Genomic DNA, 54,979 nt, shown 5'->3' with positions numbered 1-54,979 from the left:
TGAGAATCTATAATAATACTCCGAGAAAATGTCTGGACTTTCAAACACCGTCTGAAGTATTTTTAGAGCAATTGTTGCACTTCAAATGTGAATCCACCACCAGGCATCTGACGGTATGACCGCGCTGCAATAATCGTGGAACAAGCCGTCCTCCGACATAGCCGGTTGCACCGAGAACCAGTATTGACGCCATCGCTGTCAACCCGCCTTTCCAGAAATATCAGCGGGATGATTCATCTGCCCGGAGATATTTTTCTCAAACATTTTCTTTATAACGGATGCCCGATAATCAAAAATTCGATCAAGCTGTCCTTTCACTATAAACCGGTGCATCAGATGTCCCAGGAACCCGAAGGGAAGCGCGTATCTGACTTTATCGGTTATTAAGGTTCCACCATCTTTTTCAGCAAAGCGGTGGGTATGATGCCAGAGAGCATAGGGACCCTTAAGCTGCTCATCGATAAATAGATGAGGCGGTTCATAGGACGAAATCAAGGTTCTCCAGTGCAATTGTATTCTCAGCAGCCTGATGGTGTAATCGATAAGCGCTCCCTGTTTCATTCGAATCGGCCCCGGAGTCAGAATTTTAAATCCAAGCGAAGGCGGGGTTATTTTTGAGAGATTCTCCGGCCTTTCAAAAAAGGCAAAAACATCGCGCAGGGGACAATCGATGAACTGCTCTCTCTCAAGATTAAATACCTTCATCTGCTCACCCATTTATGATGCCCGCTATTTTCTCAACATAATTATCAATGTCGAATTTACGCTTACAGCCGTTATAACTCATATACCGTATTTTCCCGAAGATATCTCTTTCGAACCACGGCCGGTCGTGAACACCGCCGATACTCCAGGCGATACCGGTATAACCATTGGGGTCCCGGCCATCAAGCTGGTATTTGTCATTCAAATACACGGCAACATCGAGCGCCTTTTCAGGGGTTGCCGACCATTCGAGAATCTTCTTTGCCCAGTACATACGCATGTAACCATGCATCCGGCCAAGTTTAACCATCTCCAGTTGGGCCGCGTTCCATAATTCATCATGCGTCTCGCCCCTCTCCAGTTGCTCCGGTGAATAAAGGTATTCACGAGGATCGGAGCGATGTTCATCGAGAGTAATTTTGGCCCAGTCCGGAAAGCCGTCATAAGAATCATATCTCGAATTATATTCGCAGAAGTTTTCGGCCAGTTCGCGCCTGATTATCAGTTGTTCGAGATATGCTTCCTGAGACTTCAGATTCTGATCGAAACGCTGCACTTCGAGGGTAATCCGCTGGGCCGAAATCATGCCAAAATGCACATACGGTGACATGTGAGATGAAACATCGGCATTGGGATCATTGCGCCTTTCATCATAGAGGGGCCGTTTTCGGTCAAGAAATAATTTAAGCGCCGTCAGCGCCGCTTTTTCCCCGGGTTCAATCCAGTTAACCTCTTGAACGATAGCGTTGACTTTAAGGCTTTTTTCGATGTTGTTCCAGTTATTGTCAGGATTGCCGGAAGACCAGGGGTGGCGATGTTTCTTCAAAGGCGGAAAATCGGTCAGATATTCCGGGAGAAGCCTCGTAATTTTGGGACGAATAGTATAGGCGGCATATTCCTGTTTATCTGATGCAAGCCAGACCGGAACGATATTATGAGCATCGACCTCATAAAACGGTATGCCTATTTTGCTTTGAACGTCATTTTTCCATTGCTTGCTGATCTTCAGCGGTGAATAGTCGGTGACAACGATCGAAATTCGGTGTTCGCGGATAAATCCGGGAATTTGCTCCTTCGGCCCACCGGTAAGCAGGAAAAAGGGGATATTGAACCTGGCCAATTCTTTTTCTACTTCCCAAAGCCCTTTCAGCATAAAGCGATACTGCCTGATACCGGCTTCAAGAAATTGCGGCACCAGATTGAAAACAACGGCCAGAGGCGTCTTTCGTTCCAATGCGATTTGTTGTGCAAAAAGCAGCGCCCAGTTGTCATGGACTCGCTGATCGCGGCTCATCCAGTACAGCACCGGGCCATTTATCTGTCCGCCTTTTTTCAGGAGACGAACCCTCGTATTATTTATAGAATTCATGGTGTTAGATGAAGCACCCCTATAATGACAGCCGGCAACGCGGTTTATATAAATCAGGCGGCATTGACGGAACGAATGGAATCGAGCCGGAATTGAAGCGACGAGAGATCTTTGACCAAAACGGCTCCGATCTTTTCGATGATTCCCCGATACCCCTCGGCAGAACGACCACCTACAATAATCTGCACTCTGACTCCAAGAATGTTGTGTAACTGCTCCAATTCATTTCCGACACGCGGATCATCGGCAGGATAAATTACGCTCAGCACAACGGCCCTGGCATTGTTGTGAATAACGGCGCTGGCAATGTCACCCGCCGGCATGTTGGGCCCCAGATAGAGAGACTTCCAACCGGATGCGGCGGCGGTTATATTGGCCATCAGGGCACCGAACTCATGCAACTGCCCGACAGGTGTCGTTATTATGACGAGCGGCGCCGATTCATGAGCCGAGAAGGCACCCGACATATTTCCCAGAAATGTTCGAACAACCGCCGATGCCAGATGCTCATGCACGACTTTTAATTCACCCTCGCGCCAGAGATCGCCGATGGAAGACATCAAAGGACCCAGAACCTGTTCGAGTAAAGCACGCTGGCTAAGGCCGACTGATGCTTTTAGCAACATCGATTCAAGACGCTCGGCGTCAAGGTCATTAACCGCTTCCAGACAAAGCTCACGATATTCCGAGCCGGATTTTATGGAAAGATCGACGTGGGCGGATTGCGAACCGGGAAGGCCAGCAACACTCCCCGATCCTATTAATCTGCGCAGTTCGTCCGTCGAAAGCTTTGCGATTTGACTGATACTTTCACCCGCCTTGGTAGCGCGCCCAAGAAGAATCAACCGTTCGATGTCCTCATCGGAATAGAGCCTCCGATTGGTTTCGGTTCTGAGCGGGGTTACGGCATTGTGTCGTCTTTCCCAAATTCTAATAAGACCGGCGGAAAGACCGGTTTTTTTGGCTACCACTCTGATCGGATGTTTGGTCATCATTATATTCCATAAAAAACTATTTGTTCAACTTTTGTCAATAATTAAACCAATAATTCACCAAAAAGTTCCCTATTAATCGTAAACATTCTCATTAGTTATCTATCTCGGTCAATTCTTTTGATTCCTTAACCTATTTCATACAAATAAATTACATAAATTTTTCAGTAATAAATAATCATTATCTCAACATAATTTATACATAATGGGAACATTTATTATACATATTTGGTTCTTGTTTATGAAACCTGAAAACAAAAAAAGGAGAATGAAATGAAATCATTTGACGTTATTTTCGCGATGCTGCTGGTGATCGGCGGCTTGAACTGGGGGCTGGTTGGATTGTTTAATTTCGACCTTGTCGCCACTATTTTTGGCAATATGAGTATGGTCAGCCGGGTGGTTTATATTCTGGTCGGCCTGAGTGCCATGTTTCAAATTACCCAGCTTAGAGCCATTCAGCGCCGGTGGGGCGTTGTCAACGCTTAATTGCAGCAGGATACCATAAAGAGAAAACAATGGTCGAACAGTCGTTACACTCATGGACTGTCAGGACAGAGAAAGAAACAAAGAAGGAGTAGATCATGAAGAAGCATACAATCATCACTTTAGCCGCAATATTTATTTTGTCGATGAGCGTGGTCAGTTTCGCGGGCCAGTACGAGACAAAGATGCCTGAAAAGAAGGCAATGAATATTGTCGAAACCGCCGTTGCCGCAGGGTCGTTTAATACTCTTGTGACAGCCGTCAAGACGGCCGGCCTGGTCGATGCTCTCAGCGGCGAGGGCCCATTCACCGTTTTCGCGCCGACCGATGCCGCTTTTGAAATGCTTCCCAAGGGAACTGTCGAAGCTCTTCTCAAGGACAAGGAGAAATTGAGCGCCATTCTTACTTATCATATTGTTTCCGGCAAGGTAATGTCCTCGGACGTAGCCAAGCTGAAGACGGCCAAAACCCTTAATGGCCAGGAAGTTTCGATTAAATCAGATGACAAGAATGTCATGATCGACAATGCCAGAGTCGTCCAGACTGATATAGAGTGCAGCAATGGCGTCATTCATGTAATCGATGCCGTCATTCTTCCCTCAATGGAAAAAGCCGAAAAGTAAAGAATGTAAAACAGCATATTTAGAGGCCGGGTTCAAAACCCGGCTTTTTTTTGCGAATTTTCGAACCCTGACGGAAATATTACCTTTTTCATGTTTATTTCGCTGTTGACATGTCGATCCCTATCAATATATTAGAGCCGAATATGGAGGAAATTTTATGTATTGTCCGAGTTGCAAATATGAGTATAAAGACGGTGTCGTTAAATGCCCGGAATGTGGCGATAAGCTGGTGGCTTCAGTGCCGACCGAGGACATTCCCGATTATTATGATATGGTTACGGTCTATACGACCAGCGACCAGGCCAAAATACTGATTGCAAAATCCCTGCTTGAGGATGCCGACATCAGATTTTACGCCAGCGGCGACGGAATCATGGATTTATTCAGTGTCGGTCGTCTGGGTTTCAATCCGGTCGTGGGAGCGGTCGATTTCAAAGTCAGGGTCGAGGACGAAGAGGATTCCAAGGAAATACTGTCAGGACTGATCGAGGATGATCTTGACGACGATCTGGATGATGACTATGATGACGAGGAGGATGAGTATTAATTTCCTTCATCGCCTTCCAGGGAATATTTGAAGCAAACCTCTTTAATATCCCCTTATTCCGACTTATTTCGGGGAATATACAGATCAGTTGTCTATTTCGTGATCGCCATTTCGGTAAGATAAAATTCGTGATTCCGGCGGCAATTGCCGAATTCGAAAAACCACCGGCCCAATCAATAATCAAAAATACTTGACATCGACTTCAAAAAATCATAATCATGACACAACAGCATTTGAAATGCATGGGGTGTTTTCGCTCTCAAGCTAAGTTAATTTTATCATAGTAACACAAGGCGGAGAAATTATCATTATGGATTTGGAGATACTATCAAGAGTCCAGTTCGGCGTGACGATCGCTTTTCATTACCTCTTTCCCCCATTGAGTATCGGGCTCGGCCTGATCCTGGTTATCATGGAGGGAATGTATATGAAAACGAAAAACATGATGTATCACCGCATGACCCGGTTCTGGGTGAAAATATTCGGGTTGATATTCGCTCTTGGCGTTGCGACCGGAATCGTCATGGAATTTCAATTCGGAACCAACTGGGCCACTTATTCGCGCTTTGTCGGCGATGTTTTCGGTTCGGCTCTGGCCGCCGAGGGAGTTTTTGCCTTTTTTCTCGAATCCGGATTTCTCGCCATTTTATTATTCGGCTGGGACAAGGTCAAACCCAGGACGCATTTCATCGCAACCATCCTGGTTGCCTTCGGGGCCCATCTTTCGGCAATCTGGATAGTCGTGGCCAACTCATGGCAGCAAACACCGGCGGGACACCATATAGTGCAATTCGGGGACGGCCTGAGGGCGGAGATCGTCGATTTCTGGGCGGTGGTATTCAATCCGTCATTCCTTGACCGGATATCACATGTGTATATGGGGGCATGGCAGGCGGCGGCATTTTTTGTTTTGAGCGTGTCGGCCTTTTACCTGTTAAAGAAAAAGCATCGGGAGTTCGCGATTGGATCGATGCGCATCGCCCTGATAGTGGCGGTGTTCGCATCGGTAATGCAACTGGTCACCGGCCACAGCAGCGCTCAGACCGTTATGCAAACGCAGCCGGCCAAGCTGGCCGCCTTCGAGGGACATTACCCGGCCAGCGCCCCGGCAGGGATGTATCTTTTCGGCTGGGTCGATGAAGAAAAAGAAGAAACCATCGGCCTGCAAATTCCCGGGTTACTGAGTTTTATGGTCGATTTCGATCCGGCAACACCGATCACGGGCCTGAAAGCATTTCCGAAAGAAGATCGCCCGCCGGTCAATATTGTATTTCAGAGTTACCATATCATGGTCGGCATGGGGATGCTTTTGATTCTACTGTCGCTCATCGGTATGCTCGGCTGGTGGCGCGGATTTCTTTTTCAAAAAAGATGGCTGCTGTGGGTGATGGTTTTCTCGGTTTTGCTGCCGATGGCGGCCAATCAACTGGGCTGGTTCTCGGCCGAGGTCGGCCGACAGCCATGGATCGTTTACGGCCTACTCAGGACATCCGATGCTTTGTCACAAAGTGTCGGGTCGGGGCAGGTGATAATTTCGCTGATACTGTTTTCACTTATATATATGCTGCTTTTTGTACTGTTCATATATTTGCTTAATGAGAAGATACAGGAGGGACCTGAGGTCGAAAGCGGCAGCGAAGGAGGGGCGCGGGCATGAATTTCACACTTGATCTGAATACAATATGGTTTTTCCTGATAGGTGTACTTTTTACGGGGTACGCCCTGCTTGACGGATTCGATCTCGGGGTCGGCGCCCTGCACCTTTTGACCAAAACCGATAATGAACGCCGGTTGATGATCAACTCGATCGGGCCGGTCTGGGACGGCAACGAGGTCTGGCTGGTCACGGGCGGCGGCGCCCTATTTGCGGCCTTTCCGGAAGTGTATGCCACTTCGTTTTCCGGATTCTACATGGCCATGATTCTGCTGTTGTTTGGACTTATTTTCAGGGCGGTGGCGATCGATTTTCGCTCGAAACAGCCGTCAAAGGTATGGCGGCAGTTCTGGGATATCAGTTTCTCGGTCAGTTCAATTGTATCGGCGCTGCTGATAGGAGTGGCACTCGGAAACATTGCTTATGGAATCCCGCTGGACAGCAGCGAAGAGTTTATCGGGACATTCTGGAGTCTGTTGCATCCGTATACGCTTCTGGTGGGAATCACCACTGTTTCGCTGTTTATGATGCATGGCGCCATATACGCCGTCATGAAAACAGAGGGCGAGCTGCAGACAAAACTTCGCGGCTGGATCAACCCGACCATCATTTTCTTTATCATTTGTTATATCCTGACCACCCTGGCGACCCTGCTTTACCTGCCGCACATGTCGGCAAACCTGAAAGCTTCGCCGGTCCTGTTTATCGTTCCGATTCTCAACGCGCTGGCCATCGCCAACATTCCCAGGGAGATTCATCATGGGCGCGAATTCCGGGCGTTTCTGTCATCGTGCGCCTCGGTGATCGCGCTGATGGCGCTGTTTGGCGTGGGAATGTTTCCCAATCTGATTTTGTCGAATCCCGACCCCGCCAACAGTCTGCATATTTATAATGCGGCCTCATCGGCCAAAACGCTGAAGATCATGCTGATTATAGCTATAATAGGCATGCCGCTGGTGATTGCCTATACGATCAGTATATATTACATATTCCGGGGCAAAGTAAAGCTGACCGAAACCAGTTATTGAGATAAATGCGCCGTATCGGGCTGCAATAAATCCGGCTTCCTCAGGCATCAACCTGAGTAAATACGCCTTTGGCGCAATAAAATAAAAGCCTTGATTTCAATTTCATATATCTTTAAATTTTAATTAAGAGTCAAAACGACAATCCTGAATATAAATTTCGGGCAGGATTATATCCGAAGCCGGAAAGGACAACAATATGGCCCTGTTGGAGTCATTTTACGAGTCAATCAGGGAATTGCTTCCCACCGGAATAACCCTGATATTAATTATCCTTATAGTTTTGGCTGTCAGGTATTTTCTGGACCGGCGCTCGGCCTCGAAAGCCAGCGGCCAGGTCGGACGCCAGTTGATAACAATCTTGCTTTCATTTATCGGACTGATAGTGGTGATAATGGTCATACCCGACCAATTTCTTTCCGAGACCTCCCGCGGCCAGCTTCTCAGCCTCATCGGCATACTCCTGAGCGCCGCGATCGCGCTATCATCGACGACATTAATCGGCAATGCCATGGCCGGGATGATGCTTCGCATTATCAAAGGTTTCCGGACCGGGGATTTCGTCAGGGTGGGAGATCATTTCGGCAGAGTTACCGAACGCGGCCTGTTTCATATCGAGATACAGACCGAAGACAGAGATTTGACCACATTGCCGAATATCTATCTGGTCACCAATCCGGTCAAAGTCATCCGTTCTTCGGGGACAATAGTATCGGCGGATGTTTCACTCGGCTATGATATCCCGCATGATAAAGTTGAGACGGTGCTGAAGGAAGCCGCACTGGCCGCCGAATTGAATGATCCCTTTGTCTTTGTAATGGAATTAGGTGATTTTTCGGTTACCTATCGTGCCGCCGGAATGCTGAGTGAGGTTAAGCAGATAATTTCATCACGATCAAGATTGCGGCAGATGATGCTGGATAAACTGCATGAAAACGGGATCGAGATTGTCTCCCCTACATTCATGAATACCCGCGCATTACAGGTGAATAAAGCTATAATCCCTGATAAATCGAATATTCAAAGCGAAATTAACGGTTCCGCAACTACCCCTGAAAAAATAGTCTTTGACAAGGCCGAGGAAGCCGAGTCGCTGGAAAAATTGAGCGGGAAGTACGAAGAAGCCGGTAAAGAGATTGAATCCCTGAAGGCACAGCTGAAAGAAGCCGGAGATGATGAGGCCAAAGAAAAAATAAAGAATCAAATTGACCGTCTTGAAGCGCGGCGAATACGCCTGGCGGAATATATTAAAACCAGGAATGAATCTACAAAGTAAAAGATGTCTTAAATTTCAAAGCAGGGGGATGACATTATGCCTCGCCTGATCAAAAAACTTTCCAAAAGCAGGGGCCTGAAACCCGGAGCAGTCGTATTTGTCGGCGAGCAAAAGGTGGAAACAGTCCGGATTCACATTATTGATTATGATGAAACCAATCTGGATGAAAAAGAGGTTGCGACGGTCGAAGAGTGTTTTCCATTCAAGGAAACACCCACTGTGACGTGGATAAATATCGACGGCCTTCACGACGTGCAGACTATCGAGAAAATCGGCAGCCATTTCGATCTCCACCCGCTGATCATGGAAGATATCGCCAATACCGGACAGCGGCCCAAGCTTGATGTTTCCGATCAGTACCTGTTCATTGCCCTGAAGATGCTTTACAACAATCCGGATAACGGCGAGATGAAATCGGAGCAGTTCAGCTTTGTCATCGGACGCAATTTCGTAATATCCTTCCAGGAGCGCGAGGGTGATGTTTTCGGACCGGTCCGAGATCGCATCCGAAAGACTCTGCCGAGGGCGCGCTTCATGAATCCCGATTACCTTGCTTATAGCCTGATGGACGCCGTTGTCGACGGTTACTTCTCGGTCCTGGAAGCACTCGGAGAGCGGATTGAAGCCATGGAGGACGTGCTCATCGGCAATCCGACCCCGGAGAGTCTGGAAACGATTCATGAACTGAAGCGGGAATTGATCTATATGCGCAAATCGGTCTGGCCGTTGAGGGAGGTTATCGGCGGGCTCGAAAGACTGGAATCGCCGCTGATCAACAGCGCCACCCGGGCATATTTGAGAGATTTATACGAACATGCGATTCAGGTCATCGACACCGTCGAAACATTTCGAGACTCTGTTTCGGGGCTGCTTGACATTTACTTGTCCAGTGTCAGCAACAGAATGAACGAGGTGATGAAGGTCCTGACCATTATAGCCACAATCTTTATTCCGCTCGGTTTCCTGGCCGGAGTTTACGGGATGAATTTCGATACCGGCGCCGGCCCGATGAACATGCCGGAGCTGGGACTACCCTATGGATATCTGCTTTTCTGGGGTCTGGCGCTGCTTGTCGGCGGCGGCCTCTTTATATTCTTCAAACGTAAGCGCTGGATTTAGCAGAATATTCTTCTTGAATTCGGAGTCATTTTCGTTTGTATAAAGTAATGAAAGAGTAACTAAATCCGGGAGTTTGCGACCATCAAACGATTGCTGAAAATATCGGCCTATGTGATCGCCGTCATAGCGGCTGCGGTGGTTCTGCTTTTTATCATTCTAACAACGCCGGTAGGGGAACGTTATTTAAAAGGAATTCTTGAAAGCAAAATAAGTGGATATCTGCAATTACCGGTTTCGATTGACAGGCTGGACACCAATCTTCTTTCGCGATTGAGACTGCATGGCACGCTTATATCAAACCCACGTCCCGGTGAAGACAATGCCGCGCTGTTAAGCATAGAGGATATCGACTGCCGTTACAACCTCTGGCGTCTTCCATTTAAGGACATCACAATCGAATCAATCAATATAACAAATGTCATGGTTCATGCCCGCCGTGACAGCCTGGGAAAATTCGGTATCACTATCCTGGACTCCATTATGGCGGCAGGGGAATCCCCCGTTAACAAGGAAGATACCGGCTCGACATATAATATTCGCCTTGGTAAATTTGAATTGCAGGGATTTTCAGCGGAATATAGCGATGACAGTCTGGCTCTGCACTCATACCTCGACAACCTGAACATCAGGCTTGAAGAGATCGAGGTTTCCAAATATGACATTACACTTTCTGCTGACAGCTTCCGGGTCTTCTATGATAGTATCCCTCTTACCATAAAGAGCATTTCTCTTGCCGGTAATCTTTCTGATAGAGATATGCGAATAAAATCGCTGAGTTCATCTATTGACAACCTTGATCTGACAGGCCAGGGAATAATTCCCTTCGACACATTGGAGAGCATTTACGCGGATCTTACCCTGTCAGGAAATCCTGGGACAATCGTAGATAAAATAGTAACAAGATTCGGCATTTCAAAACCGGAGATTGCCGACGGCTTCAGCATGACTGCCCATGTCACAGGTGCAATGGCATCACCCGATATTTCGGCGGATATGGTGATTCCTTCCATAAAAATAGACCAGATCGTAATTGACAACGGCGCTCTGTCCATGCGCCGTCTGGGCGATTCACTTTATTTGGATTCGATGCGCCTCCGGTTATTCGGAGGGAATATCGGAATATCCGGCATGGCGGCATTGGACACAATTCCGGGAGTGCAATTCAGACTGCAGTTTGAACAGTTTGATATTCCCGGAATGTGGAGCTCTATTTACGGGGAGGAAACCTCCAACACCGGAATCTTGAGTGGTGTCGCAGAAATAGCCGGGGAGGGATATAATATTGAGAATTGGAAGATTAAATCCGACTTCCGCGCAACCCGGCTTGCATACGAAGGCAAAAACCTTCCTGAAATGATAGGCACAATTTCACTCTCCGGTGGTGATGCCTTAATCAATATCGGTGACAGCAACATCGGGATAGCTGCGCGCGGACGGATAAGGGGCGAGATGCTGTCCGGCAATTTCGAAGCCTCAATTTCAGATGTAAGCCCGCTGGCGGCACTCTTTAATATTACCGAGCTTGACGGATCAATATTCTGCCGGGGCAACATTGCGGGAACAACGGAATTTCCGAAAGCAACGGCCGATATTTATTTGAGTCGCATGCACTACCGGAACTTCCCGCTGGACTCGCTCGATGCGCATGTTGAATACATCGACAGCGTCCTGCATATTCGGGAGATGCATTTCTCGGGAAAACTTGATTCCATCGACCCGGCTTCTCCCCCATTTGAAATCGATTCGCTGTCAGGCTCAGTCGATTACGGCGGCACCATGTCCGGCACCATAGATTCATTGGTGGGAACGGTGAAGTTTAATCTGCGCCAGGCCGGTTACGGAGAGTATAAGCTGGATTCTACGAATCTTAACGTTGATGTTAATGGACGGGACATTTACCTTACCGAAGGACACCTTTACAAAGATTCTCTGGCTGTCATCTCCAGCGGCAAAATCAATATTGATAATCTGCGGGGGATATTTAAAGCAGGTCTTTTGGATAATTCGACTGTTGTCGATAGTAACGCACGCACAGCCGGATTAATAGAAGCTGTCTTCGATATTTCAGACACGGCCAAAATGGTTGTTGACATATCCGGTCATGATCTGCGCCTGTCCCTCATTGATTACTTCTATCCAAGCACTTTTGACCTGCGCGGCACGGTGGATTTTACTCTTGATTTCAAGGGGAATATCGAAAATCCAGAGGTGCAACTTTCCGCAACGGTGACAGAGCCCGAATTTAATAATGTCGCTCTTGATTCGATTATCGTGCATACCGATTTGCAGGGCAATCTATTCAAATTGTCATCCTTCAACGCTTATGGCTTTCAGCAAAGTATGACCGGTAATGCACTGATATCCCTAATGCGTGACAGTACCGGTTATACAATAGACAGTAAAAGTCGTACAAGCGGGGCCGTCGGCATGAATAACTTTGACCTCTCCCTGTTGGAACCATTTATGAGTGAGGGCTCCGGGCTGGCCGGGACCAGTTCTCTTGATCTAAAGTGGGACGGGTCTATCGCGGATCCCAATCTTACCGGATGGCTGGAGCTGCAAAACGGCTATTACCGACAGACAGCCAATTCCGTACCGGTAGAAAATGTACACATTATAGCCGCCGTCAGAGATACGATATTAAGTATAGAAAAATCGGGCGGGACTATTCTCGCAAAGGATTTCACTGTCGATGGAAGCATGATCCTCTCGCAATCAAAGGAGGCAAGAACCGATATTGTTGTCAGCTTTGCCGATTTTGGGAAGTTGTCGGTGAAGGGGAAATTATCGGCTGACAGCATCGGCCTGACAATATTGACCGACAGCACCGATATCGCACTTCTGAGGCCGTTTTTTACGGACATCAGAGAAATAGGCGGAGTTCTGAAGGCTGAATTGATGATAAAAGGACAAATCGATGACCCGGATATAATGGGGCAGGTTGATATCAGCAGGATTCTACTGTGGCCTTCGGAATTGCCGGTTCCTTTTAAAGACGGTTTTATCCATGCGCGGTTCGATAAGGATAAAGTGTTTATCGATACGCTGGCCATGGTCCTTAATAAAGGAAGAATATTGGCCAATGGAAATCTGACCCATGACATGGGAGAAATAACCGACATAAATATGCGTCTTTCGTTGGACAGCATTTTAATCGACAGCCCCGACGAGTACATTATCAATATTAGATCCGGGCGATTTACATACCGGCGTGACGGTGAGTATTTCCTTTTCGATGGTGACATGGAATTCGGCGAGTCGCGGTTGACTGCCAATCTCAGGCCGCAGTCGATTCTCCCCTGGGCGCAATCGGTCGAACAGACAAGATTCGAACTGCCTCCTATTCTGGAAAATACACGGCTTAATGTCCGAATCCGGGAGAGCAACGAACTTTGGATCGACAACAACCTGGCCAGGCTGAAACTTCGTACCGAGCTGGGCATTATCGGCAGTCCCGGGCTGCCCAACTTCACCGGGCGGGTTAATGCCGAAGAGGGATACATGTTGTATCTCGACAGAAAATTCCAGGTCAAAGAGGGAACAATATATTTCATCGACCCCAACTCATTTAATCCTGAGATAAATCTGACTGCGGAAGCAACGGTAAAGAGCTATCAGGCCATGGAAGCAACCGCCTATCTTATTACCTTCTCCGCCAAAGGGCCGTTGAGAGAATTGGCCGTCGATATAATTTCGGAGCCGACGCTTGACAAGGCCGATATTATTGCCCTGCTGACGCTGGGTGCAACGCGGGAGCAATTGATGGGTAAGGATTCCGACAGCAAAGGCGCCCTGACCGAACGGGCGCAAATGCTGACCAGTCAAAAAATATCAGGCTATATTTCGCGCAAGATCGGAACCGTCTTTGGGCTGGATGAGGTCTCGGTTCAGGGCAATTTGTTCAGCATGAATCAATCGGCCGGCCCGCAATTGCTGGCTTCGAAAAAGATTACCGACCGCGCCAAATTGACCTACTCGACAACGGTTGGCCGGAGCAATGATCAAAGTGTACGCCTGGATTACCAATTGACAAAGAGGTTCTTCCTTGAAGGACAAACCGATCGGCTGGGGCGCTCGGCCCTTGATTTAAAATATAAGTTGAGATTCCGATGAAAAAGATTGTCTTAATCACGTTAAGTACGGCCCTCCTCTTTTTGATTCTATACCCGTCTGTTCAGGCTAAATCGAAGCTTAAGGTCGGAAATGTTTCATTCGAGGGAAATCAGATATATGATGACGCCCGCCTGATCAAACTTATGCTGAGCCGGCCCTCATCATTCATGCACAAATCCTATTTTTTCCCTGAAATACTCGAGACCGATATCGAAAATATCCTGAACTTCTATCATCAAAACGGCTATCTGGAGGCATCGGTTCCCGAGAAAACTGTCATCGCCGATACGGCGCAAAACAAAGTCGATATTCATTTGTCGCTGAATGAAGGGGAACTTACACGAGTCGAGGGTCTGTCGATATTCGGCAACTATGCTTTTGACGATTCCACGCTTCTGGCTTTCGTCAATCTCAAAAAGGGTGATCCTTTCCGAAGAATAAACATTCAGGACGGAATGCTGGCCATGATATCCCTGTACGCCGAGCATGGTTACCTCGATGCCACAATAAAGCCGGACATCAGGATTAACAGCGAAACGCATCTGGCGGTGGTCGACTTTACGGTCACTGAAAAAGTCCCGGCGGCGATATCATCGATTACGATTGAGGGATTGAAAGAAACCCGACCCAATGTCGTCATGCGGGAATTACTTTTTAAGGAAGGCGAAGTGATTCATTACTCGGCACTTTTGAAATCTCAACGCCGCTTGTACATGACCGGATTGTTCGAAAGCGTGTTCATCCGACCGGTATCGACATCCGACATTGATCCCGCCGGAAAAGACATTCTGATTGATCTGAATGAATCAATACCGAGCGAATTCAATGCTTCGGTCGGATTTGGCTCGGTTGATAAGGTCCGCGGACGAGTAGAACTGCTGACCACCAATCTTGCAGGAACCGCCCGAAAGGCGGGCGGGGCGATCAGCGGCAGTTTTATTCGCCGTGCCGCGGAAGCATCATTCACCGAACCGTACACTCTCGGCACGCGCTGGCGAACCGATGTCAATATGATGCTGGAGTACCTGATCGAACCGGGATACAATTTCCTGCGCTACGGCGGCCGCATGACTTTCGGGCATTATTTTGCCGAAAAGTTTTTTATAACAGTCTCATATCGTCATGAGGATTCCCGCCTCAGCCATATAGAAACACTCGAACAGCCGAAAGATTTCAAACCGAAAATCCGAAGTTTTATCTTCAGCATCAGCCGGGATACACGTGATAACCTGTTCAATCCCCTGCGCGGCACGTATTCCGAATGGACCAGTGAAGTGGCCGGGACGTTTCTCCAGGGAACCAACAGCTTTGCCCGTTCGATAGTCAGGTTCAAAATATTCTATCCCTTCAACCGTGAGACGGTCCTTGCTTCGGCGCTGGAAATAGGCTGGATAGATAATTTCCGCAGCGGCGAGGAAATTCCTCTCAATGAGCGTTTTTATGCGGGAGGTCCCAATACCATTCGCGGATTCGGCTATCAACTGGCCGGCCCGCTTCAGTACGACGGTGTCCCGCTGGGCGGAAATTTTAAAATCGTCTGGAATCTGGTGGAAGTACGCAGGACCCTGTATAAAATTTTCGGCGGAGTCATCTTTGTCGATATCGGTAATGTCTGGAGTGAAGCGAAGGATTTCAGCTTTGGCGATATTCGCCCGGCTGCCGGAGCCGGAATCCGAATCAACACGCCGCTTGGAATTGTCCGTCTCGATTATGGCGCCAATCTCGACCGCCGCGGCTCCGAACCGCGCGACAAGATATTCTTCAGCATGGGGCAGGCCTTTTAATAACGGAACAAAAAAGACCGTCTCGTTTTGATAACGGGACGGTCCTCCAAATTCATACAGAAGGTGCTACAAGAATGTCACCAGCAGGACACCTGCGGCGACGGCGGAACCGATCACGCCGGCCACATTCGGCGCCATGGCATGCATAATAAGGAAGTTATTAGGATCTTCCCTGGCACCAACCATCTGGCAGACGCGGGCCGAATCGGGCACCGCCGAAACCCCCGCCGCACCAATGATTGGATTGATTTTAGTTTTCGTGACAAGATTCATCAGCTTGGCAAACAGAACTCCGGAGGCGGTGGCAATCATAAATGATGCGGCGCCAAGAACGAAAATCTTAATCGAGGCCGGCGTCAAAAAGCGGCTGGCATCGGTCGAACAACCGACCGTCACCCCGAGAAGAATGGTGATAATATCAATAAAGGCGGTCCGGGCCGTGGCGGCCAGACGTTCGGTGACCCCGCTTTCTTTGAGAAGATTACCGAAGAACAGAAAACCGAGCAGGTTAATGGAACCGGGGGCAATAAAACCGGTGATGAGAAAAGCAATAACCGGGAATAAGACCCGCAACCGTTTACTGACAGGCTTATTCGGCTTCATGCGGATCAGACGCTCTTTTCGGGTGGTCAGCAATTTAATTATGGGCGGCTGGATGACCGGCACCAGGGCCATATATGAATAAGCCGAGACAGCGATGGCGCCGAGAAGATGCGGTGCCAGTTTAGATGAGAGAAAGATTGCAGTGGGGCCGTCGGCGCCGCCGATGATGCCGATAGAAGCGGCTTCGGTTTTGGTAAAACCGATCGCCAGGGCAACTATAAAGGTCAGGAAGATACCGATCTGGGCGGCCGCACCCAGAAGGATCAATCTCGGGTTGGCCAGCATGCATGAAAAATCGGTCATGGCCCCGATACCGAGAAAAATCAGCGGCGGATACCACCCCTGTGTCACGCCGGTGTATAATATCGACAAAACGCTGGCCTGCCCGCCATCGGAACCATTTTCATAAATTCCGATACTCATTCCGGATGCGTAAGGGATATTTCCGATGAGCATTCCGAAGCCGATTGGAATGAGAAGCAGCGGCTCATAGTCCTTGACAATTCCGAGATAAATAAAAACGCAGCCGATGATGAGCATGCTGAAATTTCCCCAGGTAAAATTACCCAGGGCGCCGTTTTGCAGAAACTCTAACAATGTTTCCATGGGTCGCTCCTGATAATCGGTTTCATTATTCGAGTTCGACCAGCGTCTGGCTTTCGCGAACCGTGTCACCGACCGCTATCGGAACATTCTTAACCTTGCCGGAGGTTGGAGCGGCTATCGATGTTTTCATCTTCATTGCTTCGATAATCAGCAGCACCTGACCCTCGGAAACAGTGTCTCCCGCTTTGCATTTGATCTCGACGATGGTACCGGCAATCGGCGAGGCAACGGCGCCGCCGGCCGCGCTTTGGACCGGACCGGCAGTTGATGGAAGCGGTGCGACCGGAGCGCCGGTCGGCTGCTGGGATCTGGTTCTGGGCCGGGGCAGAGATGATGCCGCCGGAAATCCTTCGCCGGCATCGAGCACCTCGACCTCTACTTCATATGCAACACCATGGACTGTTATCTTAAGTTTCATTTTATTCTCCTGAGTCAATCTATATCGGACATAAAAATATCGTTAAATTTTCACTGCCTTTTTTTGGATACGACGTGCGAACCAAGCAGGACCGCCCGCCCCTGCAGTGACCATGGGCCGCGCTGGGCATTGGCTGGTAGAATTCGACGGATACTTTTTATATGAAACCGTCCCTGAATCATGGTCGCTGCGGCGGTCGATATCAGAAGCAGGGTTATGGTATCGATGTTTTGTTCTTTCTCGGTCGCAGCCTCGCTTTGGGCGTCTTCATGTTTTTGCCAGGCATCATTACCTCGCCTGATTAATGAAACGGCAGTGGCAATGATAGTCAGGGCGGCGAAAACAATAATCAGCCCGACGACTGCGAGTTCCAAACCAAAACTTAACCACTCCGGCATAACTGAACCTCATCGATTAGAGCGGAATTAAACCGTGCTTTTTCTGTGGACGTAATTCGCGCTTGGCCTTGAGCACTTCCAGACATGCGGCCAGATACGGCCGTGTATCGGCCGGTTCGAGAATCTCATCGACCAGGCCGCGGCTCGCGGCAAAATACGGATTGGCGAAAGCATCTTTGTATTCTTCGAGCTTTTTTGCCATTTCCGCCTTGGGATCAGCCGCATCGGCGATCTCTTTGCGATAAAGCACACTGACTGCGCCTTCGGCGCCCATCACGGCGATCTCCGCCATCGGCCAGGCCACCAGCGTATCGGCGCCCATGCTCTTGGCACACATGGCCAGATAAGCGCCGCCGTATGCCTTGCGAACCACAACCGTTATCTTGGGGACGGTCGCTGCGGCATAAGCGAACAGCATCTTGGCGCCATGACGGATTATTCCGCCGTACTCCTGCTTGACACCCGGCATGAACCCGGGAACATCGACAAAAGTAACGATGGGAATATTGAAGGCGTTGCAGAAGCGTATAAAACGTGAGGCCTTGTCCGATGAATCTATATCCAGCACGCCTGCTTTGTGCATCGGCTGATTGGCAACAATGCCGATAGTGTAACCGGTCAGACGTCCGAAACCTATCAGGATATTGGGTGCGAAATGTTCCTGCACCTCCATAAAATCCCCATTATCGACAAAGCGCGTGATAATATCATGCATGTCGTAAGGCTCGCTGGAATCATCGGGAACAATATTGTTCATGGATTCATCCGGAACCAGAATTTCATCATGCAGTTCGGCTATAAAAGGCGGATCCTCGGTATTGTTGCTGGGAAGAAACGACAGCAGTCTCTTGGTGATATTGATGGCATCCTCATCATCCTCGGCGATAAAATGCACGACGCCGGAATAATGGGCGTGACTTTCGACACCGCCAAGCTGTTCGGCCGAGATATCCTCGCCGGTCACCTGCTTGATGACGAGCGGGCCGGTGATATAAAGCTGGCCCTCATGGCGTACCTGTATGATAAAATCGGTCAGGGCGGGCGAATAGGCGGCGCCGCCGGCGCACGGTCCGGCAATGATACTTATCTGTGGCACCACTCCCGAGAGCAGCACATTGCGATAAAAAATGCCGCCGTAAGCCGACAGCGAATCGACGCCTTCCTGTATCCTGGCCCCGCCGCTGTCATTAATCATTATAAACGGATCGCCGGTCTTCAAGGCGGCATCCATGGCTTCCTGTATTTTCCGGCCGGTCGCCTCACCGACCGATCCGCCGGCTACGGTAAAATCCTGACTGGCGGCATAAACCGGTCGATTGTCAACAAAACCGATCCCGGTAATAACCCCCTCACCGGGATATTCCTTATCGGCCATTTCGAAATGAGTGCACCGATGCTTCATGTACAACAAAGATTCGCGAAATGAATCGGCGTCATAAAGAAGCCCCAGCCGTTCCCGCGTGGTAAGCTTTCCCAGTTCATGCTGCTTGGCAATGCGCTTTTCACCGCCTCCCTGGACAAGTTTGTTCCGCTTCTTTCGCAAGCGATCTATTTTTGATTCCGCCATATAAACTACTCCGGCTAAATAAACAGTTCACTTTATCATCGGTCAGCATTGTATAAAATTTTCATCAAAAAGCAAGTAAATGCCGCCGAATTTGTTATTTTTTTCACAATCTATTCTGACTAAATTCAAAATGACAATAACTTTACGTCTTATTTCCGCAGTCTGATTATATAAATCTAATATCTATAACCGCGTATTTTTCGAAAATATTATTAATTAAGCTTGAAATGAAAACTGCCAGATGCGGACAACACTATCAATACCAATGACTTGCCGAAGTAGCAAAAAAGAATGCGGTGTTTGGGCCAAAATATACGCCCTCCGCAGGGTACCGCAGCTTTATTTAAAGGACCACGCCCATTTCCGGCATAGTCTCTCGCTAAAACTGCAACATGGCCTTTTCATAAGAAGTAAAGCCGGGAACACCCTTTCGCAGCGCCTCGCTCGGTTTATGGAAAGCGGGATTGTTATAAATCGTCTGAAGCAGCGCGTCCCTTTCGCTAGGCGCCGCCAGATGGGCTATTCCGACCGCTCGCTCACCCAGGCTGAGACCTCTCGGGTCAAAGGCCCCGTTTTCCGAAACAAGAATCACGGCGTCGGATGGTGTCGCGGTGGTGGTGATTCCGGCCGGTGCGCGATCGACAATTTTTGAAATTCCGTCTTTCGTCATGGATTTCATGGCTATAATAGCCACGCCATCCTGCGAATACCGGGCCGCCCTGATAAAATCCGACTGACCGCCGACACCACTGTATATTTTGCGGGCATCGAGTGAATCGGCCCAGATATTCCCGTGGAGGTCGACCCCGATGGCGCTGTTGATAGTCACCATATTGGGAAGCTTTGATATTTCGAAAACGCTGTTGGTAAAATCACTTGGCCGGCTCTGAACCGAGCTGTTGAAGTTCAGCCAGTCATAGTCTTCCTGACTTTCGGCCAGGAATATGGATGAGATGGCAAAATTGATATCAGGTTTCCATCGGTTGGTGACGATCCCCTGTCGCACCAGCTTAATCATGGCGCCGGCAAACAATTCGGTATGAATACCCAGATCCGCAAAACCTTTGCGAAGGATGGCCGATGTCACTGCTTCGGGCACCTCACCTATCCCATATTGCAAAGTCGAACCGGGTTCGGAACCGGAGCCGTCCTTTATATACAAGGCTGCAATGATGTCGCCGATTTTTTGTGCAACTTCATCCGGATCATGAACCGGGCTGACCGGCAGAGGATAATCTGTCTCCAGAAGATAATCGATATAACTACTCGGAATGGTTGTTCCCAGAACAAATGGCATCTGCCGATTATGCTCGGCGATAACAAGCCCGCCCTGGCGCCGGGCCGATCGAATGGCGGCCGGGACCGCTTCGACAGTCGTGCCCAGGCTGTAATTCCCGGCTGGGTCGGGCCCGCTAACGGTAAGAATAACGATGTCCGGCTTGATCTTCGCCAACATATACTTGGGGACATCCGAAAGATGCATCGGATGATATTTGGCCCAGCCATGATTTACGGCTTCCCTGGTCAGATAACTATTGAAGATGACCCGATGGGTCAAGGACTGGCAGCGTTCCCGGGAAAACAACGGTTTCAATCTTTCACCAAGCAGAAGGATACTGTACATTTCAACATCGGTAATGGAGAGGTCCTTCGCCAGATGCAGCAAAAGTTCCTGGGCCGCCGCGGCGTTTCCGGAAGCATATATTATGCTTCCCGGTTTTATGATGGCCGGATTTATGACATCTTCCGGTTTAGTGACTGTCTTCATAATGATTTATCAAAACTCCTTTTATAAATCAGGGCACTATTAACACCCATTATTCGCCGGTCATTTTATCGGACAAAATCGAAAACTTCACACCATTATTCCAAATACCACTTCGAAAAATATCGAATCCATGTTTTAACTCAACACTCGGGACATATATAAAGCCCTTTGACCGAAATGTCAAAGGGCTTCATAAATTTCAGCAAAAAATGGCCCCGGTCCGGCTTGAAAAAGGACCGGCTCAAACTCAAGCGGCTTTGGCTTTGTCCTTCTTATCTTCGATAACCTTTTCTTCCAGCGTTTTCGGCAGAGGAGCATAATTGAGAAATTCCATCGAGTAGTTCGCCCGCCCGCTGGACAGCGTTCTCAGCACGGAGGCATAGCCGAACATTTCCATCAAAGGAACCGTCCCATTGAGTTTTTGCGAACCCTTGCGGTAGCGGCGCATGTTGGATATTTTTCCCCGGCGGCGATTGATATCTCCGATGATATCGCCCATGTACTCATCCGGCGTATTCACTTCCACTTTCATTATCGGCTCAAGAAGCTGCGGAATCGCTTTATGGAAAACTTCGCGCATCGCCTGCTGGGTACAAATCCGAAATGCCATGTCGCTCGAGTCAACCTCATGGTAACTGCCGTCAATAAGCGTAAATTTCATATCGACCATGGGGAATCCGGCCATGAGACCCTTCTCGACAATATCGTTGAATCCTTTTTGAATCGCAGGAATATATTCTCTCGGGATATTGCCGCCCTTGACATGGTCCACGAATTCGATGCCTCCGTTCGGGTTGGGTTCAATGCGGAAGACGATATGCGCAAACTGGCCCTTGCCGCCGGTTTGTTTCTTGTACTTGTAATCATGCCGCACTTCGGCGGTAACGGTCTCGCGATAGGCCACCGACGGCTTTCCAACGGTGACTTCGACATTATGCTCGGTCTTCAGGCGGTCAACCACTATTTCGAGGTGAAGCTCACCCATCCCGGATATTACCGTCTCTTCGGTCTCATCATCAAAACGAATCTTGAACGAGGGATCCTCCAGAGCGACTTTATTCAGCGCCATTGCAAGTTTTTGCCGGTCATTTTTGCCGGCCGGCTGAATGCTCATGTCCAGAACGGTATCGGGATAATGTATGTTTTCCAGCAGTATGGGATTGTCCTCAACGCAAAGAGTATCTCCGGTGGTGGTGTATTTCAAGCCTATCAGGGCACAGATATCGCCGGCCTTGATTTCGGTAACATCCTGCCGGTCGGCGGCACGGACCCGCATAATGCGGCCGATTCGCTCGCGCTTCCCTTTGGTTGCATTATAAATGTAGCTGCCGGCCTGAAGATAACCGGAGTAAACCCGGATAAAGGTCTGTTGACCGACATAAGGATCGGAAATAATCTTGAACGAAAGAGCAGAAAACGGATCTTTGTCGGTCGGTTTCCGTGAGATGATTATCTCCGGGTCAGAGGCATCGTGGCCGGTTATAATGCCGCGATCGGTCGGAGAAGGAAGATAATCGACGACGGCATCGAGAAGCAGTTGAATGCCTTTGTTCTTGAAAGCCGAACCGCAAAAAACCGGTGTGATGCAGATATTCAAAACGGCATGCCTGGCCGCCCTCTTGATATCTTCAACCGCAATTTCCCCCTCACCCAGATATAATTCCATCAGTAAGTCATCGAAATCGGCCAGCTTTTCAATCATGGCACCGCGATACTTGACTGCTATCGGCATATGTTCGGCGGGAATTTCGGTCGGAATTCTTTCCAGCCCGTTGTACATGACCGCCGTCATGTTAACTAGATCGATGATGCCCTCGAAATTCTCTTCGGTGCCCATTGGCAATTGAAACAAAACTGCGTTGGCGCCGAGCATTTCATTCATTGATTCGTAAGTGTGAAACAGGTCGGCCCCCTGGCGATCCATCTTATTGACGAAAGCAATCCGGGGAACCTTATAGCGGTCGGCCTGGTGCCAGACTGTTTCACTCTGCGGCTCCACGCCGCCGACGGCACAGAAAACCATGACAATGCCGTCAAGTACCCGCAGTGAGCGCTCGACCTCAAGGGTAAAATCGATGTGTCCCGGAGTATCGATAATATTAATCTGGTGCCCGTTCCATTCGGTGGTAATGGCGGCCGACGAGATGGTGATGCCCCGTTCCTGCTCCTGTTTCATAAAATCCATCACCGCGTTTCCATCATGCACTTCGCCCAGCCGGTGAATCATCCCGGTGAAAAACAATATGCGTTCGGTTGTCGTCGTTTTGCCGGCGTCGATATGCGCTACGATACCGATATTCCTTAACTTATGTATTAACGACATATCCATCAAATATCTCCTTGTCAGATCGCCCCTCATTTTTTCAATGGAATCAACCAGAATCTGTGCGGACCGTCCGAATCAGTAATTTAAATACGCTCAATCCCGAAGAATAGAGCCGTGATAATATATAAACATTCAAAAGGTGTCAAGTGTTTCCTTAAAACAAAGAAAAATAGAGCGCAGGGGAATTCTTGTGCAATTTCATGTCATTGCACAGCAATGACATAGCAAATTTAGGAAAGTTTTCCAAAATCGTCCGTCATTGGTTAAAATGGCGGGAAAACAGGAAGAGCGCGCTTTTGCGCCTGCAGAGAGGATTCTTTACAGGTGCGGCTTAGTCCGGGCCGGAGTCATTTCCCGGCGTTCCAAACAGCATCTCCGGAAGACCTTCAATCGGCCAATGATGACGCAGGATATCTTTCAATGCACCCATTCTTTCTTCATCATTCACTTTTCTATAATGGTTGGCCAGCCCTGCAAAGCCAAACCAGTAATTTCGCCCCATATTTTCAGTGGTGCGATCGAGATACTTATAATCCCCGTACCCCCTGTAATCATACTTCCATATATTTTCTTCAAGACGGCCGACATCTTCCCTGCTGATCGAATCGGGACACAGCCGCCAGACCAGCCCGTCGAGCCGGCAATATTCGCGAAGTCCGAGCGGGACATTCTCGCCGAATCCGAGTGAAAAACAGATTGGCCTTTTCCATTTATTGGTCCTTATGATATCAATCACCACTTGATCCGAAACAATCAGGTACTCCCCAAATGAAGGCTGCGGCAAAAAGCTGAACGAAGCTTCATAGTTGCCTGAGGCAGCGACATGAATCGAATCACCGTCCCATATTCGGGGAGACAGGGCGGTTATTGAATCCTTCGTAAGGGACCAGGGTATGTCAGGATGATACGTCATCAGGGTATTCAGATACCAGGGGGTATTTAAAAGATGAATGTTTATTGTTGTAATATCCGGTCTGATTTTTTCAATCATCCGGGCATACCAGGCGGTAAAGGTGTCGCTGTCTCCGGCGGTAATTAAAATAGCATTGGGTTCGCATGATTCCAGAAGATTGCGCCCGAAGGAGTCGGCCGTATAATTATCATGCATGTCATTATTATGGAAATTCGCCCTGAACATATTTAAAGGCAGAATCAAGAAGGCCACAATGACCATAATAGCGAAGGCAATTTTTGTATAACGCCGTGATCGGGAAAGAAGGCGCGGCAGATAGTATAAAGCGACATAGACAGCGATTCCGACCCAGACGGCAATAATCATGAATGAAACCACAAAATGCCGATCCATCTCCCTGAAGAATCCGGCCGGAACATTGAGATAAAAAATGGCCCCGAAACTAGCGAACAGAAAAGCGACAAAAAACATCAAAGCCTGTTTGAAACGCCGCGCAAAATGAACGATCAGACCGATGGCGCCAAAGAGCAGCGGGATGCCATACATCCCCGAGAAACCGACCCGGGCGCCATCCGAGCCCAGTCCGATAAAGTTCCAGCCGATATATCTCAAATACATCTCCTTGACCTGATAGCTCCAGAACGGCCCCTTGCGCTCGAGCAGATCGAGGCCGAAAATCGAGATGTCGAACTGGCGAAGATTGACATAATCCCACAGGCTCGTCAGATTATCGGGGTTGCCGAAATTTATTTCAGGGTTCAGTTGAGCCCGAAACATGAGTCCGAACTGCATTGATATTCCCAAAAGAAAAACCAAAATACTGCCCAGCCAGAGTTTCCAATCGAGAAAGGCCCGCGGCCTTCTTATTAAAATCAGGACGATGAAAAACGGCACCAGCAGGAGATTGCTCCTGTGGACGCTCAGGTCGAGTCCCAGAATAAACGCTGCCAGAAGAAGATAATTCCCGCCGCCGGAGACATCGGCTTTCTCCCACCAGAGAATGACAAGATATATGAGAATGCCGCCGGTCAGGAGGGATAAGGTGTAAGCATTGGCAAAAGTCGCCTTGCACCAGACACTGTGCGTCAGGGCCAGCGTCAATGCCGCCATTATGCCCGCAAACATGGCGGCCGAATTCGAGGACGGCTCATTATTGCCGAAACTGCGGATTATTCGTACGGTAATATAGTACACGACCGCCGCCGCTATTGCCGTAAACAGCGCCATCAGAAGATTGATGGTCGTATGGGGCGAAAAAACCGGCACCAGCGTGGCCGCTGTCCGGCCGATAAGCTCCAACAGGAACGATCCCGGGGGGCTGGGGATTCCGAGATTATAGCAGCAGATGATATAATCGGCACTGTCCCACCATCCCGGCCCCGGCCACAGCGTAATCAGGTACACAATGAATGCCGCGACAAAAACACTGGCGGCGCCATAGTGCAAATATCTCAGGCCGCCTGCGGCTTCCGGCGAGTCGTAATAGGATCCGGGCGGCGCCTTACGGGGCAGCAGTCCGATTGGAGCCAGGATGACATATCCCAGCACCAGCAGAATCGGTGCGATATTCATCGTCCAGAATCCGTCGACCGGCGGTATCCGGAGAAGGATCATGCCCATTATTATTACCGCCAAGGCGACCCAGAGCGTTTTCCCTGGTTTTTGAATATTGGCCATTTGACAGACTATATATTTAATGGTGCAATTTGATTTCTTCAGCTTCGAGATTTATACGGTGAAAGAACAATCCGGTTCCTTATTCATCATCCATTTCCCGGTTCTCGTTCCACTTCTCCAGAACACCGTTGAACTTTTCGTCTATATGCTGATTGAACCACATATCGATAATTGATTTTCTGAAACGCCATTCCTTGCCCAGCTTGGCCGCCGGCATTTTTTTGTCCTGCGCCCAGGTGTAGATGGTCTGCGGCTTGACCTTCAAATAGGCCGCGACTTCCTCGAGTGTCATGATATCCGATTTCAAGCTACTTGCCCCCCTGTCCATCCTCGAAAATCGCTTTCATCAGCGAATCATTCACGACATCTTCATTGGTGTTATAGATTTCATTATTTTTACCCACACCGGCCGGCTCTTTGTCTTTGCCCCCCAGCAGTTGTTCTGCGGAATAAATCAAGGCGGTGTAGAAATTGCCCTCATAATGCCGGAACCATTCAAACGGCTGCCCCCGGTCGCCGAGAAATGGCCGGAAATTCCAGGCCAGCTGTATTCCGACAAAGGCCAGTATCACCACCCAGAAACGGAACACGACCACGCCGGTTTGCGGATAAATCGACTTGGTTTCGCAGGAATATTTCAGCGCCTCGACCACGGTCAGCATCCCGAATATGCCCGACAGGAAAAAGATGGCGATATGGAGCAACTGCAGGAAATAATAATTGCTTCCGGTCAGAAGAAAGATAATCACGATCGGCGCGAATGAGATCATGATCGCCGTCATCAGGACAAAGCCGGACAGGATAATCGAGATCATCTGCCGCAGTTTAAGCTTGGAGCCGAGAATGTACTGAATTATAAAAAATGCCGGGAAGCAAATGACCAGGGCCAGCGTGAACAGCACCGTCACTTTAACCCCGGCGGCTACAGCCTGAATAAAACTGTGATAGCTGCCAATTACCACACCATAGAGAAACGAAAAGAGGCAGACCATCAAATACTGGCTGATAATCCGCCGTCCGCCGCCGGTTTCATTGATTATTTTCTGGAAAAACTCTTCTTTATTATGAAGGGTCGGGAAAAACTCAAAAGATAATATTTTGCCGCTCATAACATCCCCCATAAGTTTATTTTTATGTAATTTAATTAATATTATTGTTATGTCAAGTATATTATTGTTTGTTGATGTTTATTATTGTTTACAATTTAGGAGAATGGAAGGTAGTGTCCTAATTTGAGGATTTTTCATTTGTATACTGCACATTTGTTTATTGTATGAATAGTCACAACCCCAAATAAATAATTTGTCCTTCGTATCATTTTTTTGTTGACAAATGATACGGCAATACTTAATTATATATTATGATACGAGTAAACCAAACAAAGGTGAAAATATGGATAGGGAAACTGCAAGAGAATTGATCGCCCTAATTGATGCCAAAATTGAACGCCTGCAAAAATCTAAGCGTGAGATTGCAGCATTAATAGGCAAGGATCAGCTTGAAATACCTATGGTCGAACCTGCCACGCTTGGTGGTTATGACAACGTCGGAGATTCGACACAGAAAATCTATGAGGCTATGTTGACTCTTGGAAAGCCAGCGGCACCGAAAGAACTCTTTGATTATCTCCACAAGACCGGAATTGAAATCTCTGATGCCAGAGTAAGACAAATTCTTATGCGGTGGAAGGGTCGTCTATTTCAATCTCCGAAAAGAGGTCTTTGGAGGGCGATCAAGAAAGAAGATTAAACAGAACGGGATTATCTTGTGCTACCAAGATAACCCCGAAACTTAACGTGCAAGTAAGGACAATGTTATGAGAAATCGCCCTTACATTTGTAAGGTAATACGGGGGCCACCATCTGTCAAGATAAAAACTAAATAAAAGGACTCAGATAATTCCCTATCTGAGTCCCCGGTAAATTTGTGCGGGCGTAGATCAGCGGAAAGATCAGGGGATTGCTAATCCCCACGTCGGGCGTTCGAATCGCCCCCGCCCGCATGAAACACCTGCCAAGTGCGGTCACACCTGGCAGGCTGAACACTAACCGCGCGGGGTAAGCCGCACAGTTAAGCCAACTAAAATATCGGCTTTCCCGCAAAAAAGTCAAGAGGAAAGTCATGAATTGCCTGAAAGCCGAAAAACAAGAAATGGTGCTGAATTTGTTAGTCGAAGGAAACAGCATAAGAGGAATAGAGAGGATTACTGGTGTCCACAGGGATACTATAATTAGACTTATGAAGCGTGTCGGTGAAAATTGCCAAGCTTTTATGGATCAGAATATGCGGGGACTCCGCTGTAAATATCTCGAATGTGATGAGATTTGGACTTATGTCGGGAAAAAGCAAAAACAGCTTAAAGTTGGTGATCCTGACGAATTGGGCGACCAATATGTCTTTATCGCTTTGGATAGGGAAACCAAAATAGTGCCTGTCTTTGAGGTAGGAAAACGAAACACATTTACCGCCTATTGGTTTATGCAAAAGTTGCAAAGGCGTGTAAATGGTCAATTCCAGTTGACAACGGATATGTTTCGCGGTTATTTAGAAGCGGTAAAGTCAGCTTTCGGTTATAACATCCATTATGCGGTATTGCAAAAGATTTATCATGGCGATGAAAATGGTCGTCGCGAAGGTTATAGCCCATGTAAATTGAGAAAGACTGAAAAAAGCGTGATAAGCGGAAAACCCAAACCTGAAAAAATCTGCACTTCGTTTGTGGAGCGGCAAAATTTAACAATTCGGATGCAATTGCGCCGTTTCTCTCGCCTCACTATTGCCTTTTCAAAGAGTCTTGACAGCCTTAAGGCCGCGCTAAATCTCCATTTTTGGCATTACAACTTTATGCGTTTACACGGATCATTGAAAATGACTCCGGCCATGAAAGCGGGAATTTCTAAAACTGTTGCAAGCTGGGATTGGGTTTTAAGTTGACTTTATAGATGAATAGAAAGATATTTTTTTATGGAACTTGATAAAAAAGATAGGGATGTCATTACTATCAAACGCATGGAGGGTAAGATAAAGGCGTTTTACCGCCATTTACCGTCAGGCGTAACTTGGGCTGAATTCCAGTATTTTATGGATGGGGTTGTGCAATTTTTGACGGTAAATGCCCATGAATGCGCAGACATTCCCCATAATAATAGTAATCTTTTTAAATATGAATCCATTACCCCTCGTTGGCTAAATAAATTTGTCATATATTTTACCGTTGAAGAGGACGACGAGGGCGAATACATAATACTGCAGGATATTGATTACAATTGACGGGGTCGTGGAATGTGTTTTCCACCCGTTATCTTGAATATTTCTTCAGCTATTTGCCTATCTCTATCTGTGATATCTTTACTCTGCGGTATTTTCCAATAAATACGATTATATGGAATAAAGCCTTCATTATCGGAATATTCCCAAATTGGTAATCCATGTGACCATCTACTGAGATCGACCGCCCGTTCATTTCTCATCGTTTCAACCCATTCGTTAATAATTGCCAATTCCTCTTTTGAAAAAACACTCATATCGGGTGAACGCAATGCAATGGGTCTTTGTTGGGGGAAATTGCCTAATTTTTCTTCAGTAAATCTTAGTTCCCCATTTTCCACCATTTCTGCTGAAACGGGAATCATTGAAAATGGTATTGGTCCATTCTTACCTTTTTTATACTGCGCACCCGTCACTGGATTACCAAGTTTTTCGAAGGCGTCAAAATCAATTGCAAATAGAAGTTTGTTCAGTTTGGTTTTGCCACTATATTGAACATTTGCATAAGATCGGCTAATATATAATATTAGCTCCTTAAGCTTTTGACTGTTTTGCCTAAACTGTCGATTTGGAAATTTGTGTCTCATAGCCTCGCTTATAATAAAAGTATAAACTTTTTTTGCATTTGTAAACAAATTTCTTAAAATACAAGAAAACATTTTTGTCTCCATAAGTTATAACATATTTTGTGCCAACTTGTTAAATTATTTATCGTCATATTAAATAACAATCACATCAATATCTCAAATTAGGACACTACCGAATGGAAACAAAAGAGGCGGCTAACATATTACATGTCAGCCGCTTACTTGATTTATTGACTTTTGGGTCGGTTAATCAGCCCACTGCCCGCTCCGATGGGGGCTTGAATTTGCTTTTTTTACGGGCCCGCTCGGCGATATCGGCCATGGCCGCAATCGCTTTGTCAATATGCGTTTCGGTGTTAAAAGCTCCGATTGCAAAACGAACGCCGCCATGAATCTTGTCGATTCCGAGCTGGTGATGCACCAGCGGAGCACAGTGAAGCCCGGTTCGGGTGGCGATGCTGAAATCGACATCAAGCATAATCCCGACATTGCCCGCCTCGATACCATCGACATTGACGGTCAAAGTCGAGAGATGATTTTCGAGGCTGTCACAGCAATAGGTTATGACACCTTCGATGTTCCTGAAGCCATCGAGCAGTTTTTTGGTCAGTTTCATTTCCTGGGCATGAATCTTCTCCGGGCCGCCCATGCTTTCGATCCAATCCAGCCCTGCTTTCAGCGATGCGATACCAACCACGTTGGGGGTTCCGAATTCAAAACGATACGGGAATTCCTCGAGATGGTACGGATACGCCGAGCGGACACCGGTGCCGCCGGCGCGGGTTTGCCGGATCTGAATTTTTTCGCGGACACACATGCCGCCGATGCCGGTGCTGCCCATCATCGATTTATGACCCGTAAAAGCCAGCACATCGACATTCATCTTTTTCATATCGATCGGAATAACGCCGGCGGTCTGCGAGACATCGATACCGAAGATTATTCCGTTTTCTTTGCAGATCCGGCCGATTTCCCCGATCGGCTGAACGGTCCCGAGAACATTGGAGCCATGATTGACCATTACCAACCGCGTGTTTTTCTTGAAGGCCTTCTTGATATCATCGGGTTCCATAAAACCCTGTTTGTTGAACGGCACATAAGTAACTTCGACGCCCGAATCACGCACCAGCACATTGATGGGGCGGATGACCGAGTTATGTTCGAGATTCGTGGTCACAACATGATCGCCGGATTTGAGCAATCCCTGAATGATCAGGTTAAGCGAATCGGTGGCATTATAGCTGAAACACAATCTTTGTGAGGCGGAATGGTCGCCGCCGAAGAAGGCGACCAGGCGTTTTCTGGTTTCTTCGAGGATGTTTCCGGCCTCAATAGCCATGTCGAATCCGCTTCGCCCCGGATTGACCCCGCATCGCCGATAAAATTCGACCATGAAATCATACACCTGCGTCGGTTTTGGCCATGATGTCGCGGCGTTGTCGAGATATATTAATTCTTCCAAAACTTACTCCAATCTTTAGGCTCTCTGTCAACAAACAAAGTTAGAAAATAAGCCAAGCTTCTAACTTTATCAAGCAGTTTCTTGATTGCCGATGGGGCGATGGTGATGAAAATCGGACTATTTATATCCCGCAAAATATACCGGTAATCTGGCAGAATCGCGTCTTCTCAATTATAAGAGTTGCATTTATCGCGGTAAGTGATTAATTTCTCCATTCAAATGCGGTATTATTTCTGATTCCGGGAGGTAAGAAGGACACTATGTTTAAGCCCCTGTCTGTTTTGTTTATCACAGCTATTTTTGTTTGCTCAATATCTTTTGCGGACGATAATACCGGACAAGTTAAAGAATATCCGAAATTTAAATTAGGTTTCTCTGAAAGATTGCGCCTGGTCACCTGGGATAATGCCATTACTCTTTCCGAAGAAACCAATGGAACCAACGCCTTCACCCGGCACCGGACATCGGTGATGGGACAATTTTATGCTAATCCCGATTTGGAACTGGCCCTGAAATTAACCAATGAATTCCGCTACTACTTTGTCCAGACTGCCAGGAAATATGGCCTCGATGAGATATTTATCGATCAGCTTTATATAAAGTGGCACAATAAATATTATCTGCCCGGGACACTGACGCTGGGAAGGCAGAATATCCTGCTGGGCGAGTGGTTCACCTTTATGGATGGGAGCCCGCTCGACGGCTCACGCTGCATCTATTTCAACGCCGCCCGTTACGATTGGAATATAAATAAAAACTGGCATCTGACATTGGCCTATGTTTATCAGGATACTACCGATGAGTACCTGCCGACAATCAACGAACGTCATCAGCATTTGATCGAACAGCCTGAAGAAGGCATTGTGGCCTACTTATCAGGTCAATTCCCTGATGGCAATAGAAAATCTGTCTATGACGCTTACTATATCCGAAAAAATATCAAAAGAACAACTCTCGGAAGTTATGAGTCAAGAATTAACACGGTCGGTTCGAGAGGGGAAATAAAGCTGGATGATAATTGGCTATTGGCCGCCGAGGCGGCATTCCAGTTCGGCAAATATATTGGAATAGATGGGCGCAGAAACCGCAGTGCGATCGGTACCCACTTCCATGTCGATTACAGTATCGACCTCGATGAAAAATTTCGACAGACATTGGTGCTGGGCGAAATATACTTAAGCGGCGATAACCGGAGTACGGCCACTTATGAAAACTGGGACCCGTTGTTTGCGCGCTGGCCGAAATGGAGCGAGTCATATATCTACACCCAGATCAATGAGGGCGGTGTCGCCAACTGGACCAATATGACATCAATCTACGGCCGCGTGATATATAAATTCGGTGACAATCTTAGTTTCAATCTGGATTATCATCATTTGCGGGCGATTCATGCGATGTCGGCGTCTTCCTCATCTGTATTTGGTGCAGGTATAAATCGCGGCCGTCTCATTATAGGGAAATTCAATTATCGAGTAGATGAACATCTGACCGGACATTTTCTCTGGGAATGGTTCGATCCGGGCGATTTTTATTTCGATGATGCCGACAGCTATAGCTGGGTTCGGGCGGAATTAATGTACAGCCTGTAGAAAAAAAAGATCGGGCCCGTTCAGGCCCGATCCCGAAATAGAGCAACCGTATCAATCAGGTTTTTTCGACAAGCAACTCTTTATTCTTCAAAAATTCGATTTCTTTAATGGCCGGCTCGACCTCTTCGGGCGAAGCTATCCGCCCGGTTATTAAAGCCTTGAACTTCATCCTGATGGAATTGAAGATGAGGAACGATGCGGGAAGAATTACCAGCAAAATAAATGTCCCGAAAATCAAACCGTAAGCCACTGAAACCGCCATGGGGATCAGGAATTGTGCCTGCCGGCTGGTTTCCAGAATCAGCGGCGCCAGTCCAAACGCGGTCGTAAGAGTGGTCAGCAGAATCGGTCGGAGACGAGCCAATCCGGCCTGATAGACGGCATCGACCACTTTGCTGCCTTCACGCAATTTGCGATTGATTTGATCAACAAAGACGATGCTGTCATTAACAATAATACCCGAAAGGGCAATCATCCCGATAGCCGAAAGAATATTGACCTGAAAGCCGTGAATACCATGACCCCAGATGGCTCCAAGAATACCGATTGGAATCAACGAGAAGATCATAAGCGCTTGGGCCAGCGACCGGAAGACCAGGATGACCATGATAAGCATTATCAGCAGTGCGGTCGGAAAAGCAATCATCATCGATTTTTGCATTTTCCCTTCTTCGCGGGATTGCCCCTCGAAAGAGGCCCTGACTCCGTCAACCAACCCCATTATTCTGGGCAGGACATCTTCGTTTATTTCGGCCAGGATAGGCGGCAGGTCTTCATTGACATTTGTCTGGTTGGCCTCCACCCTGATTTCGCGTTTGCGATCAAGATGGCTGATACTGGTGACACCGCGTGCAATCGTGTATTCGGCTAATTCACTGAAGGGATATTCGGCACCGTTGGGGGTTCTGATTCGCATGTTGTCGAGATTGCTCAGTGATGAGCGATCCTCCGGTCGATAACGCACCCAGACCCTGATTTCATCGCGGCCCCGCTGGATACGCTGGATTTCCTTGCCGAAGAAACCCTGCCGCACCTGTCCCACGATATCTCCCAGATCAAGACCAAGTGCAAAGGCGCGGGGTTTGAGGGTGATATTGACCTCGCGGCGCCCTTCCTCATCGGTGTCGGTGATATCCTTCAGCGAACTGAAATTTTGCAATTCTGCCTTGAGCAGATCACGCGCCTTTAATAACTGCTCATGGTCATTACCCAGCAGGCTGATAGAAACCGCTTTACCGAAACGGCCCCTGTCGCCGAATGTTATTTCCTCGGCCTCGGGTACCCGGCCGACCGCTTCCCTGATGCGGTTCGCGATCACATAACTTTCAGTGTTGCGGACTTCTCCATCAAGCAACTGACAGGTAAGATTACCCGTATGACTGCCGGTCTCGCCGAAATCATTGGCGCCGATCTCGCGCTTGATCCCCAAAATAACATCCTGTCCGTCGGGACGCTCGCTCTTCATTTCCTCATTAACCTGCCAGCAGACTCGCTCTATCCTTGCCAGAAGAGAATCGGTGTCCGCTTCCTGGCGGCCCGCCACCAGAGTTACATTGATGGGAATGGTGTCGGAATCGACATAGGGAAAGAAAGTCGTGCCTATAAAGCGGCCTCCGAGCAATCCGATTGTCAACATCACCATCGCTACCGGCAGGACGACGGTAATCCATTTGTACTGCAAAGCTGTCCGTAATGTTGGCGCATATATTTTGTTGGTCAGGTAGTCGATGCCCTTTTCGATCTTCGCTCTCACTCCGGAGACCTTCTGACCACGATTCAATGCCTTTGAATGAGCCAGGTGCGAGGGCAGAATAAAAAAGGCTTCAAAGAGTGAAACCAGCAGTGAGGCAATTACCACCAGCGCCATTTGCCACATGAATTTGCCCATGATTCCCTGGATGAAAAAGAAAGCGGCAAAAACCACTATCGTGGTCATCACCGAGGTGATAACCGGAGTGGTCATTTCCAGTGTTCCATCGATCGCCGCTCTCAGAGCATTTTTACCCTTCTCGTAATGAACATATATATTCTCACCGACCACAATACCGTCATCAACCAGAATACCGACGACAATAATCATCCCAAACAGTGAGATGACATTAATGGTGATGCCCATCGCGGTGGCGATAATAAACATTCCGGCAAATGAAAAAGGAATACTGACGGCCACCCAGAACGACATTCTCAGGTTCAGAAAAATCCCCAGTGCTATCATTACAAGAATCAATCCAAATATACCGTTCTTGACCAGCAATTCGATTCGCTGACGCAACGGAATGGTCCGGTCATCAAGAACCTCGGCTTTGACATTCCCGTGGGTGGCATTAAAATTATCAACCTCGGCCCTGGCCACATCGGCGATGCCCAGAATATCTTCCTGCTCGGTCTGGTCGATATTGAGAACGAGGGCGGTACGATTGTTGAAATAAGTCTTATCGGGAATATCTTCCCACTTTTCGCTGACCTTCGCGACATCCCTAAGACGCACAACCGTGCCGTCGGGATTTCCCCTAACAACGATATCCTGCAACTGGCCGGCATGATATTCCCGCCCCCAGGTTCGGATTAATATTTCTTCGTTATCGGTGTCGAATTTCCCGCCTGATATATTAATGTTGGCATTGTTGACGGCTGCGCTAATTTCATCAAAAGTCAATTGATAGCGGCGCATATCCGTTTCCGAAACTTCAATAGAGAATTCCAGATCGGGTAATCCCGAAATGGAAACCTGCGTGATTTCGGGAGATTCCAGAAGGTTGTCGCGGAATTCCTCGGCAATATACTTAAGATTATAGAGATCGGTGTCGCCTGACAACACGACCGACAGCGAGCGGCTACGGAATTTCTGGGCAAAGATAAGCGGTTTTTCGGCGCCAATCGGGAAAGAGCTGATGGCATCGATCGCGTTTTTGACGTCGTTGGTAACCTTATCGATATCAGCGCCATATTTTATTTCGACTGTGACCGATCCAAAATTTTCTTTAGATACGGAAGTCACCCGCTCGACCCCATCAAGGCCGTCGAGTTGCTCTTCTATTTTGAGGACGACCCCCTCGGCGACTTCATCCGGCGAAGCGCCGGGATAAATAACCTGGACCGAAATTGTATCCGGTTTTATTTCCGGGAAAAAGGAATAACGTATTTGACCGAAGGCTATCAGTCCGAAAATCATTATACTGAACAGGAGAACGGTCGGCCAGATGGGATAGCGAACCAGAAACGATATGATTTTATTCATTACTGACTCCGCTCCGGCGATAATTCTTCCCTGGGCAGTGCCGGCATGCCGGGAGCCACGCCTTGCATAAGATCAACCACCACCGTATCGCCTTCTATCAATCCATCGGAGATTATGATAGTATCCCCTTCCTTGCGAGCAATGGAGACTTTTCTGGCGGTGAGGGCTCCATTCTCGATCAGATAGACCAGGCTGTCACTGTATATGGCATGGCGCGGAATCGAGACTGCGGGATAAATTTCGATACCGGGGATGGTTGCCGTAAGAAATACCCCGTCATATAGGGGTGTCCCATTATTTTGTCGAACCACAATATAAATCGGGATGGTTTGGGTCCGCTGATCGATAACGCTGCCGATACGACTGATTGTCCCCTTCCAGGTTCCTTTTATGCTGCTTGAGGAAAGCGCAACCGGGGTCCCTTCTTTGAGCCATTTGACTTCATCCACCGTCACCGGCAGCTCGACTTCAAGGTTTTCCAGATTGATAATTTGTCCCAGATGACTGCCGCTTCGGGCGGTTGAGCCGACCCGCATATCGGCGGACACTATTGAACCATTGAAGGCGGCATAGAAATAATGTTTTTCAAGGGTAATCTCCATGTCCTTTATCGAATAGTATAATTTATAGACATTGAACCGCGACAGGAGCAGTCTGATTCTTTGATTATCGGTTTCAGGAAGTGGCGCCATCCGGCTCTCGAAATCGCAGGCATCGAAATAATCCCGCCAGACTTGATATTCGCTGGGGAAATCCGACTTAATCTCGGCCAGAACATTTCCAAGGGCGGAGAGGAAATCACTTTTGGCGCTGTTTATATCGAGCCTGATCTGGCGATCATCAATTTTTAACAAAAGATCGCCCTTTTTGAATGATTGGGCGGGCCGAAACGGGATATTTCCGGGCATCAAAGTCCCGACCACCTCGCTGTAAAGATCAACCGGCTGGGCACTGACTACTTTTCCCAGCCCGGAAACAGTGGTAACAATTCGCTCCGGGTGCGCCACCAATATCTCAACAAACTTCGGGCGAGCTTCCGGCGCCCGTCTGGGCACATCGGAGCGCATGCTTATAAGAATCATCATTGCGGCAAAGCCGCCGGCCAGGATAAGAACGGGAATCAAAAAAATAACTCTTTTTTTCATTTTATAACCCCTTAAAATTTTTCCGCATGGACAACATAGGCCCCCGGGGACTAATATTCTAGGAACAGTAATTCTCCTATAAAGTTCGCAAAATTTTTTCAAAAATTATTTAAACAAAAAGTGAAATTGGGATGCACTCTCGGTCATTCAAAAATATTCAAATAGGTGCGATACCCCAAAAAGCCCATCTCCCGGGCTGGTTCCTTATGCAACAATTTGCATTCATCCGGGAAGAAATATTATGCCTTGCTGCTTAAAAAGAGGGCCGAAGCCTTTTTTTTGTTGCTTTTATACGATTTATGTATACTTTGTCTTTAATGGGATTGGATTACCGGATATTGCATCGCTTAAAAAGCTTCTTTGTTTATAGCCCGCGCTGTTAGCAGGTTTAAAAAAATATGACTCTTAAATTTATCTACAATATAGACTTCATTGTCTATGCAAGTGATTATTTAAACTGATATATAGGAGGATTTAAATGGCATGATTCTGTCCTGACTCTAACCACAAACCACAAATATCAAGAGAGGACTTAAAGATGAAAAAGCTATTGATGCTTCTTTCCATTTGCTGCGTCCTGTTGCTGGTTTTCGGGTGTAGCGAATCGCCCCGGGTAACCGAACCCACCGGGCAGACATCCTTAGGAACTCTGGTCCAACGTCCGCAATTCATTGAAAACCGCCCTGAATCGGTTATTCAGCAGCACATTCTGGCCACATCGACCTCACTTCTGGCCGAGAAGAGACCTCCTAAACCCCCACCGGATACAACCCCGACCGGTGATGATCCGAATCCCAATCCGGCGCATAAGTATGCCTATATTGTCGGTATCGCCGATTATGACGGGACTGTCAACGATTTGCAGTATCCGGATGATGACGCGATGGACATGAAGGCTTATTTCCAGAGCCAGGGTTTCAGCATAAGAATGGACCTGAACCGCAGCGCCACTGCCGATGCTATTGTTGCCGGCCTTCAATGGCTGGTGGCTTCGGCCCAGCCGGGCGATGAAATTCTCTTTTCATATTCCGGTCATGGCGGCAAAGCGCCCGGTTACGGTTCCAGTATTATATCGACCGACCTTTACTATGTCACTCACGGCTATGTCATGCAGATTTTCAACTCGGCCAATTGCACCAAGAAGCTGGTTACGCTTGACGCCTGTGTGATCGGTGATTTCAATTCCGATTGCCAAATCGGCTCAATTGTGGCAACCGCGTCAAACAAGACCAATTCTTACGATGCCCCCGATTTGAAAAACGGCGCCTGGACATATTACTTCGTCGAAGCCGCGGCCGGTCTCGGCTACCCGTATGCCGAAGATGTCGCGACTTATGCCGAAGACGGTATGAGGGCCTGGGCATCACAGTATAATCTGAATGTCAGCCCCAAGCATACCGATAAATACACCGGAATGTTTGACATGTAAAAAAGGGATTGGCTCGAAAGGGATCAATAGCTTGTAAACAAAAACCGCCTAATTTGACTGTGAAGAGGTAAAAGTAATGAAAAAGCTGTTTCTGCTCTTTGCTCTTTGTTGTTCACTCCTGCTTATCTTCGGATGCAGTGAGACTCCTCAGATCACCGAACCCACAGGTGATGCAACCATAGGCGTAATGGTCCAGAGACCTCAATTCATTGATAGCCGTCCCCAGACGGTGATCGAGCAATTCACCCTCAACTACACTGAGTTGGCGAATCAGATCTACAAAAAACCCACCCCGCCGCCGCCGGATACAGGCGCAGATCCTAATCCCAATCCCCCTCATAAATATGCTTATATCGTCGGCATTTCCGATTATGAAGGAACCGCCAACGATCTGCAATACTGCGACGATGACGCCATTGATATGAAGGCATATTTCCAGAGCCAGGGCTTTACTTGCCGGATGGATCTGGACCTCAATGCCACCGGCGATGCCATCACTGCCGGCCTGCAGTGGCTGATTGATAACGCTTCGCCGGGTGATGAAATCGCGTTCTCTTACTCCGGGCACGGAGGAAATGCGCCATCCTATGGATCAAGCCTGATTTCAGCTGATTTGTACTATGTCACACATGGCTATGTCATGTCCTATTTCAATGCCATCAATTGCAGCAAGAAACTGGTCACGATTGACGCCTGTGTGATCGGGGATTTTCATGATGATGTGGTAAGTGGTACTTTTATGGCGACCGCTTCGGATGGATCCTATTCGTACGATGTTCCCGCATTTGAGCACGGCGCCTGGACATATTTCTGGCTTATCGGGGTCAACGACCTCAATAAGATTTTTGCCGAGGATGCCGCCGTTTATGCCGAAACCGAAATGAAAGCCTGGGCCAAGCTTTATCATGTCAGAGTAACCCCCATTCATACCGATATGTATGATGGTATGTTCGATATGTAAGCAATACCTTTAGCTTAAAAATAAAAAGCCCGTCATCGTGACGGGCTTTTTATTTAATACTTTTATCGCCAGAATATTATGATTGGAATATGTAAAATCGCCCAGATGCCATAGCGGACGGCCGTTGACTTCCTGGTGGTTTTCGAGAGCGCCCCGAAATAAATACCCTTCATTATCGTATTACTCATCATCGAAACCAGAATGGCCGAGACGATCAATGCCTGCACCTGCGTCGACTGCTCGACCAGCGACAGAATAAAAGGATCGATATCGGTCACACCGATAAGGCCGGCCAGGGCCAGAATTCCGGCATCACCGTAGAACCGCTGCATGAGGATGGTCGCCACCGACATCACTACAAAAAGCGTGGCAAAAATCAACGCCGGCTTGATTTCGAACGGGTTGCGAAGAGTGCCCACTTCGGTTTTGCCGGTCGAAATTGAGCTTTTTTGTATGGAGAGCAAAAATCCGATGGCCGACAATACCAGCATCTGCCACCAGATATATTCAACAAACTGCGGCCGGATCAGCCAGACAAGGACCAGTATCCGCAAATACATGACGCTTCCGGCCAGAATCGATGCCTGCAGGGCACGGACAGCCTGATTCGGATGCTGCTGGGCGATACGCCCGACCGCAATGCTCACCGCGGTGCTGGAAACAATCCCGCCGAGCAATCCGGACAGCCATAAACCGATCCGGCTGCCGAATTTCTTGGTCAGAAAATAACCGGCAAAACCGATGGCCGATACCAGCACGACAATTTGCCAGATATTTCTCGGGTTAAGCCGGAACTCGGTGTAATCCTGATTCGGCAGAACCGGCATGATAATCAATGACACCAACAGGAATTTGATGACCGCCAGAAATTCGGCCTTGTCCAGCTTCTCCACATAGCTTTCAAGCTCGGCCTTTTCGGAAAGGAGAAAGGTCCCGATAATTCCGAGCGCCATCGGCACCCAGATATCGCCCAGAAGGCAGAGCGCGCCGATAACAAAGGTCATCATGGCGGCCACTTCGCTGGTCCAGCCGACATGCCCGGTTTTGAGTTTGGCCAGATATCCGACCAGCGCCAGCGCGCCAAGCGCCAGCATGCCCATCGGCAGCGCCCACGGAACATTGACACGCACCAGCCAGGCACAGCCGAAACCGTAAGCACCGATCAGCGAATAGGTGCGCACCCCGGCAAAGACGATCCCCTTGGTCTTGAACCCGGAACTTTCGCGCTCGAGACCGATCAAAAACGACAACCCCAGCGCGATAAAGAACCTGAGCGAATATGGCAGTGTTAAATCTTCCATAACTTTCTAAAACTATCTAATAAATAATTATCAAAAAAACTAAAAAAAACTAAAAAGCCAATAATTTAAAATATCCGTCCCACACTATACTTTCGACAACTTTTTTCAATTCTTTGGCGTCGGTTTGATTACTCAAATAATTCGTGCACGGCCCGCCGCGGCGGATCCACAGGCCTACTGAACTTCCAAGAGAAGGCTCTGCCTCTTCTTTTGTATGTCACTGCTGTACATGTGATCGGCGTTCGCCGCGGCGAACGCCGCGGTCGGTCTGAGGACCGACCGATCACAATACCATGTAACATACCCCCATTACAAAATCACTACCAATTTGATGGTAATTCCAACCGGGGGGTATTATAGAGGAGTGTTTCTTTTTTATGGCTATGAGTGTGTCAAATCGCAAGGGTGCCCCACCCGCCTCGGCGGGCTGTGGGTTGGTATGCTATGGCAATAAGCCTCATATTCGTGAGTGTCCCACACTGGTTGACCGTCTTTCAATTTTTGCCGGGGAATGGGCCGTTGAATTTTTTAAAAAAGCAAAAACAAAGCCAATTTCGTATAAGCGGATGAGAGTTAATATAGTCCAAATAAATTCACCTGAAAATCGTCGCCCCAAAATGACAACTTGATGTCAATCTTGATGATTTTGTGTGCGGCTCCACATCCACCCATCGGCTGGTTGCGTTGCGCCCTACCCGCAGAGGACGGCGCCGCCGTTGACATTAAGAATCTCGCCGACCACGAAAGTCGATAAGTCGGACGCCAAAAACAATATCGGGCCGGCCAGTTCTTCGGGCGTGCCCACCCGGCCCATGGGGATCAGTCGCAGAATATCAGCGACCTCATCGCTTTCCAGCGATTCCCGGCTCATGTCGGTATCGACCCATCCGGGCGCGACACAGTTAACCCGGATATTGTGCATGATCAGCTCCGGCGCCCATGATTTGGTCAGGGATATAATGGCCCCTTTGGAAGCGGCGTAAGGCGAGTGAAAAGCTTCGCCGCGCTGACCGGCGGTCGAGGAGATATTTATGATATTGCCCGATTTCTGCTTTTTCATGTGCGGCACCACCGCCATGGTGGGATAGAAAGTGCCGAGCACATTGATATCAAGCGTCGCTTTCAGCCGGGCTTCGTCCATGCCGTCGATGGCATTGTATTCCCAGATACCGGCATTGTTGACCAGCACATCGATCCGCCCGAACTTGCTGATGACATCATCCACCATCCGGTTCACCTGGCCGCGGTCGGCGATATCGGCCGCCACCGTCATCGCCCGGACACCATGCTTCTCGCACTCCCGCTTTACTTCCTCGGCCGCGGTGGCTTCTTTGCGGTAATTTATAATGACGTGGCTTCCGGCTTGCGCAAACATTATCGCCGCCGCCCGGCCGATTCCGCGCGAGGCGCCGGTTATCAATGACACCTTATTTTTGAGACTGATCATACGAATTTCTCCCCTGTGATATTTCCTTCAAAATATAAAATACCAATTTAACGCCGACGGGGAGATTTGGCAAGCGGCGTCAGCGGATATCATGAAAAACCGCTTCGGTTCAAATATTCGTTCCTGACCTGAAAAATCTGCCCGGCGTGCTCGATATCGTGGTAGATATCGTACCACAAAACCTGCCAGACGGTTATATCTTTGCCGATATCGCTTGGCTTCGGGGCCGGTTTCTTGAGATCCTCCGGGCCAAGCAGGTCCAGCTTTTCGCGAAGCAGCCGATGCATGGCTTTCAAGTATTTCCGAAGCTCATCGGCGTTTCCCGGAATGACCAGCTCATCCCATTTCTTTTTTCCCGGTCCGAAGAGCATGTCGAAATGGATTTCCTTGCAGGCGCCCAGATGCGCCGCCAGCCAGCCGATGGTTTTGGGGCCGGGCGGGGTTTTATCGGCGGTGTGGAAATCGAGGCACCAATGCCCTTCCCGGTCACGCAGGCCCCAGGAACCGGGGGCGGGTTCCCAGTGAATCATGCTGTCATCGACACCATCCATCGCCCGCTCCAGAAACCGCCAGGCATCGTCCATCTGATAACGAAGCAGTTCTATGAAAGTCATGATGACTCTCCTTAAACATAAGGATATATTTGTATGGAAACTAATATGTCTCTCTCGCCTTATTTGGCGTCAACAGAGACTTTCGATAATCAATAATATATACGCAAACTACCCTAAAAATACAATACTATGAGCAAACCTGCCGAAAAACCCGCATAAAATTGCCGCCCAGAATCTTCCTGATGTCATTTTCGCCATAGCCCCGCCGATTCATCTCGCGGGTTATGTTCGGCATCTGGGAGCAGTCCCGGAGATCGGACGGCGGAATGAATATCCCGTCGAAACCTGACCCAAGACCGACATGATCCGGCCCGACGAGCCGGACAATATAGTCGATATGATCGACGACCGTGGCCGAAGACGGCATATTATCTCCGGCGGCGGCGGACACTTCGGCGATAAACCGGCCAAGAAAAGCGAATCTCCTCTGATATTCTTCCTCATTCATGTCCTCAGAGTAATGCTCGTCGATATCCTTCAATTCCTTCAGGTAGTTTTTGTAAACTGCCGACGCAGCCTCGGCATATTTTTTTGAAAGGATATCACCCCAGAAATTGATACCCATCATGCCGCCGTTTTGGGCCAGTGCCCTGATCTGATCATCATTTAGATTACGGTTATGCGGGCTGATGGAGTAAACATTGGAATGCGAGGCAATTACCGGCTGGGATGAGGTCTCCAGCACATCGAAAAATGAAGCCTTCGAGATATGCGACACATCAATAATCATCCCCAATCGATTCATCGTCCGCACCACCTCACGTCCGAATTCGGACAGCCCGGCCGGTTCGTTCTCGCTGTCGGAACATGACCGGCACCAATCCAGCGATTGGCAGTGAGTCAGAGTCATGTACCTGACTCCCTGATGATGGAAATATTCAAGATTTTCCAGGCTGTTTTCGATAGCCATGCCGTTTTCGATGGCCAACAGGGCGGCGATCCTGCCTGATGCAATTATCTCCTCGGCATCGGAGGCATCGCGACAAACAGCAATGTCACCGGGGTGTTTGGCCATTTCACTTATAAGGCACTTGACCATACTGTCGGCTTTGCCAAACCGTTGTCCTTCAGGCGTGAATATACTTGCACAGCAGGCAAAGGCCTGGAGATTTATACCGCCCGCTTTCAGGCGTGGAATATCGACATGATATGACTCATGCCGTCTGGAGAAATCATAACCCCGCTTCATCTGCAAAACTGTATCGCAATGGAGATCGGCCACTAATGAGGTTTCGTGAATCCTGTCGGGATCGATATTCCTTGTCATATTATTCCAAATATTTTAGTAAAATTCTGCCCAATATAGTATTGCATTACCAAATATCACAGATATATTTTATATTTATATGTATGAACGCAGGAAGCTGAGAAAATCGCCCCGATACACGCCTCCGCGCGGAATTAAATTGGAACGGCGGCGCCGGTTTGAACCGACAATCGCCACCAAGTCAGGTATTAATGTCCGCTCGAAGTATGAGAAAAAATGCGCCGATTTTCTGTTCGAGAATAAGATTGAGTTTCAATATGAGCCATTGATTTTATTGGCCGGAAAGCAGTACCGACCGGACTTCTTTCTTCCGGATCAAAATCTTTTTCTGGAAATCTGCGGATATAATCATATGCCGTTTTACGTTGACCGGGTCGGTTTCAAAAGACAGCTCTATGAAAAACACAATCTCAGGGCTATCTTTATACATTACAACGGAAAAGGCTCTTTGGAAGAGGAGTTGAAAAAGTCGCTGGCGGCATATGGATTCCAATTTCGGCAGTAATAATGCTGTTCTATTTTCCAACACCCTAACCCCGATTTGCCGATTTTCCCTGAATTTATCGTAAAATCCTTCAAATCCGCCCGGCTTTTCCGAAAATCAATGTATAAGTCTATTTCTTTCTTGTAAATAAGAAGAGGGAACGGTGCGTCTGGACAGAATTCTCATCGATGAGCAGCTTGTGACCGATCAGCAGATCGAAGAAGCGCTGGAATATCAGAAGCGATACGGCGGCCGCCTTGAAACGCATCTTTTTCGATTCGGATATGCCGATGAAGCCGCGCTCCTGAAAGCCCTTTCCCGGCAATTCAACTGCCGGAGCGTGAGTCTTGGTTTTCGCCGGATACCGGAAAATATTCCGAACATGATTCCGGCCGAATTTGCCTTTACATATATTATCCTGCCCTTTGACTATGATCCGGTCGGAAACAGGTTGATGCTTGCCTGTGAAAAACCGCCCGATGCCCAACTATCGGAGAAACTCGCGGCCCTGTATCCTGATAAAAATTTTGATTTTTATATAGCTCTCGGCCCGGCTCTGAAGGCAGCCATTATAAACTGCTACAGGAATTCCCTGGCCATACCGACGCCGGGGAAAGACACGCGCATGGCCGAGATATCGGATATGGGCCAGGCCGACCCCATGCCATCAGAAAAACATGATAAACATACTCGATTGCTCATTTGCAATGATAATCATCGCGATATAGCATCTCTCGAACAGTCGATAAAGGAGCACCGGTTCGATTGTACTCAGGCATATTCAATATCCGAATTTGTCGAAAAGCATGAACAGCTCCGCCCGCAAATAATAATATTAATTAAATGCGGTACAGTCCGGGATGTCACCGAGCTGGTCGGGGGTATAATTTCCCGCGGGGTGTCTATCGACCAGACCCCCTCCCTTCTCCTTTCTGAAGAACACCTGATCGACAGCCTGATGCACACGCTTAATATCGGAATTGAAGATGTCGTAGCGCTGGATACCCCTCAGACAATCGTTCTTAAACTTAATCGAATTCGAGCCCGCCTGGAAATCGAGAAGAAACGCCGTTTGAGTGTGATTCAGGATCTGGGGACACACGGCACTCTTGAGGACATGAATGTAATCGATATCATTCAGGCAATGGGGCCGAGCGAGAAAACGGCTCGAATAAGCATCACCGGCAGCGGGAGTCATCTGACCATGTTTCTCGACCGCGGTAATATTATTTACGCCGAGTGCGAGGATAAGACCGGTGCGGAAGCGGTCTATTTGGCTATTCCCTGGGATAAGGGAATATGGAGTGTCGATCCGATCGGACCGGAGGAACTTCCGGAACCGAATAATTTCCAGAGCAATGAATCAATATTGCTCGAAGGCTGCTACCTGCTTGATGAATCAAATCGCGACAGTCAGTTTGAATGTGATTTTTTGCAGTAATACTAAAATTTGACAAAAGTCGAATATTGTCGGGGCCGGGTTCCGAGGTGATTAGACAGCGGTGGGCAATTCGGCATTTCAATACAAATTTGCTATAGAATGTCGCGTTGCCCGAGAATGACAACCAACTTTGAATCCGGTCCTTTTTAATTAATTCGACTTTCGGAAAAACTACTCTCCTATATCGATAAGCTTCGATTTATCCCAGAGATCACCCAGAATGATCGCGGCCTCGCGATCGGCATCAACAAGGAAATCTTCGCCAATGAGGACCAGGTAACCGGCGCTGATCGGGAATATCGAGCTGGGACCGGTTGTGCCGATCGGCCCGAAATGACCCGCGCCGGATCGGATAATAATGGGAATTCCCTTTGACCGCAGGGCTTCTTCAAGCAGGTCGGCATATTGCACCGAAGTCAGGAGAGCCACCGGCACCCAGCCCTCGGCGTTCTCGTCAGGCGACTCGTCCGCAACATCATCGGATTCCTTTTCATTTTCGGGAAGAAGAACATCAACCAGTTGTTCTTCACAATCCGGACAAACCAAAACCTCGGGCAGATATTCGTAGCGGCATTTGGGACAGAATGGCATAATACCTCCTATGTCATTCTGAGGAGTTTATTCAAACACAACAATTTCTCTCAATATACCATATTGGGCGAAAATTATTCAATAAAAGAAAGCCGGAAATATTATCTGATGTCAGTCTATTTTCAAATAATATTTAAGCTTGGGGCCGGTGAAGATGAATCCTTCCCTTTCATAAAATTTGACCGTGCGGATCCAGCGCTCGCCGCTCGGGGCGGTGACATCAATCCGCTTCCAGCCTCTTTCAACAGCATACTCCTTAACGGTATCAAGCAGCCTTCGGCCGACTTCCCGCGAGCGAAATTCCGGACTGACATAGAGCTCGTTGATAATTCCATAATTACCACCGGCATAAATTGCAAAACATTCAGCCAGTGTTATCACACCCGCCGGCTGATCATTCATGTCACAGGCAATAAAAACCGTAAACCGATTCTCATTCTCCCTCCAGGCATCGACTATCTTTTCAATATCGGCCTCAGCGGAGGTCTGTGGCTCATCTCCAAGTTCTTCCAGCAGGCGATTGACATATTCAATCACGAATTCCGCCTTATCAATTCCGGCTCTTATAATTTTTATCATCCTTTATCCATCCTCTGATAATCCAAATATAATTTTATATGGTGTTAAATGCAAGATAGCAGAGGCAACACGACCCTATTTAACGGAGTTTGATATAGATAGGGGGCTGTTGAAGAAACAATAAAATAGCTGCTTAATGCCCCAATTGAGGGGGGGACCGGCTTACGCACGGCCCCCCTTTTTCCCTCCCCCGCTGGCTTCTCAATTATTTCATGAGAAGCGTTGTCCTTAGGTCGATCCAGACAATGGAGGCACGGGATTCTCCCGTTGTCTGCGCATTTTATATAGCGGACGAAAGAGTCGCTGATCTCTTTAGCCTGCTTCAAACCGATCGGAATTACCAATAAAAACGGCAGCCGCTCAGTGTACTAACTTACTCCCACCTGCGACGCATAACTGCTTCCCAAGTAATGTGTTTTTAAATTCGATATTCTTACAAATAGCATCCAGATTTAATTTGCGAAAAAGTCATATCCTTGCTATAATGACATTGAATTTGAGGGATATTATTAAACCGTTAAGAATTATCTGTTTATAATATATAATGAGCATCTTGAACGACCTTGTCCGCCGGGCTCTGGCTGGTGACAAAGAGGCCGAAAATGATATTTTTCGCTTTTTATCAGTAAGATTTCGACTTTTTGTCAGACAGAAGGTTGGTGACGTTGAAGTTGCCGATGATATTGCCCAGAAGGCGTGCATTACGATCCTTGAGAAATACAAAACGGAGAAATTCTCGGTCGGTTTTGAAGCCTGGGCCTATGGCGTATTGAAAATGGGAGTTAAAAACTATTTTCACGGTATGACTGCGGACAGAAAAAAAATTAATGCCATTTTGCCGGATATGGATGATGCGCCTCAAACCGGGGAAATCGAGCCCGCAACTGAAATGGCACTGCATAAATGTCTGGAAAAAGTAATCGCCATTAATAGACGATATGCCAGAGTTCTGAATCTGGCGTATCAGGGATTTAAAGCGGATGAAATCTGCCTGAAGCTGGGAGTCACGAGAAATAACTACTATGTCATACTCAACAGAGCACGCTCCCTGTTATGGGAATGTTTGAAAGGAAGAACGGAATAGCAAATGCTGAAGTGTGTTGATGAAAATATCGGTGCTCTGTTGCATGCCTATGAATTAAAGACGCTCTCGGATGAAGAGACGGAGCGGTTTGAAATTCACTTGCTGCATTGTGAGCATTGTTTTGACAAAGTCAGGGAATTCGAAAAGTACTCTCGTGTCATTCTCGAAAGCAAAGCCCTGAAGACAACTCTTGGAGAAGGCTTCGGATGGGAGGAAAGACCAATGCAGACACCAAATGGGTTCTGGAAAAGGCTATGGCCGGAAGGCGCGTGGCTGTTAAAACCGGGTTTGGTTTATATACTGGTGATAATACTCGCAATACCGGCTTTTTACGGAATAAAAGAATTAGCTGATAAAGATACGGCATTAAGCGAAAAACCACAAATCGGACTGACCCAGGAAATCGACCTCAAGCTGGTACGATCCAATAATGGTTCCAAAGTTTTTTCGATTAGTTCCGGCCGCGAAGGTGTTATCAATTTTGTCTCAATCGGCTCATCTGAAGATAAGGCCTGCCTTGTTACGGTCACCGATGATTCCGGAAATGAATTGGCTCGTTTTGAGAATTTCAATGAATTCGATGATCAGGGAACCGGAAGGCTGGTTATCCCCAACAATCAGATGAAGCCCGGAGACTATTGGTTGGTTATTCGGGATATATCGGCCGACCCGAAATCGGAGCCGACCCGGTACCGGTTTAAAATCATCGAGTAGTCTTTGCGAACTCTTTCCAGAACCATGGCCGAAACCGTTACTTACGGAAATACAAGCACTTACAATATATTTAGGATCATCCCATACAGGCAGAGACGGTCTCGGAGCCGAGACTAAATTATACCTGATCAGATCCAAGAAAATGAAAAAATCGCAATAATTATATGGACTTTTTCGAAATCGGCGAATATATTTAGACGTTAGTATTGGTTTCCAAAACTGCTTTTTAGAGGTTTTGTTCTTTATCAAATTTCATAAAAAAGGGTCATAAGAAACCACGCGCAATGGTGCGCCTTAATGGGTTTATCTCGACGAACGCAGTCCCTGCCGGATGAGGTTTTATGTAGGGATAAACAAAACCGGAGTGTTGAATGAATATCTATGTTGGAAACCTGTCGTTCGATACGACAGAAGATCAGTTACGTCAGGCGTTTGAGAGCTATGGTGAGGTCTCAAGTGTCAACATTATTAAGGACAGATACACCGGGGAGCCGAGAGGGTTTGCCTTCGTAGAGATGTCCGATCGGGACGCGGCCACTGAAGCCATCAATGGCTTGAATGGGCAGGATATGAATGGTCGCACGCTGAGTGTTAATGAAGCGCGGCCTCGCGCCGACCGTGGCGATCGCGGCGGCGGTGGCGGCCGTGGTGGCGGCGGCGGACGTGGCGGCGGTGGCGGTCGTGGCGGCGGCGGCGGTCAGGGTCGTCGTAGCTGGTAAGAAAATTTATTGGTTTGATTGTCCAGTAAGGCAATCTGAAGAATCAAAAAGGGCCGGTCAATACCGGCCTTTTTTTATTTATATGCCTCTCTGGCCAGCTTGATCAATTCCCAGTAAGGCGGCAAATAGCCGTATTCCTGTTTAAATTTATCCGCGAGCACCATAAGCCTTTCCTTCGCCGCCAAATGTTTATTGGAGAACCACTTATTGCGCAGGGCGGCCGAGGCATTCATGCCCTCGGGAACCGGGCCAACCGCATTAAATTGATTTAGAATCATGCTGTACAGTTTAAGAACTCTTCCCGGAGGCAGCACATACCAGTCATAATCAAGTTGCTCACCATTATCGGCGCTTTCAAGCATAATGTCAACGACGGCATTGTCGAGCCGGTCCTTGTACAGCGTTTCGTAATCCCGCCATTCCGCCACCACCCGAAGCTGCGGGTCATACTCGAGATCGGATGGCTCCTCGGTCGTAAAATTCCTGACACCGAAGGCGGACAGCCATGATATGGCACCGGGACTTGAGATATGTGACAGCGCCGCCCAGAGATTGATACCGACATGACGGTAGTCATCAGAAACGACTTCGGAGCAAAATAGTCGTGACGGCTCTTTGGTATCCATGGCGAAATCATAAGAAATATGTTCGCTTACTGCCCTTTGCAGGGCATATTCGGCGGCTTCGTGAGGCAACATCGGGTCAGCGATCATTGAGGGCAAATCCGCACGAAGCCGGAGCACCATCACCCGCAGTTTTGTATCTCGGAGGTAATCATCAATCGTCGCGACAGCCACGCCCTTCTCGATATGCGATTCAATGATGGAGACACCGCCGGTGTTTTCATCGACATAGACCAGCGCAGCATGCGAGAAATTTCCGGGGTAGTTATTTCCGCGCGCTATCAGGGCAGAAGTCGGTGCGCCACCGCGGGAAATCAGGATATCGCCGCTGTGAATTTTGACGCCCAGTATTTCCGCCATAGGAGTTGCCGAAGATTCATCGACACCGGAAACAGTCTGGTGAATCAATTCTTTTGGAGCCTGCATCATCACTTCCTCTACAGCCGTCCGTCCGCCGTAAAGGAGACGATAAAGACAATTGCGTGCCGCCGGCGAATTCATATCCCAGCGGATGGACTGATCCTTCAATAGCCCTCTAAGCTGGCTGAAGCGCCGCATATATTCATTCAGGTTTTCCGGGCAGGCGGCCAGAAGCACCCCCTGTTCGAAAAAGGCATTTTCAAGAGCCGCGAACAGCGGCGCATCCGGTTCGAGTGTATCCGCTCTTAATGGTAAAAGCAGGCTGTCGATGGCGGCGAACCGATCGGATATAAGGGGCGCGAGATCACGGCAATCGGTCTGTCGGGCTTGCTTGAAAGCTGATTCAAGATGCGACCAGTATTCGTCGCGGTTCCAGGCAAAGGGCTCTTTTTCGCCTGCGACGGAAACGGGCCGACTCGAATCAGGAATAAGCAGTACCGCATAGATAATGCATAAAGCGATAACTATTCCGAACGACCATTTTGTCAATCGTGATTTCATCTTTCTGCTTATCCCCTTTCTCTGTCCGAACTTCATCAGGCTGGATAAAACTAAATTTAAACCACATGTGCCGAAAGGGCAAAATAAAACCGACTTAATTGCATATAAAGGCCATTCAGAATCAAAATTTGATATGATATTAAGATCAATTACTGGAATCGATTTATATTGCCAGTGCCCGCTGCAAATGACATATTATTGAGGTTTGAAAACAGTAATATTTGAGATTTAAAAGGAACTTGTTTTGGCTGGATTGGTTTAAGCCGTTGAGCCTGATATGATATTCTTATTTATTGTCATAATTGTTTTATCCCTGATGTACGGATACATCGGGTGGCGGCTGATTATCCCGGCCGCTTTCAGCACTCCGGTAAATGTTCTCCTGTGGGGCATCCTGGTCGTCTCGGTGATACTGCCTTTTATTCCGGTGATGCTGCGTTTTCGAGGAACCGGCGGTTTCTGGGTCGATACACTGGCCTGGGTGGGCTACCTCAGTTTCGGTTTCTTCACTTTGCTTTTTGCCGTCCTGGTCACGAAAGATCTGATACTTCTTCTTGGGACGGGCCTCCAGAAAGGGATATTTCTGGTCCGCCATATTTTTGATTCCGGCCCGGCGGCCACCGAGACTGCCGACCCAGCCCGTCGGCAATTATTGACCAATTCCATAAATGCCGGGCTGCTTGTCTTCACCGGCGCCCTGACCGGTTACGGCATGTTTGAGGCTCTGCGCAAACCGGAGATTGTCGAGCTTGATATCCCCATCAGGAACCTCCCGGAAGAATTCCGCGGCTTTCGAATAGTGCAGATAACCGACATTCATGTCAGTAATACAATCAAACGCAAATTCGTCCAGGCGGTGGTCGATCAGGTGAATGAACTGAAACCGGATCTGATTTCCCTGACCGGCGACTTGGTTGACGGCTCGGTGGATCAGCTTCGCGAAGATGTGGCGCCGTTGGCCAAGTTGGGGGCTCCTTATGGGTTGTATTTTATTACCGGGAATCATGAATATTATTCCGGGGTGGAGCAATGGGTCGATGAAACCGCCCGGCTTGGATTCAAGGTTCTTTTAAACGAGCATGATGTTATCGATCGTGGCGGCGCACGGATGCTGCTGGCCGGTGTCACCGACTTAAGCGGCGGCCAGTTCAGCAAAGCTCACATTTCGGACCCGCACAAAGCCATCGCCGACGCTCCTGACTGTGATGTAAAAGTCCTGCTGGCGCATCAGCCCAAGAGTATCTTCGAGGCGGCCAAAACCGGTTATGATTATGTAATTTCGGGGCATACGCACGGCGGCCAGTATTTTCCATATCACTTTCTGGCGGCCCTGGCTCAACCTTACATATCTGGCCTGCATCGTTATGAAAACACGCAGATTTATGTCAGCCGGGGAACCGGCTACTGGGGACCGCAGATTCGTATCGGCGCCCGCTCCGAAATTACCGTGCACCGGTTGATTCCCGCCTGAGAAAGATAAAATACAATCAAATAACATTGCCTATTCCGTCGTAGTTCTGTCCAATAATGGCCAATTTCTCTTGACGAGACACATTGATAAGATAATATTTCATCTGATTAGCAGAGGGGCATTTTCGCTGGTAATTCAGAATAATATTATTATATATCCACATATATCAAAGGAGTAACCAGATGGGGATGATGAAGGAATTCAAGGACTTCGCCGTCAAGGGCAATGTTGTCGATATGGCGGTGGGCATTATTATCGGCGCGGCCTTTGGCACCATTGTCAAATCGCTCGTATCCGATATTATTATGCCCCCGATCGGCCTTTTGTTGGGCAATGTCGATTTTTCAAACCTCTTTATCGTGCTTAAACATGGCGCCGAGGTGGTCCAGTATGCGACACTTGCCGATGCCCAAGCCGGCGGCGCCGTAACGCTGAATTATGGGATGTTCATTAACACCGTTATCAGCTTCTTGATTGTGGCTTTTGCAATCTTTTTCCTTGTGAAGAACATCAACCGCATGAAGCGGCAGCAGGAAGAAGCGCCCCCGCCTTCGCCGTCGACCAAGGAATGTCCGCACTGTTTTTCGACAATTCATGTCAAAGCTGTCCGATGCCCCAATTGCACCTCGACTCTCGGCTCATAAAGTAAGTGCGGGAAATTATAAGGCAGGATCATGAAGATCCTGCCTTTTTTTATATTAAAAGTAAACGGCGACTCCCAGTTTTATTCTTGAGGCGTCGAAATGGACACCATCGTCGAAAGCCGTAACCTCAGAGATCACGTAATTATCGGCGGTGTAATAATCCAGATCAAAAATATACCACTGATTTTGGAAGGTAAAACCATACTCCAGAAGCATGCTGAAATTCCGGGCCAGGAACCACTCCATTCCGACCGAACCCTCGACCCCAAGGCCGACCAGCGTATTGCTCTTGCATTCATATCCTGTCAACCAGTCATCGGGGTATGCGTCGTAATAAGCGATGGCAATATCGGAACTGGCTTCCTCGACACTCAATCTCGGCCCGAGCCCCCAGAAAAAATTCACACTGCCATGGGAGCGCGGAGTAAACATGTATTGCATGGACATGTTGACACCGGACAAATCAAAACTATGATTCCTGTTAAAAGAAAAGGCCAGGCCATCGGATATATACAATTTTTCCGGCGAATAATCTTGAGCTTGTTCCATAAATCCCAGATTGAATCGCACTCCGCTGTAGTCGGAATACTGCCGCATCATGGAAAACCTGATACCGTCAAACTCGTCATTATCATCATCGATTTTTTCATCAAAGGCAACCTGGAAGGCCCACAAATCCTTGGGATTATTAACGTGCCGTCTTTCACGCCCGCGAATATTGACTGCAAATGACACCTGATATACTAATGTCATAAGCATTGCCAGAATCAGGATTCTAAGAATTTTAGTGTGATTAAAGTAACGCATGGTAATTTTCCTCTTTTTAAACACCCGGTTAATGTTCGTCTTATCTAAAACAGAATTATGGCAAACCGTATGCCAATTGTGCAATCCGCTGATTAGTAATAGTTTGCATGGAAGCTGTCGAATTATTGCGATTTGGGCGCACAAAAAAAGTTCATGATTTAGGTCTGTTTGATGAGAAATTGGAATGCCCGAAAATCAAAAAAGAAGAAAACATTCAATTCCGGCAGCTGAAACAATTAATAATTAAGCAGGTATATAATATTAATGCTGGATAAACCTTGATTTAGATAATGATAATTATTCAAGATTGAAGAGGTTAATAAATGAGTGAAGCCGCTTTGATTTTTTCAACCTATGCCGAGTCGGCCGACCAGTTGTATGATGTCCGGCGCATGGCCGAAAGCATCCGGACATTTGGCGGGAAATTCGGAAATTCGCCGATCTGGGCCTATCTCCCTCAGGATGTTACTTCAGATGACGCGGAGTTGGTGAAAGACTTGCAGTCGCTGGAGGTCGTGTTGAGTACCTGTATACTGCTCCCCATTAATTGACAAGGATTGTTAAGAGAGTATCTTGTGGCTGATTTCACAAAGGAGATCAGTCATGAAGCGACGGCAATGGGATT

47 protein-coding genes and 1 tRNA gene are annotated in these 54,979 nt (G+C 48.1%); 24 read left to right on the top strand and 24 right to left on the bottom strand.

The features are described 5' to 3' along the window. Positions 1-198 precede the first annotated feature (198 nt). Genes CVT49_09905 through CVT49_09895 form a run of 3 tightly spaced genes read right to left on the bottom strand, consistent with a single transcriptional unit; the run spans position 199 to position 3,069 of the window. The gene (locus tag CVT49_09905) at positions 199-705 is read right to left on the bottom strand and encodes a CDP-paratose 2-epimerase (protein PKK83218.1); all 507 of its coding nucleotides are present in this window, start codon (positions 703-705) and stop codon (positions 199-201) included. 4 nt (positions 706-709) lie between these two features. Beyond that, entirely contained in the window at positions 710-2,074 is a 1,365-nt protein-coding gene (locus CVT49_09900) for a deoxyribodipyrimidine photolyase (GenBank protein ID PKK83216.1), read from the bottom strand. A gap of 53 nt (positions 2,075-2,127) precedes the next feature. Next, complete coding sequence (locus CVT49_09895; GenBank protein PKK83215.1) at positions 2,128-3,069, bottom strand: transcriptional regulator; 942 nt, start codon at positions 3,067-3,069, stop codon at positions 2,128-2,130. 270 nt (positions 3,070-3,339) lie between these two features. Here CVT49_09895 and CVT49_09890 point away from each other — a divergent pair, with 270 nt between their 5' ends. The 9 genes from CVT49_09890 to bamA all read left to right on the top strand — a co-directional run bounded on the left by CVT49_09890 (position 3,340) and on the right by bamA (position 15,693). After that, a complete protein-coding gene (locus tag CVT49_09890; protein ID PKK83214.1) occupies positions 3,340-3,555 on the top strand; it encodes a DUF378 domain-containing protein in 216 nt (71 codons plus the stop codon). Positions 3,556-3,650: 95 nt separating this feature from the next. Further along, on the top strand, positions 3,651-4,175 hold the full coding sequence (locus CVT49_09885; GenBank protein PKK83213.1) for a Nex18 symbiotically induced protein: 525 nt from the start codon (positions 3,651-3,653) through the stop codon (positions 4,173-4,175). Between the two features lie 157 nt (positions 4,176-4,332). Beyond that, positions 4,333-4,722, top strand: coding sequence for a hypothetical protein (locus tag CVT49_09880; GenBank protein PKK83212.1), 390 nt, complete (start codon positions 4,333-4,335; stop codon positions 4,720-4,722). A gap of 310 nt (positions 4,723-5,032) precedes the next feature. Then, a complete protein-coding gene (locus CVT49_09875) occupies positions 5,033-6,379 on the top strand; it encodes a cytochrome ubiquinol oxidase subunit I (protein ID PKK83211.1) in 1,347 nt (448 codons plus the stop codon). After that, positions 6,376-7,404, top strand: coding sequence for a cytochrome d ubiquinol oxidase subunit II (gene cydB / locus CVT49_09870; GenBank protein PKK83210.1), 1,029 nt, complete (start codon positions 6,376-6,378; stop codon positions 7,402-7,404). The genes CVT49_09875 and cydB overlap by 4 nt, the downstream gene beginning before the upstream one ends. Positions 7,405-7,600: 196 nt before the next feature. Continuing rightward, positions 7,601-8,677 carry a mechanosensitive ion channel protein MscS gene (locus tag CVT49_09865; protein PKK83209.1) on the top strand — a complete coding sequence of 359 codons (1,077 nt, stop codon included), beginning with the start codon at positions 7,601-7,603 and terminating at the stop codon, positions 8,675-8,677. A gap of 36 nt (positions 8,678-8,713) precedes the next feature. Beyond that, positions 8,714-9,796: a magnesium and cobalt transport protein CorA gene (gene corA / locus CVT49_09860; GenBank protein ID PKK83208.1), complete on the top strand. Its 1,083-nt coding sequence runs from the start codon at positions 8,714-8,716 to the stop codon at positions 9,794-9,796. Positions 9,797-9,886: 90 nt separating this feature from the next. Further along, on the top strand, positions 9,887-13,909 hold the full coding sequence (locus tag CVT49_09855) for a hypothetical protein (protein ID PKK83207.1): 4,023 nt from the start codon (positions 9,887-9,889) through the stop codon (positions 13,907-13,909). After that, complete coding sequence (gene bamA / locus CVT49_09850) at positions 13,906-15,693, top strand: outer membrane protein assembly factor BamA (GenBank protein PKK83206.1); 1,788 nt, start codon at positions 13,906-13,908, stop codon at positions 15,691-15,693. Before CVT49_09855 ends, bamA begins: the two co-directional genes overlap by 4 nt. 66 nt (positions 15,694-15,759) lie before the next feature. Here the strand turns inward: bamA and CVT49_09845 are convergent, their stop codons facing one another. The 9 genes from CVT49_09845 to CVT49_09805 form a co-directional block, all read right to left on the bottom strand. Continuing rightward, entirely contained in the window at positions 15,760-16,902 is a 1,143-nt protein-coding gene (locus CVT49_09845) for a glutaconyl-CoA decarboxylase subunit beta (protein ID PKK83205.1), read from the bottom strand. Positions 16,903-16,927: 25 nt separating this feature from the next. Further along, complete coding sequence (locus CVT49_09840; protein PKK83204.1) at positions 16,928-17,320, bottom strand: acetyl-CoA carboxylase biotin carboxyl carrier protein subunit; 393 nt, start codon at positions 17,318-17,320, stop codon at positions 16,928-16,930. 50 nt (positions 17,321-17,370) lie between these two features. Beyond that, positions 17,371-17,718 (bottom strand): hypothetical protein, encoded by a 348-nt coding sequence (locus CVT49_09835; GenBank protein PKK83203.1) that lies wholly within the window; start codon positions 17,716-17,718, stop codon positions 17,371-17,373. Between the two features lie 16 nt (positions 17,719-17,734). Beyond that, entirely contained in the window at positions 17,735-19,285 is a 1,551-nt protein-coding gene (locus tag CVT49_09830) for a methylmalonyl-CoA carboxyltransferase (protein PKK83202.1), read from the bottom strand. Between the two features lie 379 nt (positions 19,286-19,664). After that, a complete protein-coding gene (locus tag CVT49_09825; protein ID PKK83201.1) occupies positions 19,665-21,053 on the bottom strand; it encodes an acetyl-CoA hydrolase in 1,389 nt (462 codons plus the stop codon). Positions 21,054-21,300: 247 nt separating this feature from the next. Next, positions 21,301-23,382 (bottom strand): elongation factor G, encoded by a 2,082-nt coding sequence (gene fusA, locus CVT49_09820; GenBank protein PKK83200.1) that lies wholly within the window; start codon positions 23,380-23,382, stop codon positions 21,301-21,303. Positions 23,383-23,710: 328 nt separating this feature from the next. Then, positions 23,711-25,969, bottom strand: a complete 2,259-nt coding sequence (locus CVT49_09815) for a hypothetical protein (protein ID PKK83199.1) — start codon at positions 25,967-25,969, stop codon at positions 23,711-23,713. A gap of 79 nt (positions 25,970-26,048) precedes the next feature. Then, a complete protein-coding gene (locus CVT49_09810) occupies positions 26,049-26,297 on the bottom strand; it encodes an AlpA family transcriptional regulator (protein PKK83198.1) in 249 nt (82 codons plus the stop codon). Continuing rightward, a complete protein-coding gene (locus CVT49_09805; GenBank protein ID PKK83197.1) occupies positions 26,278-27,078 on the bottom strand; it encodes a hypothetical protein in 801 nt (266 codons plus the stop codon). The genes CVT49_09810 and CVT49_09805 overlap by 20 nt, the downstream gene beginning before the upstream one ends. 283 nt (positions 27,079-27,361) lie before the next feature. On the opposite strand from CVT49_09805, the gene CVT49_09800 reads away from it, so the two are divergent. The 4 genes from CVT49_09800 (at position 27,362) to CVT49_09785 (ending at position 29,239) form a co-directional block, all read left to right on the top strand. Next, complete coding sequence (locus CVT49_09800; protein PKK83196.1) at positions 27,362-27,718, top strand: hypothetical protein; 357 nt, start codon at positions 27,362-27,364, stop codon at positions 27,716-27,718. Positions 27,719-27,897: 179 nt separating this feature from the next. Then, positions 27,898-27,971: transfer RNA gene (locus tag CVT49_09795), tRNA-Ser, on the top strand. Positions 27,972-28,090: 119 nt separating this feature from the next. Next, positions 28,091-28,903 carry an IS1 family transposase gene (locus tag CVT49_09790; GenBank protein ID PKK83195.1) on the top strand — a complete coding sequence of 271 codons (813 nt, stop codon included), beginning with the start codon at positions 28,091-28,093 and terminating at the stop codon, positions 28,901-28,903. 30 nt (positions 28,904-28,933) lie between these two features. After that, positions 28,934-29,239 (top strand): hypothetical protein, encoded by a 306-nt coding sequence (locus tag CVT49_09785; protein PKK83194.1) that lies wholly within the window; start codon positions 28,934-28,936, stop codon positions 29,237-29,239. On the opposite strand, the gene CVT49_09780 is transcribed toward CVT49_09785, so the two are convergent. Together CVT49_09780 and CVT49_09775 are read right to left on the bottom strand one after the other, a co-directional pair. Then, on the bottom strand, positions 29,230-29,907 hold the full coding sequence (locus CVT49_09780) for a hypothetical protein (GenBank protein ID PKK83193.1): 678 nt from the start codon (positions 29,905-29,907) through the stop codon (positions 29,230-29,232). The genes CVT49_09785 and CVT49_09780 overlap by 10 nt on opposite strands. 166 nt (positions 29,908-30,073) lie before the next feature. Next, the gene (locus tag CVT49_09775) at positions 30,074-31,285 is read right to left on the bottom strand and encodes a cysteine desulfurase (GenBank protein PKK83192.1); all 1,212 of its coding nucleotides are present in this window, start codon (positions 31,283-31,285) and stop codon (positions 30,074-30,076) included. 260 nt (positions 31,286-31,545) lie between these two features. On the opposite strand from CVT49_09775, the gene CVT49_09770 reads away from it, so the two are divergent. Beyond that, complete coding sequence (locus CVT49_09770) at positions 31,546-32,874, top strand: hypothetical protein (protein PKK83191.1); 1,329 nt, start codon at positions 31,546-31,548, stop codon at positions 32,872-32,874. A 55-nt stretch (positions 32,875-32,929) separates the two neighbouring features. Here the strand turns inward: CVT49_09770 and CVT49_09765 are convergent, their stop codons facing one another. Both CVT49_09765 and CVT49_09760 read right to left on the bottom strand, forming a co-directional pair. Beyond that, positions 32,930-36,112 carry a hypothetical protein gene (locus CVT49_09765; protein ID PKK83190.1) on the bottom strand — a complete coding sequence of 1,061 codons (3,183 nt, stop codon included), beginning with the start codon at positions 36,110-36,112 and terminating at the stop codon, positions 32,930-32,932. Continuing rightward, the gene (locus CVT49_09760) at positions 36,112-37,257 is read right to left on the bottom strand and encodes a hypothetical protein (GenBank protein ID PKK83189.1); all 1,146 of its coding nucleotides are present in this window, start codon (positions 37,255-37,257) and stop codon (positions 36,112-36,114) included. The genes CVT49_09765 and CVT49_09760 overlap by 1 nt, the downstream gene beginning before the upstream one ends. A gap of 538 nt (positions 37,258-37,795) precedes the next feature. On the opposite strand from CVT49_09760, the gene CVT49_09755 reads away from it, so the two are divergent. Both CVT49_09755 and CVT49_09750 read left to right on the top strand, forming a co-directional pair. Next, complete coding sequence (locus CVT49_09755) at positions 37,796-38,686, top strand: hypothetical protein (protein ID PKK83188.1); 891 nt, start codon at positions 37,796-37,798, stop codon at positions 38,684-38,686. A gap of 76 nt (positions 38,687-38,762) precedes the next feature. Beyond that, positions 38,763-39,647, top strand: a complete 885-nt coding sequence (locus CVT49_09750) for a hypothetical protein (GenBank protein ID PKK83187.1) — start codon at positions 38,763-38,765, stop codon at positions 39,645-39,647. A gap of 62 nt (positions 39,648-39,709) precedes the next feature. Here the strand turns inward: CVT49_09750 and CVT49_09745 are convergent, their stop codons facing one another. From CVT49_09745 to CVT49_09730, 4 genes are all read right to left on the bottom strand, one after another. Further along, complete coding sequence (locus CVT49_09745; protein ID PKK83186.1) at positions 39,710-40,948, bottom strand: hypothetical protein; 1,239 nt, start codon at positions 40,946-40,948, stop codon at positions 39,710-39,712. Between the two features lie 691 nt (positions 40,949-41,639). After that, complete coding sequence (locus tag CVT49_09740) at positions 41,640-42,395, bottom strand: hypothetical protein (protein ID PKK83185.1); 756 nt, start codon at positions 42,393-42,395, stop codon at positions 41,640-41,642. A gap of 89 nt (positions 42,396-42,484) precedes the next feature. Then, a complete protein-coding gene (locus CVT49_09735; protein PKK83184.1) occupies positions 42,485-43,009 on the bottom strand; it encodes a hypothetical protein in 525 nt (174 codons plus the stop codon). Between the two features lie 127 nt (positions 43,010-43,136). After that, entirely contained in the window at positions 43,137-44,276 is a 1,140-nt protein-coding gene (locus CVT49_09730; protein ID PKK83183.1) for a membrane dipeptidase, read from the bottom strand. Positions 44,277-44,355: 79 nt separating this feature from the next. Here CVT49_09730 and CVT49_09725 point away from each other — a divergent pair, with 79 nt between their 5' ends. Both CVT49_09725 and CVT49_09720 read left to right on the top strand, forming a co-directional pair. Further along, positions 44,356-44,781 carry a hypothetical protein gene (locus CVT49_09725; protein ID PKK83182.1) on the top strand — a complete coding sequence of 142 codons (426 nt, stop codon included), beginning with the start codon at positions 44,356-44,358 and terminating at the stop codon, positions 44,779-44,781. A 142-nt stretch (positions 44,782-44,923) separates the two neighbouring features. Further along, positions 44,924-46,201, top strand: coding sequence for a hypothetical protein (locus tag CVT49_09720; GenBank protein ID PKK83181.1), 1,278 nt, complete (start codon positions 44,924-44,926; stop codon positions 46,199-46,201). Between the two features lie 171 nt (positions 46,202-46,372). Here CVT49_09720 and CVT49_09715 read toward each other — a convergent pair whose 3' ends face one another. Then, positions 46,373-46,792, bottom strand: coding sequence for a hypothetical protein (locus CVT49_09715; GenBank protein PKK83180.1), 420 nt, complete (start codon positions 46,790-46,792; stop codon positions 46,373-46,375). A 111-nt stretch (positions 46,793-46,903) separates the two neighbouring features. Then, on the bottom strand, positions 46,904-47,371 hold the full coding sequence (locus CVT49_09710) for a hypothetical protein (protein PKK83179.1): 468 nt from the start codon (positions 47,369-47,371) through the stop codon (positions 46,904-46,906). 544 nt (positions 47,372-47,915) lie between these two features. Here CVT49_09710 and CVT49_09705 point away from each other — a divergent pair. From CVT49_09705 to CVT49_09695, 3 genes are all read left to right on the top strand, one after another. Further along, complete coding sequence (locus CVT49_09705; GenBank protein ID PKK83178.1) at positions 47,916-48,455, top strand: hypothetical protein; 540 nt, start codon at positions 47,916-47,918, stop codon at positions 48,453-48,455. A gap of 3 nt (positions 48,456-48,458) precedes the next feature. Next, entirely contained in the window at positions 48,459-49,169 is a 711-nt protein-coding gene (locus CVT49_09700) for a hypothetical protein (protein PKK83177.1), read from the top strand. A 371-nt stretch (positions 49,170-49,540) separates the two neighbouring features. Beyond that, the gene (locus CVT49_09695; protein PKK83176.1) at positions 49,541-49,888 is read left to right on the top strand and encodes an RNA-binding protein; all 348 of its coding nucleotides are present in this window, start codon (positions 49,541-49,543) and stop codon (positions 49,886-49,888) included. Between the two features lie 74 nt (positions 49,889-49,962). Here the strand turns inward: CVT49_09695 and CVT49_09690 are convergent, their stop codons facing one another. Next, on the bottom strand, positions 49,963-51,468 hold the full coding sequence (locus CVT49_09690; protein ID PKK83175.1) for a hypothetical protein: 1,506 nt from the start codon (positions 51,466-51,468) through the stop codon (positions 49,963-49,965). 241 nt (positions 51,469-51,709) lie between these two features. Here CVT49_09690 and CVT49_09685 point away from each other — a divergent pair, with 241 nt between their 5' ends. Then, positions 51,710-52,903: a hypothetical protein gene (locus tag CVT49_09685; protein PKK83174.1), complete on the top strand. Its 1,194-nt coding sequence runs from the start codon at positions 51,710-51,712 to the stop codon at positions 52,901-52,903. A gap of 188 nt (positions 52,904-53,091) precedes the next feature. Next, a complete protein-coding gene (locus CVT49_09680; protein PKK83217.1) occupies positions 53,092-53,547 on the top strand; it encodes a large conductance mechanosensitive channel protein MscL in 456 nt (151 codons plus the stop codon). A gap of 54 nt (positions 53,548-53,601) precedes the next feature. Here the strand turns inward: CVT49_09680 and CVT49_09675 are convergent, their stop codons facing one another. Then, complete coding sequence (locus tag CVT49_09675) at positions 53,602-54,354, bottom strand: hypothetical protein (protein ID PKK83173.1); 753 nt, start codon at positions 54,352-54,354, stop codon at positions 53,602-53,604. Positions 54,355-54,677: 323 nt separating this feature from the next. Between CVT49_09675 and CVT49_09670 the strand changes: the two genes are divergently transcribed. Further along, positions 54,678-54,905, top strand: a complete 228-nt coding sequence (locus CVT49_09670; GenBank protein PKK83172.1) for a hypothetical protein — start codon at positions 54,678-54,680, stop codon at positions 54,903-54,905. The last annotated feature ends 74 nt before the right edge of the window (positions 54,906-54,979 follow it).

It is taken from the genome of candidate division Zixibacteria bacterium HGW-Zixibacteria-1, from assembly GCA_002838945.1.
Taxonomy (GTDB): Bacteria; Zixibacteria; MSB-5A5; order GN15; family PGXB01; genus PGXB01.
Note: the sequence above shows the minus strand (reverse complement) of the source record. Positions and strands in the feature narration are given on the sequence as shown.

Excerpts from the sequence above, each read along its gene's own strand:
- CVT49_09865 (PKK83209.1), top strand. The coding sequence starts at position 7,601 with ATGGCCCTGTTGGAGTCATTTTACGAGTCAATCAGGGAATTGCTTCCC.
- CVT49_09760 (PKK83189.1), bottom strand. The coding sequence starts at position 37,257 with ATGAAAAAAAGAGTTATTTTTTTGATTCCCGTTCTTATCCTGGCCGGC.
- CVT49_09840 (PKK83204.1), bottom strand. The coding sequence starts at position 17,320 with ATGAAACTTAAGATAACAGTCCATGGTGTTGCATATGAAGTAGAGGTC.
- CVT49_09830 (PKK83202.1), bottom strand. The coding sequence starts at position 19,285 with ATGGCGGAATCAAAAATAGATCGCTTGCGAAAGAAGCGGAACAAACTT.
- CVT49_09810 (PKK83198.1), bottom strand. The coding sequence starts at position 26,297 with ATGGACAGGGGGGCAAGTAGCTTGAAATCGGATATCATGACACTCGAG.
- CVT49_09695 (PKK83176.1), top strand. The coding sequence starts at position 49,541 with ATGAATATCTATGTTGGAAACCTGTCGTTCGATACGACAGAAGATCAG.
- CVT49_09700 (PKK83177.1), top strand. The coding sequence starts at position 48,459 with ATGCTGAAGTGTGTTGATGAAAATATCGGTGCTCTGTTGCATGCCTAT.
- CVT49_09685 (PKK83174.1), top strand. The coding sequence starts at position 51,710 with ATGATATTCTTATTTATTGTCATAATTGTTTTATCCCTGATGTACGGA.
- CVT49_09815 (PKK83199.1), bottom strand. The coding sequence starts at position 25,969 with ATGGCCAATATTCAAAAACCAGGGAAAACGCTCTGGGTCGCCTTGGCG.
- CVT49_09755 (PKK83188.1), top strand. The coding sequence starts at position 37,796 with ATGAAAAAGCTATTGATGCTTCTTTCCATTTGCTGCGTCCTGTTGCTG.
- CVT49_09825 (PKK83201.1), bottom strand. The coding sequence starts at position 21,053 with ATGAAGACAGTCACTAAACCGGAAGATGTCATAAATCCGGCCATCATA.
- CVT49_09715 (PKK83180.1), bottom strand. The coding sequence starts at position 46,792 with ATGCCATTCTGTCCCAAATGCCGCTACGAATATCTGCCCGAGGTTTTG.
- CVT49_09805 (PKK83197.1), bottom strand. The coding sequence starts at position 27,078 with ATGAGCGGCAAAATATTATCTTTTGAGTTTTTCCCGACCCTTCATAAT.
- fusA (PKK83200.1), bottom strand. The coding sequence starts at position 23,382 with ATGGATATGTCGTTAATACATAAGTTAAGGAATATCGGTATCGTAGCG.
- CVT49_09790 (PKK83195.1), top strand. The coding sequence starts at position 28,091 with ATGAATTGCCTGAAAGCCGAAAAACAAGAAATGGTGCTGAATTTGTTA.
- bamA (PKK83206.1), top strand. The coding sequence starts at position 13,906 with ATGAAAAAGATTGTCTTAATCACGTTAAGTACGGCCCTCCTCTTTTTG.
- CVT49_09785 (PKK83194.1), top strand. The coding sequence starts at position 28,934 with ATGGAACTTGATAAAAAAGATAGGGATGTCATTACTATCAAACGCATG.
- CVT49_09745 (PKK83186.1), bottom strand. The coding sequence starts at position 40,948 with ATGGAAGATTTAACACTGCCATATTCGCTCAGGTTCTTTATCGCGCTG.
- CVT49_09780 (PKK83193.1), bottom strand. The coding sequence starts at position 29,907 with ATGGAGACAAAAATGTTTTCTTGTATTTTAAGAAATTTGTTTACAAAT.
- CVT49_09895 (PKK83215.1), bottom strand. The coding sequence starts at position 3,069 with ATGATGACCAAACATCCGATCAGAGTGGTAGCCAAAAAAACCGGTCTT.
- CVT49_09740 (PKK83185.1), bottom strand. The coding sequence starts at position 42,395 with ATGATCAGTCTCAAAAATAAGGTGTCATTGATAACCGGCGCCTCGCGC.
- CVT49_09765 (PKK83190.1), bottom strand. The coding sequence starts at position 36,112 with ATGAATAAAATCATATCGTTTCTGGTTCGCTATCCCATCTGGCCGACC.
- CVT49_09890 (PKK83214.1), top strand. The coding sequence starts at position 3,340 with ATGAAATCATTTGACGTTATTTTCGCGATGCTGCTGGTGATCGGCGGC.
- CVT49_09880 (PKK83212.1), top strand. The coding sequence starts at position 4,333 with ATGTATTGTCCGAGTTGCAAATATGAGTATAAAGACGGTGTCGTTAAA.
- corA (PKK83208.1), top strand. The coding sequence starts at position 8,714 with ATGCCTCGCCTGATCAAAAAACTTTCCAAAAGCAGGGGCCTGAAACCC.
- CVT49_09675 (PKK83173.1), bottom strand. The coding sequence starts at position 54,354 with ATGCGTTACTTTAATCACACTAAAATTCTTAGAATCCTGATTCTGGCA.
- CVT49_09905 (PKK83218.1), bottom strand. The coding sequence starts at position 705 with ATGAAGGTATTTAATCTTGAGAGAGAGCAGTTCATCGATTGTCCCCTG.
- CVT49_09800 (PKK83196.1), top strand. The coding sequence starts at position 27,362 with ATGGATAGGGAAACTGCAAGAGAATTGATCGCCCTAATTGATGCCAAA.
- CVT49_09730 (PKK83183.1), bottom strand. The coding sequence starts at position 44,276 with ATGACAAGGAATATCGATCCCGACAGGATTCACGAAACCTCATTAGTG.
- CVT49_09735 (PKK83184.1), bottom strand. The coding sequence starts at position 43,009 with ATGACTTTCATAGAACTGCTTCGTTATCAGATGGACGATGCCTGGCGG.
- CVT49_09710 (PKK83179.1), bottom strand. The coding sequence starts at position 47,371 with ATGATAAAAATTATAAGAGCCGGAATTGATAAGGCGGAATTCGTGATT.
- CVT49_09680 (PKK83217.1), top strand. The coding sequence starts at position 53,092 with ATGATGAAGGAATTCAAGGACTTCGCCGTCAAGGGCAATGTTGTCGAT.
- CVT49_09725 (PKK83182.1), top strand. The coding sequence starts at position 44,356 with ATGTATGAACGCAGGAAGCTGAGAAAATCGCCCCGATACACGCCTCCG.
- CVT49_09875 (PKK83211.1), top strand. The coding sequence starts at position 5,033 with ATGGATTTGGAGATACTATCAAGAGTCCAGTTCGGCGTGACGATCGCT.
- CVT49_09770 (PKK83191.1), top strand. The coding sequence starts at position 31,546 with ATGTTTAAGCCCCTGTCTGTTTTGTTTATCACAGCTATTTTTGTTTGC.
- CVT49_09900 (PKK83216.1), bottom strand. The coding sequence starts at position 2,074 with ATGAATTCTATAAATAATACGAGGGTTCGTCTCCTGAAAAAAGGCGGA.
- CVT49_09670 (PKK83172.1), top strand. The coding sequence starts at position 54,678 with ATGAGTGAAGCCGCTTTGATTTTTTCAACCTATGCCGAGTCGGCCGAC.
- CVT49_09690 (PKK83175.1), bottom strand. The coding sequence starts at position 51,468 with ATGAAGTTCGGACAGAGAAAGGGGATAAGCAGAAAGATGAAATCACGA.
- CVT49_09845 (PKK83205.1), bottom strand. The coding sequence starts at position 16,902 with ATGGAAACATTGTTAGAGTTTCTGCAAAACGGCGCCCTGGGTAATTTT.
- cydB (PKK83210.1), top strand. The coding sequence starts at position 6,376 with ATGAATTTCACACTTGATCTGAATACAATATGGTTTTTCCTGATAGGT.
- CVT49_09750 (PKK83187.1), top strand. The coding sequence starts at position 38,763 with ATGAAAAAGCTGTTTCTGCTCTTTGCTCTTTGTTGTTCACTCCTGCTT.
- CVT49_09835 (PKK83203.1), bottom strand. The coding sequence starts at position 17,718 with ATGCCGGAGTGGTTAAGTTTTGGTTTGGAACTCGCAGTCGTCGGGCTG.
- CVT49_09885 (PKK83213.1), top strand. The coding sequence starts at position 3,651 with ATGAAGAAGCATACAATCATCACTTTAGCCGCAATATTTATTTTGTCG.
- CVT49_09705 (PKK83178.1), top strand. The coding sequence starts at position 47,916 with ATGAGCATCTTGAACGACCTTGTCCGCCGGGCTCTGGCTGGTGACAAA.